Consider the following 57,671-nt stretch of genomic DNA (forward strand, 5'->3'; position numbering starts at 1 on the left):
CTCGGTGGTGGGGCGTTGGGAGCCCCGAACTGAAAACGTTATTTTACCTTTTTCCCGGGTTTCGTCAAAGGCGAAATCCGTTCCCGGTTTCGCCCGTTTGCATCAATTCGCCAATTATTTATTTTCGAATACAAAAAACAACACAAATTAGCGCATCGCCGGGAAAACAGGCCAACGACTCGCTTAAAAGGACGGCCTCGGGAAAACGTGTAGACGGGGGAGCAGCGCGAGACGTGCCGCCTCGGGTCAGCGGCCTTCGTCCAACACCCGGTCGGTTCGGGCGGCGAGGACAAAGTCGTTGCGATGCAGACCGCCCAGCGAATGGGTCCACCAGGACACCGTGACGCGGCCCCACTCGACCAAGAGCGCCGGGTGGTGATCGGCGGCGTCGGCCATTTCGGCGACCCGTTTGGCGAAGGCCATGCCGTCGGCAAACGCTTTGAAAGGAAAAACTTTAACGATCCGGGCCACGCCGCCCACCTTCTCCAATTTCCAGAGTCGCAGGGAAACCAGCAATTCCGCCAACTCCTCCGGGGTTAAAAGCGCCTCCCCTTTCCCGCAGGGGCGGCACCCTTCGTCGGCCAGGCGGCGGATCATTGGTCCCGGGCCAGGGCGTCCCGGGTGTCCGCCAATTCCTTTTCCGCCGCCTTCAAGGCCCCGTCGATTTCCATCAGTTTCTTGTAGTCGCTCTGGATGAACACCGATCCGATCTCGCTTTTTAAGTCGGCCACTTGTTCCTCCAATTCCCGCAGGCGTTGATTCAGCTTTTTCCGGCGCTTTCCCCGGGCCTTGTCGGCCTCGCGCATGCGCCGGATGTCGTCGTCGGAGGATTTCATCCATCCGGGCCCCGCCGCCGGCGTCCCGGCGGCGGTCCGCGCGGGCGCGGGCGTCGCCGGCCCGTCGGCGCTTTCGGCCACCGGCCGAAGGCGCAGGAAATCGTCGTGGTTCCCATTGTACAACCGAACCCGCCCGTTTTCCACGTGGGCCACGTGGTTGGCCAGGGCGTTCACGAAGTAGAGGTCGTGGCTGATGAAGGCCACGGTGCCCTCAAAGCTCTTCAACGCCTCCACCAAGGCTTCGACGCTGGCCATGTCCAGGTGGGTGGTCGGTTCGTCCAGCAGAAGAAGGTTGGGCGGGTCCAGGAGAAGCTTCGCCAAGGCCAAACGGCTTTTTTCTCCGCCGCTTAAAACCGCCACTTTCTTAAAAACGGCGTCGTCCCGGAACAGGAAGGTGCCCAGGACCGTCCGAATGAGGAGATCGGGGTTCATCCGACGGGTGTCGGAGGCCTCCTGAAGCACCGTCCGTTCGGGCCGCAGAGTTTCCCAGCGATGCTGGGAGAAGTAGCCGGACTGAACGTTGAGCCCGAGCACGCGCTCCCCCCGATCCACGGGCAAAACCCCGGCCAATATTTTCAGAAGAGTGGACTTACCGGCCCCGTTCGGGCCCACCAGGGCGATTTTCTGGCCCCGTTCCAGCTCAAAATCGAGCCCGTCGTAGACTTTCAGATCGCCGTAGGCCTTGTGGATATTTTTTAGCGCTAAAACCCGGACGCCGGGCTTGGAGGGTTGGGGAAACTGGATTTTGACCCTTTTGATTTCGGGCGGGATTTCAATCCGCTCCATTTTGTCGAGCATCTTGATGCGGCTTTGCACCTGGGGCGCCTTGGCCGCCTGGGCGCGGAACCGATTGATGAAATCCTGGGCTTCGGCGATGTCCTTCTGTTGTTTCTTGTAGGCCGACAGCAGGCGTTCGGCTTCCCCTTCCCGGGCCGCCAGAAAATGTTCGTAATCCCCCACGTAACGAAAGATTTTTTTCTCCCGAAGGTCCAAAATGCCGTGAACGACGGCGTTTACAAACGCGCGGTCGTGGGAAATCAGCAGGAGGGAACTCTTTGATTTCTGAAGGTAGTCCTGAAACCAGAAGAGGGATTCGAGATCCAGGTGATTGGTGGGTTCGTCCAAAAGCAGCAGGTCCGGCGCTTGAATCAAGAGCCGCGCAATGGCCACCCGCATCCGCCAGCCGCCGGAGAGCGTCGTGGCGATCCGATCGAAATCCGCCACTCGGAAACCCAGGCCCATGAGCGTTTTTTTGGCTTCGGCGGCGCGCTTTTCGTCGCCCGGGTCGCCTTCCCCGGCCAGGGTTTCTTCCAACACGGTGCCTTCGCCCAACTCCGCGGTTTCCTGGGGGAGATAGCCGATTTTGAGCCCCCGGGGAAAGGACACGCTGCCGTCGTCCGGCGTCTCCAACCCCCGGAGGATTTTAAAGAGGGTGGATTTTCCCGCGCCGTTGGGCCCCATCAAGGCGTAGCGGTCCCCGGCGTTTAATTGAAGATGGGCCCCGTCGAAAATCACCTGGGCGGCGAAGGCTTTGTGGAGGTTTTGAACGTTGAGCATAGGGGGCCGCGGGTGGGCGGCGGAGGAAGGATTCTAGTTTTTTGGCAGTGCGCCGCCTACCCGTCCGGCGAAAAAACCCATCCCCCACCAGGGGTGAATTGCATGAAATGTCCGGGCCCGAAGATCCAATACAGATGAAATGCGACCCCGGAGAGCTTCGAAGCGAATCCCTCCACCACGCGTTTGAAGTCCTCCTCCTCGATTCGGGGCGGCGGAGGCGCGCCCGGCCAAAGCAGGGGGAGGAACCCTTCGCCCGTGTCCCCATCATAAGCGATTTCCAGGCCCTGCAGGCCCGACGGAAAATCCGCCCGCGATCCCACGTGCAGAAAATCCGGGCGGTCAAGGCGGAGCCGTATCCAGCAGGTCTCCGGGGAGAAGCGTTTCAGGGCCTCGGCGATCTCGCGGTAATCGCCGCCTCGAATCTCAACATAGTCGTCATGATCAGGGGACATGAGCGGGCCTTATTAATTATATTCGAGTCGGGACACCGACGGGCCCTCGTTCCCCGCGAAATCTCGGGCTGGAGGGACTTGAACGGGGGCCCCGCGCCGATGGGATGGAAATCCCCACCCTCCACACGTCCGACTTCGTCGGACGTTTCCACCGTACGGCCTCCTGCCTTTGCTACGCCGGCGCGTCGGCTCTTGTTAAATCTCGGGGTGACTGGACTTGAACGGGCGCCCCGCGCCTGTCGAGAGGATTTCCCCACTGTTCATGTCTCCGCCTCTCGGCGGAGACTTCGACCGTGCGGCCTCCTGCTCTTGTTAAAAAACGGCGCGCGGTCTCTTGCTAAATCTCGGGGTGACTGGACTTGAACGGGCGCCCCGCGCCTGTCGAGAGGATTTCCCCACTGTTCATGTCTCCGCCTCTCGGCGGAGACTTCGACCGTGCGGCCTCCTGCTCTTGTTAAAAAACGGCGCGCGGTCTCTTGCTAAATCTCGGGGTGACTGGACTTGAACCAGCGGCCTCCTGCTCCCAAAGCAGGCGCTCTAGCCAACTGAGCTACACCCCGGTCCCCGTAATAAATTGTCCGGGGAGCCCCGGCGACTTGGGCCGGGGCACCCCGGCGGGGTTTCCGTCGAGATTCTAGCGGTTGCGGTTCCCGGGGTCAACCAACGGCGCCCCCCACGGGAGAATTCCAGGTTTCGTGGCGCACGTTGTTGCGGCCGGCGCGCTTGACTTCGTACATCAACCGGTCGGCTTCCTGAATCAACAATTCGACGTCGTCGGGTGGGCGCGGGAAGGTCACGGCGCCGAAACTAAAAGTCACCTTGGGGTCGTCCTCCCGGGGGGCGGAGAGGTGCGCCCGCATTTTGCGGATGACGGTGTCCGCCGATGGGGCGTCGGTGTCCGGGAGCAACACGGCGAATTCGTCGCCCCCCAGTCGCGCCACGGCGTCGGTCCGGCGAAAATCCTTCCGCAGGGTGGTCACCGCGGATTTAAGAATCCGGTCGCCGGCGGGGTGGCCCCAGCGGTCGTTCAGGTCCTTGAAATGGTCCACGTCCAGATAAATCAGGGTGAGGGGGCTTTTCCGCCGGCGGGACCGGTCGACTTCCAACCGAAGCCGCTCGATGAAGGCCCGGCGGTTGAGGACGCCGGTCAACGGGTCGATCTGGGCCAAACGCCGCTCCTGTTCAAAAGAACGGCGAAGGGCCGTCAGCAGGAGGGCCGTAACGGCGAAAAACCCGGCCTTCGCCACGGCGTTCCAGAGGCCGACGACGGGGTGCGGATGGGCGTGGGCGGACTTAAGATCGACGGTAAATTCAACGACCGCCGCGGCCACGGCCATCAGCAACCCGTGACGGCGGCCGAGAAACCAGGCGTACCAAAAAACGGGAACCAGATAAAAAAGGATGAGGGAAACGTCGGGGCCCGTTCCTCCGTCGACAATCCCCAGGAGGAGGAGAAATCCGACGCCCTCGAGTTCCAGCGCGCCGTTGGATTGGCGCTCCAGCCCCGCCAAAAACCGGTCCAACCGGCGGAGGGACCGCCCCCCGGCGATCAGGGGCTCGGCGAGGGGGGTGGCCTTTCGAAAGGGGGTCACGATCCTATCGTCTCAAGTCCAGCGGCGGGAGTCAAGGGAGGGCGTTTTGCCCTCCCGAACCCCCGTTTTCCGCCCGGTGGACGCTGAAACGGCGATTCGCGGGGGGCGCACCCCCCGTCAACGACTTCGGGCGTTAGGCCCCCGCCTCGACGGGATTAGGGTTTTTTGGACCAGGCCATCTCGACATCGACGGGCACTTCGTCTTTGACCGCCATCCCGAGCAGGGAAGGGGCGGGAACGGTGAAATCGGTTAAACGAAGGGGGATTTGCCCCCTGAACCGAAAGCCGCCGGAACGATCGGAAACGCGAAATGGCACGGACGGGTAGCGGTGGGATTTCCCGGCGAATTCGATGGCCAGGTCCGCGGTGAACTCCTCCCCCGCGGGGACGCCCTCCAAATTCACCGACACTTTGACCATGGGGAACTGCGCCCCCCGGGTCGTTTCGATCATGTGCAGGTCGCGGTTGCTGTCCCCCGATTCGAAGGTGCCGACGGGAGCGGCCACCAGAAACCGGCACCCCGAAGCGTCGCAGAGGCCTTTGCCCCGGGACGCGTGGCTGGTGCCCTCCACCTTGTGCAACCGGTGCGTGACGCGGTAGGTGAGGGTCGAAGACTCCAAAACCCAGGTGGCGGCTCGAGGCGCCCCGACGAACCCGACGAAAAGCAAAGCGAAGACCCAGAGGCGGCGCACGAAAATCCCCCCTAGAAGTTAAAGACCATGACCAGCATGGCCGCCGTGTAAGTCCCGGCGGCCAACCCGGCCACTTCCTTGTGGTGCTTGGCGGCCCCGTGAACGCTTTCCCCCCGGTCCGCTTGCTTGTAGGCCTGGTAGCCGAGAATGGGGGCGGCAATCATGGCGGGGAAGTGAATCCAGGCCAGGGCCTTGTGCACTTTCGTCAGCCCCTTGTTCCGCTTCACGCCTTCGCCCTCGGGAGCAAAAAACGCGAAGGACGCCGTCGTCAAATACATGGCTCCCGCCGTGACGCCCAGAGCGCGGTGGGTTTTCGTTTCCGAATTCACGCCCCCCGTTGTCGCCGATTCGTATTCCGGGGCGGTCATCACCGTGGCAATCAGGGGCACGGCCGTGGCCAGGCCCAAAATTTGATGGGTCTTCAGCAGGCGGGAACGCCGATGCAACCGATTTTGAAGTTCGGCGTTGCCCCGGGTTTGATCCTCTTTAAAACCCAAATCGTCCAACGACAGCGACGGGGCGCTTTCCTCGGCTCGACCCGGAACGGGGAAGGATGAAAAAATCAACGCGGCGGCAACGGCAAGGCGAACGTTATTCATTTGATCCTCCAAACAAGTTGAAAAAGACATGCCAATCCACTTCATTATAGTAATCTTCATTTTGAATAACATGACACCCATCATGCCTTCCCCCACCGCCCCCGACAACCCGCCCGGCTTCCGACTGCCGCGCAACATTCTTGTCCTCGGCGGGGTCAGCTTATTGAACGACACGTCGTCGGAAATGATTTACCCGCTGCTCCCCCTTTTCCTCACCCAAACCCTCGGGGCGTCGGCGGCCTCTCTCGGGCTGATCGAAGGCGTCGCCGAATCGGCCGTGTCCTTGTTTAAACTTTTTTCGGGCTACTTGTCGGACCGACTGCGCCGTCGGAAAATCTGGATCGGCGTGGGGTACGCGGCGTCCAACGCCGTCCGCCCCCTGATCGCCCTGGCCGGGTCCTGGCCGGCGGTGCTCGCCCTTCGCTTCGCCGATCGCATCGGCAAAGGGCTGCGCACGTCGCCCCGGGACGCCCTGGTGGCGGAATCCGTCCCCCCGGAACACCGGGGGCGGGCCTTCGGGTTTCACCGGGCCATGGACCATCTCGGGGCGGTCATCGGCCCCTTGTTGGCGGCGTTGCTTCTTTGGCGGCTGCCGGACCAACTGCGCCTTATTTTCTTCCTATCGGCCGTCCCGGGGGTTCTCGTCGTCCTTCTGGTGGCGGGGGGCCTGCGGGAGATCCCGGGGACGGTCCGGGAGTCCCGCGTGTTCCAACCCCTGGAGGCTTGGCGGACGGTTCCCATCGGCTTTAAACGCTATTTGGGCGTCCTGCTCCTGTTCAATCTGGGCAATGCCTCGGACGCTTTCCTTCTCCTGAAAGCCCGGCAATTGGGGCTCCCGGTCCTGGCGCTTCCTCTGCTCTGGAGTTTTCACCACGTGATCAAAAGCGCCACGTCGGTTCCGGGAGGCCGGTGGTCGGACCGATTCGGCCGCAAACGGCTCCTGCTCGCGGGCTGGTTGATTTACGCGGCGGTGTATGGGTTGTTTGCGGTGGCCCGGGGCGCCTGGACGCCCTGGGCGCTCATGGGCGTTTACGGGGTGTTCTTCGGCCTGACCGAAGGGGTCGAACGGGCGCTCATCGCCGATCTGGCGCCGGAGGCCCTTCGAGGCTCGGTGTACGGCCTCTATCACATGACCGTGGGGTTTGGGTCCCTCTTGGCGTCGGTGGCCTTCGGACTCGTTTGGAAATGGCGGGGCGACCGCGCGGCCTTTCTTTTGGGCGCGTCCTTGGCCCTGGCGGCGGCCGTGGCGTTGGCGTTTTTGAAGGGGGTCAGCGGAGGCGAACCACAAACCGGAGAACGTCGCCCCGGTCTTTGATTTCGCTGTAGATGTATTTGATGCTGTCTTTGGGGAGGAGCATTTCGGTTGTGACTTTTTCCGTCACCACCTTTTGCCGGGCCTTGACCAGATCCCCCTGGGGCGAATCGGTGTGGAACTCCAGGGCGAAGGGGTAGCGGGAGTAATCCCGCAACACGTCCAGCGTGCGTTCAAAAATGGGCAGGGCTTCGACGGCGATTTTATCGTCCTTGAAAAGAAACTTGGACGAAATTTCCACCACCATGTTTTTCTTGTCCTCGAATTTGAGGTGCTTTAGCGTGAAAGCCTTCCCCAGCGTGGTGTGGGCGTTTTTGTATTCGTCCACCGTGATGAAGCGGAAGGAGTAGGCCGTCGCCACCTTGATCATTTTCCCATCTTTGGCCGTGCCGTCCCAGACGATCTCGTCCACCGGGTTTCCGTTCCCGGTCAAGGTCTGAATCACCTCGCCCGTTTCGTCTGTGATTTCCAGGCGCCAGCCTTTGACGGTGGTCTTGGCCGGTTCGGGATGGAAACTGATCAGGGGCGGTTCCGCCAATTCCGGCAGCCAGGGGCGGGCGGTCTGGTTGGAGGCCAGGCGGTCAAAGCGCTGAAAATCGTCTTCGCCGGGGACCGTCCGGGGCCGCTCCAGCAATTTTTCCGTTTTCTCCGTCACGGAATCCGCCATTTCCCGCACGTCGATTTTGATTTCGGGGGTGGGCTTCTCGATCAACACTTTGTCCTTGGCCTGCCCCGTGACTTCCATGGATCCGAGGTTTTCCTGGGCCGTGGTTGGGGTGGCCGGGGCCGTGGGGGCGGGTTGGGGAGAGGGGGACGCGACCGGGGCTTTGGCGGGCGCGGCCTTCTTGGCCCCTTTGGGGGCCGCGCCCAGGGGCGCGGCGATCAACAGCGTCAGGACCAACCACGGTGCTTTGTTCATTTCGTCTCCCTTACAACGCCCGAAATTTGAAGAGGATGAAGCCCCATTGCTCCTGGCCGTACTGGGCTTCGGACAACGGCTCAAAACGCCACTGCCGGAGAGCCGCGATGGCCGCCGAGTCCAATTTGCCGTATCCCGACGAGCGTTGAACGGTGATGTTCGCTTTCACCACCCCGGTGTGCAAAACAAAAAACTTGAGACTGACGGAGGCGATCAGGCCCTGGTCCCGCGCCCAATCCGGGTAGACCGGCAATACGGCGTTGAGAATGCGCCGGTTGGCGAGCGCCCCGGAGATCTCGTAGGGCGACCTTCCGTTCCCGCCGCCGACCCCGCGGCCGGTCCCGCTCACGGCGCCGCTCAAATTCGATCCTCCGCCCGACGAAGAGCCGCCCACATCGCCGATGCCGGCAAAGCCTCCCGACGTTCCGGACAAACCCGAAGCGCCCCGGTCCCGCAGGCCACCGCCGCCGGAGCCGTCGCCCGAGCCGTCGCCGCCGCCCGTGCCGCCGCCGGTCCCGAAGAAAGCGCCGGAAACGCTCTTGATGCCTTTATCGCTTCGCTTGGCCACCGCGATGCGGGGCGCGTCGGCGTCCATGCCGTTGGACAACTCGCCCCCGGGCAAGGGTTTGACCGCGAAAGGAAGGTCCTTGGCGCCCACCCGGTAAGCGGTGGATTTGTTCTTGATGGTTCCCCCGCCCCCGATCACGGGGCCCGCCCCGATGCCGCCCGAGGCCAGCCCGGCTTCGGTTTTAATGTTATCGACGTTGATCGAACCCGACAACCCGCCGCGGGCTTTGTCGCTCAGTTTTTCCTCGCCCAAAATTGATTGAATTTTTCGGCTCACCTGAATGGGGCCGGCCGAGGGGTACCGGCCAACTCGGGCTTGGGAGCCTCCTGGAGAAGTTTCTCCACGGGGACGGGCTTGGTGGCCAAACCCACCATCTTTTGAACGCGTTCGAAAAAGCTGGATTCTTTGGGTTCTTCCTTGCGGGGGGGTTCCGGCTCGGGCTTGGCCTCTTCTTCCACCACGAAATCGACGCCCACGATGGGGTCGCCCAGAGGACCCGCGTCCGGATGCCCTTTCCAAAACAACAACGGAACGTGCAAAGCCAGGGCGATCCCCAGGCAAAGCATTTCCCGGGGCTTTCCGAAAATATGATCGTTCAGGTCCAACGAACTGGCGGTCATGGCGCGGCGCGGACTTCCTTTTGACGGGTCGCGATGGCGATCTTTTTGGCCCGGGTCTTGGTCTTGATCACTTCCATTAAATTCTCGACGTCTTCGTAATCCACGTCCTTGTCGGCGCGGATGATGACCATCGGATTGCTTTTCTTTTTCAGCTTTTCGTCCAGCCGGCGGGGCAGATCGCCCACAGGGACAATGTCCTCGTCGATGGCCACCCGCAAGTCCGTGCCCAGGGAAACGGATATGTTCTTTTCCTTGGTTTCCGCGGTGTAGGCGTCGGGCAACGTCACTTCCATGTTGGGGATGTTGAGCACGGGGGCGGCCACGAGCATCACGATCAACAACACCAACGTGATGTCGATGATGGGCGTGATGTTAATGCCCGAAATGCCCGCGCCTTGGTCCCGGACTTTTTTCATGATTTGACCGCCCGTTTCACGAGGGACAGTTTTTCCGCCCCCGCCTGCTTGGCCGTGTCCAGCGCCGTCACCATGCGCCCATGGGAGATGCCTTTGCCCGCGGTGATGATGACCGTGCGGTCGTCCTTGCGGCTTAACTCGCCCCGCAAATTGGTGAGGAGCTGGAGGTCCGTGGTCAATTTATTGGTGTTCAGGTAATACCCGTCGGTTCGGACGTCCAGGAAGAGCGGCTTTTCTTTGACGGTTTGATCCGACTTCACGGCCACCGCGCCCCGGGACGCGAAGACCTGGATCATGGACTGCATCACCATGGGGGTGATCAACATCAAAACAATGAGGAGAACCAGCGAAATGTCGGCCAACGGCACGACGTTGATTTCGCTGATTTCCTCGGCCTCGCCTTTTTCGATGGACCCTTTTTTCACCGGGAATCCCCCGCGTCCCTAGCGCTTGTCCCCGAAGACGGCCAAAAGCAATCGTTGGCCGTAGGTGTTCATCTCCACCAGCGTTGCGCGCAAGCGGAAGTTGAAATAGTTGTAGATGATGGCCGCGGGAATCGCGACCACGAGCCCCGCCACCGTCGTGATCAAGGCTTCCGAAATACCGGCCGCCACCACCGACGGTCCGCCCGAGCCCGATCGGGCCAAATCGTGAAAGGCGCGCAACACGCCGAGCACGGTGCCCAACAAGCCGATCAAAGGCGAAATAAAACTGATGGTGCCGAAGAGGCCCACCCGCTTGCGCAGGAATTCCTGGCCTTCTTCCTTTTCAATCACCATGCCGTCTTCGGCGTCCAGTCGGGAGACGAGGGACCCTTCCAAACCCGCTTTGAAGACTCGGGCAAAAGAACCGTGGGACACTTCGCAGAGAGCGATGGCGTCCCGAAGCCTTTTTTCCCGCACCAAGCCCATGATGCGCTCCCAAAGTTCCCGGGGGAATTTGGCTTCCTTGCGGAACACCCAGAACCGCTCGGCGGTAAACGCCAACAGCAGCACCGAAAACACCAGAATCGTGCTGATGATGGGCGGGTTGATCATGAACCATTCTTTGAAGCCCATGGATGTCATCTTACTTGCCTCCCTTCAGTGCGGAAATCTTCTCCTGCGCGATGGCCCGCCACTCCGCGTTGGTGCTGTGGGAGGCGATGTCTTGATACACGGCGACGGCGTCGGCCTTGGCCCCGTCGCTTTCCAACGCTTCGCCCAACATCACCAAACCGGCGAGGCGGAATTTATTGTCCCGGGGCGTCAACGCCTGGAGCAACCGGTAGGCCGCCTTTTCCTCGGCGGAAGCTTTGAGTTTCTTGTAGCAACGGCCCATGGAGAAATACGCTTCGAACACTTCCGGCTGGTCCGCCGGGACTTTCTTGTAGGCCTCGGCCGCCTTGGCGAAATCTTCGGCCTGTTCATACAGTTGACCGGTTTGAAGAATCGCAAAAGGCGCCTTGGAGTCGCCGGGGTAACGGCGGAGGAAATCTTCGTAAGCGCTCACGCCCTGATAGGGCTGGCCCGCTTTGCCGTAGCACACCGGGATGTTCAGCGAGGCGTCCCGGGCCTTGGGATCGTCCGGGTGTTTCTCGATAAAGTCGTGGAAGGCCACCGCCGCTTCGCCGTAATTCTTCAGGCTGAAATAGGCGACGGCCAATTTGAACCGGGAGTCCTTCGTCAAGGCGTCCTGGGGGTAATTGAGCACGAAGTTCTTGAAATTCATGACGGCGTTGGGAAAATCGCCCTTCAGGAAATAGGAGTCGGCTTTGTAGTAGTACGCCTGGAGGGCCTGGCTGCTGTTGGGGAAGTCCAGGATCAAGCGCTCAAAATAATCCAAGGCGCGGTCGTAGTTTTTCCGATTGTAGGCCTCCGCCCCCAATTCCCAGTAAATATCGGCGGTGAATTTGCTCTGGGGGAATTGGTCCGCCACGCCCTTCATGTCGTCGCCGGTCTTGCCCTGCTTGTAATAGGCCATTTGCAAAAGGTCCTGGACCTCGCCCATTTTTTCGTCCAGGGGATATTTTTCCATGTAGGCTTTGTATTGCTCGATGGCGCGGGGCATGTCGCCGGCGTTGTAGTGGCACTGGCCCATCATCAGCATGGATTCCTTGGCCAGGGGCGACTCGGGATACTTTTCGACGATCTGGCGGAAGTAACCGTAGGCCTGGGGGTATTGGCCGAGGCCGAATTGGGTGCGGGCCGATTGAAACATCGCGTCCGGGGCCAGACGGCTGCTGGGGTAACGCTCCGTCAGCGTGGTCCATTTTTTGATCGCGTCGGTGAAATATTCCAAACGGTAAAGGGCCAGGCCCGATTGGTGCAAGGCCCGATCGGCCCGGGAATCGTCCGGGTACTTGGTGAAAAATTCCTCGTAGAAACTCGCGGCTTTCTCGTATTCGTGCTTGTTGAAGAACACGTCGGCGGAATCCAGGAGGGCGGTTTTCTTCACCTCGGGGTTGTCCATCTGTTGGGACAATTCCAAGGCGCGGGCCTGGGTTTCCACCGCCTGATCGTAAAGCCCCAAGCGCGCCAAACTGGCCGCGACGCCCAAGGTGGCGCCGGGCAACAAATCGGTTTGACGGAAGTTTTTGATCAACAAGTCGTAGGTCTGCCGGGCGAGCTCAAACTGGCCGATGTTGAAGTAAGATTCGGCCACCCAATAATAAGTTTCGGCCTGCCAACGGGAGGGGCTGGCCGGGGCGGTTTTTAAAATCGTGTAGACGTGGGTGACCACCTCGGCGTAGCGCTTGTCCTGCACCAGGGCCACCGCCAACAGGTAGAGGGCCTTTTCGTAATAGGCCGTGTTCGGGTAACGGTCCAAAATGGATTGGTAGGTCGTCATCGCCTCGTCCGTCTGCTTCATCATCTGTTGGCAGAGGCCCATCAGAAGCGAGACTTTGGCGTAGAGTTCCCCCCATTCGAAATCCTTGAGGAACTTTTGGGAGCGGGAGATGGCTTGGTCGTATTGCCCCTGGGCCGCCAGGCACCAGATGATTTTGTATTGGGCGTCCATGGCGTAATCGTCCAGGGCGGCCAATCCCCCGAAACCCGTGATGGCTTTGCCCAATTCGTTTTGACGGAGGGCGATTTCGGCCATGAGGTATTGGCTGGAGGGACCCGAAATGTTTTCGGGAAACTCTTTCATTAATTGGGACCAGTTTTGCCCCGCGGCCTCAAAGGCGCCGTTCTGGAAATTAACGCAACCCATGCGGAACAGCGCGTAGGGTCGAAGGGGGCTTTGAAGTTCCTTCTCATGGATTCGCTTAAAAGCGCTGTAAGCCAGGGGGTATTCTTTGGATTGGAAATAGGCCTCGCCCATCTGGAAAAGCGCCTTGTCCGTCCAGATTTTGGCGGTGTCGTTGTCCACCAGATCTTTGAGGATCTGCGCCGCGGCGATCACCCGGTGGGACAACCGCTGGCACACCCCCCGGTAATATTGACAGGCGGGATCGTCGGGGGCCCGCTCCAGAAGCGCCAGGGCGTCTTGATATTCCCCCCGCTCCATGCGGACGAGGGCCAGGGGAACGACCACCTGGGGCAAATTGGCGTAGCCGGCGTTGGCTTGAAGAAGCTTCAGCAAATAAATTTCGGCTTTTCCGTGTTCGCCCCGGACCAGCAAGCAATGGGCCGACCCCAACAACGATTCCGCCCGGAGGCTGGCGTTCTTGGATTTTTCCACCCACGCAAAGTAATCGAGAGCGGTCAAATATTTTTTGAGATTGTAGTGGCATTCGCCCAAGCGCAGACGCGCGCTGACGGCGAGATTTTCCTGGGCGGACCCGTAGGAACCGATGAATTCCTTGAACTCCCCGGCGGCTTCGTTGAACCGGTTCTGGCGGAAATAGGCTTCGGCTTTCAGGTATTTGGCCGCGGCGGCTTTGGGATCCCGGGGATACTGCTTGAGGAAAGTGTCGCAACCGGCGACGGTGGATTCGTATTGACCGGACTGGAACGTTCCGGACAACACGGCAAAATAGCGTTCCGCGTCGGGGTTGACCATCACCGCCCCGGCGCTGAGCGCCAGACAGAGAAGACCGCCCGGAAGAATCCGGCGGACGCGTCGTTTTAAAATAAAGGAACTCCTGGTGCCGATCAAGGTGCGCATAGTCAAAGTCACTGGGCCGCGGGAGCGACGGGAGCGGCCGAACCGTTTCCGGGGGCCGACCCGGCGCCGTCGGATTCCGCCGGAATTTCCAGCGGCACCGCCGGCGACGTGGGCACGACCGGCGGCGGCGGGGCTTCGGGCGGTGCGTCGCCCTTCACGCTGGCGTCCACCCCGCCGACGGAATTCGTCTTATAGTCCAGCCGGAACTTCCCGCGCTCTTCCCAAATTTTGCCGTTCTTGTACTCGACGCGGAACACGTAATGATAGCGGCCGCGCCGCACCGGCTTGCCGCCCGAATCCATCATGTCCCAGACCACCCACTCCGGCGGCGAAGCGGGATCGCCCAAGCTTCGGAGCACGTGCCCCTCGGCGTCGGCGATGGTCAGCGTCCACTTGACCAGCCGGAATTTCGGAACGCCCACGTGGAATTTGACTTCGTTTTGCAGGCCTTCCACGTAAATGGCTTCGGTCTCCGGAACGATCCCCGCGGGGTCGATCCGCGTGCGGTAGACGTTGCCCCACCGCCATGTCAAAGATACCTTATTAAAATCACCCACGTCCGATTGGGTTGAAAAAGCGTAATCCACTTTCACGGTCCGGAGGGCGACGCCCAACCCGGCGGTCAGCGTCCCCTTTTGGTCCCAACCGGTCCTTAAGCTTAACAGGGAAAGTGGGTTGTATTCAAGGCCGGCGGCCACGTAAGCGCTCTGGCCGTCGGTCTTGTTGGCGTCCAGCCCCAACAAAAAGAGGTTCTCCGGCCCGTGGTAGGCGACCCCCGCCCGGGTGGAGCGTCGAAAAATGTCGGGATCGGAGGCGAGGGTGATCCGGGGACGGTTGAGATTGCTGATCGACAAACCAAAACTGAGGCCGTTCCAAGGTCGGGTGTAGCCCGAGAGGTCGAGACCGAAGGCGTTGCCCGAGTTGGCGAGCACGGTCTGCTGCAGAAATCGAAGGCGGCCGCCCAGGGACCAAGCCTCCCGAAACGGCCGGGCGTAGGACACCGAAAACGCGTTGTGAACAATGGATCCGTCGTTGCCGGAAGCGAAATTCAGGTCGTCGCGGCCCTGAAAACCGTCGGAGCGGAGCATGATGTCGGAGGCCGCCAAGGCGCCCAAGGGCCCCAAGGGAACCCCGACGGCCGCGTAATACATGTGGGTGCCCAGGGCGAAGGGGGCGTACATCGTCACCCATTGGTATTCGTCCAAGAAAGCCAGGGCCGCCGGGTTCCAATACTCCGCCGTCGTGTCGTCCGCCACGGCGGTGAAGGCGCCGCCCATGCCCAAGGCGCGGGCCCCCGCGCCGAACCGCAAATAGTCGCCCGCGTCGCCGAAGGTCACTTCCCCCCGTCCCACGACCGCGGCCACCAAGAACAGGCCGGCCCCCCCAGCGCGGAAAGCGATTCGTCGAATCCGGGGGGAAATCATTTCCGCACCGCGACCTTTCGACGGAACGTTCGGCCGTCGGCCCTCAATTCCAACACCGCGATGTAGCCGCCGTTCCCGACGGTTTGACCGTCCGCGTTGCGGCCGTCCCAGGCCAACCGATTCAATCCGGCCTGTCCGCCGGATTGCCCGGGGGACACTTCGGTTTCATAAATCTTTTGCCCCATCACGTCATAGATCGTCAAAGTCACCCCGGAATCCTGCGTCAAATTGTATTCCAGAAACGTCACGTCGCGCCCGGCTTGAAAAGGATTCGGGTAGTTGACGACGCCCTCGTCCGATGACGTCGCGGCCGACACGTAGATCGTCGGGCTGGTTCGCGTGGATTCCACGTGGGTAAAACCGGCCTGGGTCACCCCGTAATGGCGCACCGAATGAACGCCGACGCCCGGCAAGGCGAAGGGACCGGCGTAAACCTGGTAGGGCCCCCCGTCCACGGAATACCGGATTTCGGTCAGGGACATTCCGGCCTCGTAGTCCGCGTTGACCGTTACCAGATCCCCGGCCTTAAGGGCGCTTCCTTTTCCCGTCGATCGGCCGTAGCCCGAAAAGCTCAGGGAGGTGACGGGCGGGCCCAGAAGCCGGAACCCCTGGCTGGCGCTGAAAGATCCGGAGCGCGCGATAAAGGTGCCCGGGCCGGACCCGGAGGTCGCCGCTTGAAAGTTCACGTTCAACAAGCCGAAGGCGTTGCTCAGGCCCGACGGATTCAAAAGCGTGCCCAAAGCGTTGTTGTCCAACGAAAGCGTCGTGGCCAGGTCCGGGATCGGGTTGGCGAACCCATCCAACAACGTGACTTGAATTTGGGCGGTCGTGCCGGCTTCCAGGGATCCCGGCAACGCGAGGGACAATCCGGCCAAGGAGCCGGGCTTCATATTGATGATGGGGCTGTCGGAAAACCGCGTGCCGTCGTCGACTCGGAACCGGAACAAGCCCGCCTCGGTGTACGCTTGCTGAAGCGTCACGGGACCGCCCGACATGGCGCCGTTCGTCACCTGGAGAACGCCCGTCCCCGGCAAACCGTTGACCACCCGGATGGCCGTGATCGTGAAAGTGGAGGAGAAGTTTTTGGCGACCGTCCCCGTGTCCACGTCCGATGAAACGATGACCATGGAGAAGGCGGAGGGGGGACCCACCGTCGATTCCGTGGGCTGCGTCACGCTGTAAGCGACGTCCCGGGGCACGAAAGCGACGGGGGCCCGGTTGTTGCTGTAGCCCTGCCAGCCGTCGGCGTCGTAGATCCGGAAAATAACGTTTTCCGCCGTTCGGTAGGAGAGCGTCAGCGTCACGACGCCCGAGGGGTCCATCTGGAATTTGTTGGGCTCCGCCGGGTACGTGGGGGTCGGGTTCACCAAATTGGCCACGTCCAAAGGCTGCAGGGAAGGGTCGACGGGCACCACGTAAAAGTCGCCGGTGGTTCCCGACACCAAACCGGTCGTGGTCGACCCGTTGAACCGGAAAAGCGCCACGGTCAATCGGAAATCCCGGGGGGGCCCGGTGTAGTAGTCGCCGAAATTCAAGACGGTGGTCGCCTCGTAGACGCGCCCCGTCAGTGGAATGGCCACGGATTGGGACACGACCGAAGGCGTCACGGTGTCCTGGGCGGTGACCGTCACCAAGGGCGGCGTGGTCAATTTGATGTTGTTGAAATTGGCGATGCCGTTGACCAGGGGCGCCTCGGGTTGGGCCGCCAGGGAACCGTCGTCGGCCGCCAGCTTGATGCGCAGCGTGGCGGGGCTCGACACCGAACTGACGACGTTCCAGTAGGTGTCCACCGCCTGGACCGTCAGAGAGAACGTCTCCCGGGCCGATTGGGGCAGAAGTCCCGACGAATCCTTGCCCGTGGCCGACGGGATGCCCGGAATGGCGGTTTCCCCCGGGGCCAAGATTTGAAGTTTGACGTAAGCGCCCGGATCGATGTCCATATCGTCGGACCCGTTGACGAGGAACGCCCCCACGGTCCCGGTCGCGATGATCACGATGTGTTCGGCCTTGGTGTATTTAAAGTTGAATTGCGTTTCCCCCTGATTCAAGCTGACCCCCGTCACGGGAGAGGTGCCCACGGCGGGGAGGCCCCCGACTTCCACCCGGAGGGACACGGCGTGGTCCAGCGTTCGAATGGGGAAAGAATCGAAGATCGAATCGAAAAGCTGAATCGTGATCGGAAACGTGTCGTCCGTCGTCTGGCGGTTGGGAGCGGTCACCACGTATTTAAGTCCGTTGGGCGCCACGGTGATGTTCGCGGTGTAGGCCAACCGGCTGAAATTGTCCGTGATTTTGATGCGGATGGTTTCCACGTGATCGTAGTGCTGAAGGGGAAGGGTCACCTGCCCCGCGACCAAATTGGCGCTCAACACGCCCAGCGACACGGTGCTGGGCGCCCCGGAAGAGGTCTGGGCTTCAAAGAAGACCGTGTGATTGTAAGGCCCCGGCAGGCCGGTCAAGGGATCGATCAATTGGACCGTCATCGAAAAGGGCGCGCCCACCACCGTGGTGCTCGGAACGCCGACATCGAAATACGCCCCGGGAAGGATCGGCACATCGGAATAATTCGTCTTGTTGAGGGGGCTGGCGGGGTCCGTCACCGTGACTCGAACGGGATTGATCAAGGCGGTGCCGCTCAGATACAGGTTCGTCACCGTCGCGGACCCGGCGGTGACGTTTATTCCCGTCAAGCTCACGGCGCCGTCGTTGGAGGAAAGGGAATAGTTCCCCCCCGAGTAAGCCGGGTCCATGTTGTAAAAGGGATCGCAGGCCACGATCGTGAAGGTCGTGTTGGTGTTCGCGATAATCGGCGTCGGCGCCCCCGATTTCCCCGAGGCGAAACCGGGGCGTTGTGTTTCGCCGCCGGCCAGCAGAAGCAATTTGCCGGCGGCCGCGGTGTAGGAGCCCGGATTGATTTGCACCGTGGAAGTGTCCGTAAAACCGGTGGCCGTGTGCGACGCCAACACGACGTGGGAACCGGCGGTGTAGATGAATCCGAAGGTCGAGCCGGACCCGTTCACCAAATTGACCGGACTGCTGAAACTGGCCGACACGTTGGGCGCCGGGACCGACAGGTTGACGGGGCCGTTGAAATTCATCTTATTGCCGTGGGCGTCCACGGCATACACCGTCGCGGCGATGGCGTCCCCCGCGGTTTTGGCGTCGGGGCTGTTGATTTTATTGGGCGTCCCGCCCGGTTGAAAAGACTGTCCCGGAAGGACGACGACCACCCCGGAGAGGATCGCCAGTTCGTAAATGTCGAAGAAAACGCTGAACCCCTCCTTGAGGGGCGGCAAATTGTAATAGGCCCGGATTTGCAGGCGATCGGCCCCCAGGCCCAATTGCTTTCCGGCGTAGTTGACCACGACGTTGGTCGAAACGATCCCGCCCGTGACCGGGTTGGCCACGAAGGTGATGGTGGAGGGCACGATGGCCCCGTCGTAGGTCACGGGGACCCCGTCGCTCCACAGCTCCAACCGGACGGACCCCCCGAAATTGGTGGCGATGTTGTTGAACTGATCGAAAGCCGAGACCGTGATGGCCATGGCGTCGCCGGCGTTCTTGTTGGACACGCCCGTGACCGTGAAGTGGTCCAGGGGGCCCGGCTGAACGGTCAAGGTCGCCGTGACCGTTTTCGTGGCGACCAACGTGTCGGTGATCTTGAAAATATTCGTTCCCAAATTGCCCAGCGTGACGGTATTAAACAGGCTCCCGCCCGACATGGGAAAGGGGTTCGGCGCGGGGAAGGTCACGGTGCCGCCCACGGGGGTTGTCAGCTGAAAATTCAAGGAAGGCCACCCCGGGACGGGGGGGTTGAGGACGGGGTTGAAGTAATCATCGGTCAAATACACCGAAATGGGAAACGCGGTGTTGACCGCTTGATCCACGATGATCCCCGTTTTCCCGTCCGGCTCGGTGAGGGGCGGAACCCCCGGGGCCAGGGTTTCTCCCGGCAAAGAGACGATGACCCGGTCGTAGGGCCGCGGATTAACGGTGAACAGGGCGCTTTGGCCGTTGGTCGAGGTGATGGCCCCGGCCAGCCGCTGGGACGCGGGACTCGCGGTGCGCACACGGACCCCGGCCACGGTCGTATCGCCGATGGCGGGCATGGTCAGCGGGCCCGGCGCGTCGATGTAACCGGTCGGCGACGTCAGGGTCAAAGGCTCCGGCCCTCCCAAGGCGACTTGGTTCCAACTGGCGTCCACCGCCCGGACCACCACCGTCATCAAATCGCCCGCGGTGGCGCTGTTGGGCGACAAGGCGTTTCCGGGGTAGGCCCCGGGCGTGTAAATTTCCCCCGGCAACGTGAACCACAACATGGACAGAGGACCGGTGTTCACTCGAAAGGGGTTGGAATCCCCGATCCGGCCCCCGCTGTCGTCCACGTTCAAACACACGTTGAGTTTCTGTTTGGTGACCTTGATGGCCCCGGCCCAGACTCCGTTGACAAACGTGACCGAGGTTTGCGGCCCGGGGGTGACTTGGTCCACATCGACGGTGTTGGCGCCCAGGCCGGTGCCAACGCAGTCGTTGGCCGAAACCACCGCGGCCGAATTGTACGTGGTGACGGTGTTGCCGATGGCGTCCCGGGCCCGGATCGTGACCGCGAAGGGAGACACCGCCGACTGGGGGGTCGCGATGGCGGACCATTCAAAACTGCTGGCGGCGCCGCTCAAGACCGAAATGGAGGTGGAATCCGTCGTGCCGTTGGTCCCCTCGGTGGTCTGAATGATGTGGGCCACGCCCGAGGCCAAGAAGGAAAAAGCGTTGTTCATGGACAGTTGATTGCCGGCCGCCACCGATTGCCCCACGGGGACGGTGTCCGTGCCGGGATGGGTGATGGAAACGAAACTCACGGAAACGGGGTAGAGCCCCGGTTCGGGGTTTCGATCCGTACGGATGGGGTTGTGGAACTGGTCCACCAGAAAAGCGTTCACCACCGGCACCGGCAGGCCCGCCGTGGCCGTGTTGGCCGCGCCCGTTTTTCCGGCCCCCGTTCCGGGGGTCAGATTTTCCCCTGGGAAAGCCAATAATATGTGATCGAAAACGTTGGGTTCGACCGTCAATCCGATAATTCCCGAGGCCCGGGTGACCTGGCCCGGGTAGAGAAGTTGGGCCGTGGCCGTGATGGAGTTGTTGAGACTCCCGATGGTCGTTCCGAACAACGTGACGGAGGCCACGGCCACGCCGTTGACGAAATCGGCCCCCGGAACGAACGTACTGCCCAGATTGACGGAACTGTCGCCCACCAAGGCCGAAATATCGACGTTGTCTGAAAAAGGGACGACGACGGCCCCGCCGGAATCCCGGGCGGTCAGGGTGACTTGGAAGGGGACGCCGGCCATGGCCGTGAAAGGGGCCCCGGGCAGGGTCACGGTGAATTGGGACACCGTGCGGAAGATGGTGACGGACATCTGCCCTTTGACGGAAGCGTCCACTTGGTTTTGAACGGTGAGCGTAAAAGGACCGGGCGTGGCCGCCGCCCCGACGAACAGGGTGAAATTGGTGGGGCCGGCGATGGCCACGCCGTCGACCACGTCGTTCGGGGTCACGGTGACCCCGGCGGGCAAACCGATGAATTTGACCCGGTGGGGGGTGCCGTCGGGCAGGCCGCTCTCCTGGGGGTCGACGCTGATCGTCACGGCGTTATCGCCGATCATGATGTCGCTGGGACCGGCGATGTTGTAGCTGCTCACCGCCCAAAGGGCGGGAGCGCCCGCCAACAGAAAAACGGCCGATCCGACGAAGCGGGAAATCGGCTTCACGGGGTTTCCTCAATGGCTTGAATCGTCAAATCGACCACACCGCGGGCGGGGGACGACTGGCCCCCAACGATTTTTCGGGACACGGCTTCCAAGCGATTCCGCCGATCGGCGGCGCCCGAGGCCGTCAAAGTCACGACCGCCTCGGCGATCCCCCCGTGGAAAAGGTCTCCCGACAAAACGGCGGGCGACACCGTGCCCAACGAGGCGTTTAAATTGACGTCGCTGTGGAAAGAGGTCACCGCGCCGCCCCGATCGTCCCGGGCGATGAGTTGAAGAGCGAAGGGTTTTCCCACTTGGCCGACAAAAGGACGGACCCGGGGCGTGAGCGTGAAAGTGGTCGCGGGGCGTTCGACCAAGATTTCGGCCATGCCCAGAACGCGCTTGTTCGCGGCGTGGCGTACGGTCAAAACGTAAAGCCCGGGGGCCAGCGTCGGGAGGGTCCGGACGGTCACCGGGGTTTCGCCCTGAAATTCGAATCCGCGCGCGGGGGCCGACACCGGGGCGAAGCCCGCGGGCAGATCCATTTTAACGCGCTGGGGGGCGGCGTCCGGCTGATCGCCCGAACGTGGACCCACGACCAATGTAAAGGCATCGCCGGCCATGACCGCCGCCGGAACGGAAAGGACGTAGCGATCCGCCGCCCGAAGATTCGGGGTTCCGGCCGCTAAAGCGATCGCCAGCGCCGCGGTGCCTCGTCTCATCGTCCGCTCCCCCGCCTTTCCCCGCCGTGCGTTTGTCCGCCCCGGAGCGGGAACGCCCCATAGGCCAACGCGCGCCGATTGGCTGTGAATTTCAATCGATGGTGATTCGACCCGGCCATTTTCAAATGGTGTCCTCTCGTTGTGCCGAGCCGATAGAAGGAAGGATGTTCGCTCGGGGCCACGTAGCAAGTCTAGGGCCGAAACCGAAATATTTCAAGCCCAGGATTTACAGGGATTTTACACGATGCCGAGCCATCGGGAAATGGCCGATTTGTTGCGGGGGGCTACGCCGAGGTGGCGACGAGGCGGGACAGGCGGGTCAGTCGATCCAATTCTGCCGTTTCGATGGACAACGGAAGGAGGCCCTCCATCAACCACACCAAGGCCTCCCGAAACAGCGGGGTCGCGAGTCCGGTCGCCCGAAGGGGGACATCGGCCGCGGCCACGACCCGGCAGGAGGTGAAGGAGGCGGGATTGAGCCGGGTTCGAATTAAAGATTCCACCTGCGAAAGATCCCAGGGATCGCGGTCGCTCCCACGGGTCGGGCGTTGAACCCAGCGCTCCACCCGGCGGTCCAGGGGGTTCCATTGGGCCACGGCCGCTTCGCCCTCGGCGTCCAAAGGAATCAAGGCCAATCCGGTCGCCGGTCCCTCCGCCCGGTCCGCCATGGCGCGGCGAACCACGGCCTCCAAGCGAGCCGCCACGCTCCGGGAAACCAGAACGACGGTGAGGGGACGATCGCCCAACGCCGAGGCAACGGGGTCGGCGGCGGCGAAATCCGGGGACGACCGAAGGGCGCGAACCAACCACGACTGAATTTCTTCCGGGGGACCGGCCACGCCGCGTTTCGCGAGCGCCGCTTTGAGCCCCGCCGCAAAAACCGGGTCGTCCGCCCCATCGAGCCGATGCCCCGTGACCGGACCGCCGCCCACGCCCAGGTTCATCGCCCGGGGGGACAAAAGCGATTTAAAATCCACCGGAGACAAACCGCCCGACCGAACGGCGCACAGGGCCGCCGCCGCGGATTCGGCCCGCCGATCCCGGAGCCGCCCATCGGCCCACCGTTCCAACATCATTCCCGTCGCCGCCGCGGCCAAGGGCGCCCCCCCGAGGGACGCGATCGCCGCCGCGAGGGAAGCCCCCCCCAGCAGAGCGGCGACGATCCCGGCTCCCAAAAGGGCCGGGAGGAGTTGAGCAACACCGTAAGCCGCCGCCTCGGACCCGACGCCCCCCCGGTGGAGACTTTCGTGGCCCACAACGCCCAACCCGTAGAGAATCGCGTTTTGAACCGGCACGGGCCATTGGGACAGGCGATTTAACGCGCCGGGATTGATCCGCAATTCGCCGTCCACGACTTCCAGAAAAGCGGCGGCGGGATCGGCCCGTGCGTTCGAGAGGAATTGACTCAACCTTCCGGGCTTTTGCGCCGGGTCAAATCGAGGACGCGCGAGGGGCGCCAAGGCCCCCAGAAGGAGGGCGGGCGCGAGGAGGGGCGCGATCCAGCGGAAATCAACGGGCACCCCCGAAACCGCTCCGAGGGTCGACACGAAGAAAACCGCCGCCGCTCCGCCCACCGCGGCCCGGGCGGTCCACCGGGACAATTCCCGGGCGTTCAGGCGGCCGCTCCCCGCCGGCATCGGATGCAAAGCGTCGTCCCACTGATCCAGCGCCAGAGCGATCTGGGAAAGGGGCGTGTCGCCGCCCGCGGCCAGCAGGCGCTCAAGGCGGGGCCTCGACACCTCGCCCGACAAATAATCCCGCACCAGACCCGTCAAATCCCCGTCGGAAAACTCGGAATTCCAGGACGCGCCCATTAAAAACTCCGTGGGGGACGGCCGCCCCCGGGGAACGTTGAAGCGGGGAGCCCGAAGGGTCACGTCCTCCAATTTTTCCCGAAAGGACCCTTTAAATCGGGGAAGAGCCGCCCGCGCTTTCTCGTAGAGAACCCCCCGTTCCAAAGGGGTCGTCGCTCCCCCCGCCAACACCGCGAGCAGGTGACGTTGGTCCGAGAGCGAAAGAGCCGGCGGCGTCGCCTCCCGCCCGACGCGATCCAAGAGTTCGTACGCCCAACCAAATTCCCGGGCCTCTTCCGCCGACAAGCGATGGAATTCAAACACCGTCAGGGACAAATCCCTCAACAGGTGGAGTGCTGTTTTTTCCCAATAGGGGGAGCCGACGCCCCGGACGATGGCCTCCGCCCGAACCCAATCGGCGAATTCCACCATCAACGTTTCGGTTTCCCGCCAATCCCCCCGTCGACGGAGAGGCTCGATCACTTGATCCACCGCCGCCCAAAGCCGGAAGAGGTCGCGGGCGCCGCCTTCCAGCGGGCGTTGGCGCGCGTGTTCCGCCAGCCGGGTCAGGGCGGTGGAAAATTCTGGAAATTCGAAATGATCCCAGGACCGCCGCACCGCTCGAAAATCGTTGGGGACCGCGTCCGTGGGGGGGCGGGCCGCCGGGCCGGCCGCCCAGGGAGCGTTCCGGGCCCGAAACCGCGCGGCCACGGTCCGCCACAAAGGCAACGGCCGTTGAACTTCCTTCGCCGCCTGGCGGGTGAGCCGGTCCAATTGACGGACGGATCGGCCGAACTCCGCCACGGTGCCGGTCCAGTAGGCTTCGTCGGCCAGACGGAAAGCCGTAAAAAACGCGTTGGGCTTGGGGTAAGCCCGGAGGTCCGCCAGGCACAATTCCGCGTGAGCGCGGAGGCGGTGCACGATGGATTCCAATCGCTCCCGGAGGGCCGGGCGGTCGGAATAACGTCGGCGAATTTGATGGATCTCGGCCCGGGACCGTTCCACAAAACCGACCAACTGAACGGCCCGACGATGCCCCATTTCCTCCAGCGTGCGCTCCGGCACGGGACCGTCGTTCCACGAATTGGCCAGGGCTTCGGCCAGATAGGCCAGCGTGTGGCGGTCCTTGGGATTGAGGCCCAGGGTCCCCGGGAGGACGGCGTGCTCCAGCCCCTCGTGAATCACGGCCGCCAGGCCCGTGACGTACAACCGAACCTCCTCGGGGGATCGGCCCCGGCCCGGGACCCGCTCCCCGGCTCCCTCGATCCGGTCGGACCATTCCCCCGCGACGGGGCCCAACAAATACCACCGGGCCGCCGACGCCTTCGGTTGGACGCCGAGGGACGCGAGGGGGCCCCGGGCGGTCGGTTTTTTCTGATCAAGAAGGTCCGCCAAGGCCAACAGCGGTTCGGTCAGCTCGAGGGGGTCCAACCAATCCCGTTGATGGGCCACCCGGGCGCGAAGATCGGCCGCCCATCGGCGGCGTTCCTCGAACGTGGCTTCGCGCCGCACGCGGGCCCGAACCGCTTTCCACTGGTCGGAATTCAGATCCGCTTCGCCCGCGTGGTGCATCCCCCCCCCGCGCGGCCCCTCGGGAAAACCCGACGCTCCCGTGAGGGCCGTCCAGGCGTCGGCGGGAATGTTTTGACCGGTTCCGAGGAGGACGACGCGGCGGACGCCCCGCCGTCTTAGCCTTTCGACGAGCGCCTTGGATTGAGCCAGCGCCGCGTAGGGCAGGGCGGCGGCGCCTTCGGAAACGACGCCCGCTTCTTCCCAATGGGCGCGAACCGCCCCGGCCACCGATTCAAAGGGCACGGTCACCATGGCGTCCAAAAGGCCCGCCGCGGTTTGGAACGCCAACGGTTCGGGCGCGTTCACCGCGATCCCGTTTTCCAAGATATCCGGGGCGGGGGACTGGGAAACGATTTCCCCCCGCGCCAGCGATTGGGCCATGGGGTCGGCCCGGGAGGAATCCACCCCGATGACGGTCAAACGGGAATCAATGGATTTCAGCGCGAAATCGACGCCGGCCACCACGCCCCCCGCTCCCACCGGGATCAGGAACGCCGTGTTCTCGATGCCGGAGAGCGCGGTATCCAGCGCGGACAATTCCCCGGCTTCGGAAGAATTCAGGGAGCCGGACCGTGCCTTAAGGTCGAACCATCGGACCAGCCGGTCGAGCCCGACGTCGGGGTCCTCCCGGCGGGCAACGTTGGTCAGCAAGTCCAATCCCAGAGCGCCGTAGGATTCCACCGCCCGCTCGTCGCCGTGAGCGAGGAAATAAGCGCCTTCCCGCTCGGCGAATTCCCGGGACCGGGTCTCGGCCTCCGCGTAATCCTCCGTGAAACGGATTTCCGCGCCGCCCGCCCGCATTCGATCGATTTTCCCGGGGGGGGCGTTCCGCGGAACGAACACCACCGCCCGTAGGTGGCCCAGCTCCCGGGGGTAGGATCGGCGGAGAAATTCGGCAAAAAACGCGAGGGATTGGCCCTGATTGCCCGTCGTCGGCGTGGTGAGGAACCGGTGGGCCCGGCCGAACGCTTCGGGGTCCTTCGCCACCCGGCCCAAGACCCCCGACAAGATCCAGGGTTTAAAGGATCCGGTCCGCTGGAGCCCTTGGTTGCTGAGGAACACCTCGAACCCGGTTTGTTCGCTGAGCAAAGGAAGCTTTTGGAGGGCGACGGATCGCAGGTATGGCCCGTCCGCCGGAGTTTCCGATACGGTGGCCTTGTAATTCCCCAGCACGTTCTCAAAACGCAAGGTGGGCGGAAACGCCAACCCCCGGTCGGCCGGAGGCGACAGCGTTCGGACGTCCCCCTCGGCGGGTTCGACCCGCCACGGCGGGGCTTCCCGGCGACCGCCGAAACCCAGGGCGGAAAGGAGGGCGGGCAAATCCGCGAAGTCGCCGTGAACGAGGACATCGGCGCCGGCGGCTCGAAGGACCGCGGCGCGCTCCTCGTCCGACGCGACGCCCACGGCCAGGGCGCCGGTGGCCCGGGCCGCGGCGATATCGCCCCGGCCGTCGCCGATCAAGGCGGCGTTCGCACCGGCCATTCCCTCCTCGGCCAACCGTCGCCCGATGACGTCCCCCTTCTTTCCCCCGCCGTGAAGCGTTCCGAAGAATCCCGACAACCCGAGCCCCCGCAGAACCCGGTTCCGCGTTTCGGCGGATCCGCTGGTCGCGACTTCCAGCCGAACCCCGGACTCCCGGAGTAATTCCAAAAGCGCTCGGGTGCCCGGCAACACCTGCTCCGGCGTCGCCAAACCCACCAGCTCCTTGTTGACGATTTTTCGAATTTCCTCCGACCGCTCCCGTCCCGCGGGCGAGTGCACGGGCGCCAGGTCCCGCTCCCGGGCCCAGGCGGCCAGGGCTTTTTCCTGTTCCCCCCAACTCATCCAATCCGTGTCGATGAAAAACCGTCGGACCTCGTCCACCCGCTCGGGGGCGGGGTGCGCGTCGTTGTACAAGAATCGGCTCCAGAGTTCCGCCTTGATTTGGAAGGGGTACCCCCGCCAGAGGGTGCCGTTGATGTCGAAAAAGCAAAGGCGCAGATTCGCGGCGGCCACCCGATCGGGCCGTACGATCTCGACCCGGGAAATCCCCGAAACGGCGCGGCCGGACGAACGCGCCGGCGGACGATTCAGGCCCAGGAGTTCCCGCAGGGAAGCCAAATCGGTGAAATCGCCGTGAACCACCGCGTCGGCCCCGGCCGCGCGCAAGGGGGCCGCGTGCTCCTCGTCGACGGCGATCCCCACCGCCAGCGCGCCGGCCGCCCGGGCGGCCTTCATGTCCCGGGCGTCGTTGCCGATGAGCACCGCGCCGACGGCCGTCAAGCCCAATTCTTTCAGGCGCTCCACGACCGCGTTTTCCTTGTCCCCGCCCGGGTGGACGCGGCGGAACAGGGAGGCCAACTCCAGGCCGCCCAAGGTTTTTTGGCTGGTGTCCTCGGACCCGCTGGTCACGACCTCCAGCGGAATTCCGGACGTTGCCAACGACTCCAGCAACGCGCGAACGCCGGGCGTTTGGAGGTCGGGCCGCGCACGAACCCGGCGGGTTTCCGCCTCGATGTTCTGGGCTTTTTCGTGCCCATCGACGACGCCCACGTGTCTTCCCACGTTCCGCTCGGCGGCCCAGGCGTCCAGGGCGGCGATTTGGGCTTTCAGATCCCCCCGATCGTGCTCGACAAAGAATTCCCGCAGGGCGCTGAATCGCTCGGGCGTCACGTTCCCCTCGCCGTAAAAAAATTGGGCCCAGCGAAGGGCCCTCACGTCGTAGGGGGTGGACCGCCACAAGGTGCCGTCCAGATCGAAAAAGGCGATTTGCAGTTGGAGCGCCGCGACGCGCTCCGGGTGGATCCTTTCAAGGCGGGGCAAAGCGATGGGCGCCGCCGCGGGACCCGCCCGGTCGCCCCCGCCCGAGGAGGTCTTCAGGATCTCCCGCCGCCAGGCCGCCGCTCCGTCGGGCGTCAGGGAGGCCAGAACGCTGAATTTCGTTTCCTTCCCCTCGTAGGTCTGCCGAAGCGGAAAGAACGACTCCCCGAGGTCGTGCTTTTCGAGAACCCCGCCCGCGTTCAATAAAAGAAATCCGGGCGCCGCGACGTCCCAGCTTTTGACCCGCTGGGACGCGTAGTACGAGTAATTCGCCGGGAGACCCGGAAGGGAAATCCCCACGCGCCGCAGGGCCAACCCCGTCAACCAAAGACCGCTCGACCCCACCCGGGGAACGGTTTCGGCGAACCGGGAGCGAACCCGATCGAAGTGGGGGTACGGCTCTCCGATGGCGGGTTTCCCGTGGGCCACGGCGGCCAATTCCGCGAAATCCGTCGGGAAGGATTCGGGGGGCAACGGGGCGTGCCACCGGCCGTTGACCCAGAGCCCGGCCCGCCCCGCCCGGGCCATGACCACCAGAGGCCCCCCCTCGGGCCCCTTGCGGGGGAGAACCACGACCGCCAACAGCGGCCGGCCGTCGTATTGAAGTTCGAGATGCACGGCAAAAATGTCGGTTCCGCTCAAATAGGTTTCCGTGCCGTCCAGGGGGTCCACGAACCACTGATAAGGCGATCCGGCGTTGGCCCGGTTGCGACGGTGCAGGTCCGGAGAGAGCGTTTCCAGGTCCTCCTCGCCGATGATTTCGTGGGTGGGGAAAGCGTCGAGGAGGCCGGCGGCCAAAGTGACCATGGCCTCCTCATCGGCCCGGGACACCTGGGTGCCGTCGGGTTTGGTGGTCGCGGTCCGGGGCGCCTCCGCCTGCAACTCGACCAATCGGTCCGAAACGGCCCGGCCCAGGGCCAACGCCTCCCGCTGGGCCTCCTCGGCCACTTGATCGGGGGAAACCGCGGGGAGCGGATTTTCCGGCGCGGCGGCCACGCCCGATTCCCGGCGCCATTGGTCGTAAAGGCGGTCCAAATAAGCCGAGGCTTGGGGCCAGGGAAGGCCTTCGGTGGCGGCGAAGACGCTCGCGTCGGGGTCGACGCCCGCGGGCACCGCGCGGAGCCAGGACCCCGGGGGGGGGTCCCGAAACAAGGCCTCCAGGAAACCGGCGTCGTACCGGTCCGTGAAGAGCCGCGGCGTCCGCCCGAAAAAGATCCGCCGTTCCTTGGCCCATTCCACCGGGCCGGCCGAAAGGTGAAGACCGTTGTAGGACGAATCGGCGGCGGGAAAAAAACGCTCCCGGAACATTCCGCGCAGGGTGTTCCCCGGGGCCTGGGCCCCGTCGGTGGGTCCGATCAGGCGCCGGGCCTCGCGTACCCCGAACGCCCCGCCCTTGGGGAATCGAACCTCGACCATCAGGACGCCCGCGCCGGGCCCGTAATAGCGGCTTTTCATTCCGGCGGGGGCCCCGCTCAGGACGAGGAAACGCTCGCCGCCGATTTCAACGACCTGACACCAGGCGCCCCCGATTTTCGTTCGGGTTCCATCGGGGGGAGCGACGTCTCCCCACAGGAGGCCGTAGGCGTCCTCCGCGGAAGACTTCCGCAAGGCCTCCCACCGGGCGCGGGCGGTGGGGGGACCGCGTTCCAGCGCCGTCGCCCGGGGTTCCAACGTCCGAAGAATTCCCTCACGGGCCTCCTCGTATCCAAAAATACGTTCGAGCGGAACACCGGTCCGGGCCGTCATTTCCGCCAGGGAAGCCGCGGGGGTGTTCTCCCGGCTTTTCCCGCGAACCACCGCGTTTTCGTATTGCCGGTCCACAAACCCCTTGACGCGGAGGGCGGCGCCGTTGAGAAACAAGGCCCCGGACACGTAGGCGCCCCGGGCGACCAGGGCGGCCAGGACGTCGTCGATGAACCGCCGTTTGTCTGAATCGGACAGGCCGCGGCCCGCGGGATCCAGGGCTTTGTTCCAGATTTCCGGCTTGAAAAGTAAAACCGCGCCCGGCCGATCGGCCGGATCGGAAGGCGGGGCCACGACCAGTTCCCGGGGCGCTTCCGATCGGAGGAGATCCGGGGCGGCGAGAAGCAGGGGACCGAGGTTTAAGGTCGGTCCGTTGGGAACGACCCAGGCCTTGCGTATTTCCGCGGGGAGGGAGGACGCCGACGCGCGGGCCAGAAAAGCGTCCCGAACCCCCCGGGGGCCCCCGTTGGCGCGGTCGAAGGCGGGCTCCAAGAAGGCGCGGAGCGCCTCGTCCGTCCAATCGCGGGTGGCTTCGTGAACCGCCCGTTGGACCACCGCTTCGTCCACGGGAGCGCCGGGCTCCCCGCCGAAGGCGCGGGGGCGGGTTAAAATCCAACCGAGCAGCACCTCGAGGACCCAGCGGCGTTCCGTTCCGGAGAGCGCGGGGGGCGCGTCGCTCAAGGACCGAACCCAGGCGGAAAAGGGCGCCAGATCCTCCTCCGTCGGCGGACGGGCGAACGCCGCCAATCGCCGTTCCAAACTCTCCACCAACCGCGTCTCCGGAAGGGAAATCAAGGCGTTCACGATCGCGGCGTCCGTTCCCGACCCCGCGGTGCCGGCCGTCGGGGGCGCCACCCATTCGAACCCTTCTTCGCCCAATCCCGCCCGATGCAGCATTCCCACGGGAAAAACCACGGGCGTGAAGGGGTCGATGGGCGTGGCGCCGACCCGGGCGGTCAAGCGGGCGTTGCGAACAAACACCCGCTTGGCTTCCAACCACAGGATTTCCGTCATTCGTTGAACCGCGGCCTCCACCCCGGCCCGCGGCGACGCATCGGTCGGCGCCCACGGGCCCTCCCGCCACGACATGTCCCTCAACCATTGCGCCTGCCAATGCATCAATTCCACATCCGGCCGAACGGCTTCCCGCGCCCAGGTCGCCCGGCCCGGATGGGCGAAGAGCCAGGCGAACACCGCCTCCGAAAACGGCCGGCCGCTCAACCGCGCGACGACGTCCTCCCAACGTTGTTCCCGGAGGGCTTTTTCAAGAACCGCGTTTCCGGATTCGACGATCGCGCGCTGGCGCGCAAAAAGCGCGTCGAACCATCCCGCGCGGGACGGATCGTCCCGGAAATCCGAAAGGCTCAGCGGGCCCGAGGCGGCGGTGGTCGGACCAAAAAGTTTTCGGGCGTAAGCTTCCGGCTCCCGGGAAAAGGCCGAACGAAGAAAAAGGCCGTCGAAAAAGGACCCGACTTCCAAAAGCAGCGCGATCCGCCGTCCGGGGCCTTCGGCCAGAAGGCGGTTGAGCGCTTCGGTCGGGAAATCCTCGCGCCGGGTGTGTCCCAGGGGAAAAGCGATGACGCGCCCCCGGTTCGGGGAATCCAAGGTCGCTTCCAGCGCGTCCAGGAGCGGGGCGGCCGCCGTTTCGAAATCCGCCGCCGATCGAAAGGCGTCGGCGGGGACGTCCAGGCGCAGGGTTTCCCGATCCCGCGCCAGGCGGACGGCGGGGGCGCCTTCCTCGACCCGCACGCCGGGGGGCCGGGAGAGAACCCGATTCGCCAGAAACGCGACGATGGCGTTTCGATCGGCCGGCGCCGCCGCGGCAAACGGGGCCGGAAATTGGAATCGGATGCCCCGGGCGGTGATCACCACCGGGCCGGCCTCGACCGGAATTCTCAACGCCCCCATCCATTGGGCCCGGAGCGCTTCGGGCATCGACGGGTCCAGGGCCCGGGCGTTTATTTCGTTCCAAGCGGATTGGTTGCTTTCGGCGGTGTCCCGGAAGGCGCCCTCCATCCATTTTTCCAGGACTTCGTCGGTCAAGCCGTGAACGGCGCGGTGGAGGACCTGCTCCACCGCCAAATCATTGAAGGACGAAGTCTCCACCCGGACGGAAAGGGCCCGGGCCCGAAGGACCCAGCGGACGGCCAATTTTTCCAAAAGGGCGCGGCGCCATTCCGGGCGAAGGTCCGGGCGAAGATCCACCAACCGCTGAATCCGCGGCGAAAAGGGTCGGCGGTCCTCCTCCGACGGGTTCGCGAATTCCGCTTCCAGAACGTGAATCAAGTCCCGGTGAAGCCCGTACGACGGCAGTTGGGCCATCCAGGCGATGTCCCGGGCGCCGGTGCCCTCGCCCGGCCGATTGTCCTTGTCGGGGGCGATCCAGGCGATGAGGTCGTTGCGAAGTCCATAGAAATGGGCCGCGCCGTACGCCAGGGCTCCCTGGACGTCGGGGCGGATGGGCATCCGGCGAAGAATCGCGGCGAGTCGGGCGTTCCGCAAAACGGAGGATTTGACCAGAAGCAATTCGCCCTGATACAAGCGCTCCAAAACGGTTTCGACGGCCGCCCGCGGCGCGAGGCCACGGATCGACCACGGGCCCTCCGCCCAAGGGCGCTGGTCCAGCCAGACCATTTGCCAGAACAAAAGCTCCACATCGGACTCCAAGGGTTCCCGCACCGGACGGGCGCGGTCGTAATTCTCGAACAACCAAACCCCGAGGGCCCGGGAGAAGCCGTCCCCCGGGAGCAGCGCTTCGACGCGGGGCCAGTGGCCCGACGCCAGCGCGTCGTCCATGGCCTTCTGCCCGTCCCGGACAATCCGTTGGTTGGCGGCGAAAAGTTGGGCCCACCAACCGGCGCGCACCGGGTCCGCCGTAAAAGCCGCCAGGGACAAGGGGGCGGCGCCCGGCCGAGCGTCGAAAAGTTTCAGCGGGTAATCTTGGGTGTGTCGGGAAAATATTTCATTCAAGCGTTCGGGCATGGCCGCTCCCCCCAGTTCTTGAAAGAGCGTGATCTTGCTTCGGGGGTTTTCCCGAAGGAAGCGGGACAGGGTTCCACCGGGGAAATCGGAGGCGCGCGCGTGAATCACGGGGAACCCCACGATTCGACCCCGGAGGGGCCCGCGCAAATGGGCTTTTAGGCGATCGGCCAGACGGCGAACCCGAAGCTCAAAAGCCGCGGGCGAGCCGAGGTCCGCGGGCGGCACCCGGAGGCTGAGGGAACCTCCGTCCCGCTCCAATTGAATGGTCGGTTCCTCCCCCAAGCCCACCCGGATGTCCCGGGAGAACCCCTGCAGGAGTCCGGCGAGCCGCGCCAGGGCGTTCTGTAGTCCGGCGGGATCCCTCTCCAGGGGACCGCGGACCTCCGGCGTCAAATAAAACCGAACGGGCGTCGGCTCGACGGCCAGCGGCGCCCGGGGATGAAATAAGTTGTAAGCGGCGTGACCGAGGTAAAGTCCAAGGAGCGCGCCCCCGCTCAGGGACAACAGGGCCGGCCCCGCGAGCGCGAGAAGAAACCCCAACGGCCCTTGGCCCGCCCAGGCCGATCCGAGGTCCAGCGGGAGGAAGGGCAAAAGCCCGGCGCCCAGAAAAAGTCCCAGGATCCCCCCCGCGGGGATCCACCGGGTCAAACCGGCGTGGCGTTGACGGAAGATTCGTTCGGCCGCGGCGCCCCACTCGGCGACCGGCGTTTCCTCCGGGGAAACCGACGGCCGGCCCCCTTCGTTTTCGAGAAAAACCGCCGGCCATTGGCGGCCACCCAGCCAGGTCAGGGCCCCCGCGTGGAGAGACGGGAATCGCCGTTGAATCCGGAACACCCACCCCATCAAGGGCCGCGTTTCCGTCCCCAGGGAACAGGACGCCACCCCCACGCCCCGGGCCCGAAGACGGGCGATCACGGATTCGGCGTCGGGGGTGGGCTCCCCGTAAACGACTTTTTTGATTCCGAGCCCGGCCATCAAATCCGCGCATCGACGGCAAGGCGACAAGGTGGTGACCACCGTCACGTCGCTCCAATCGATCCCCCAGCGGGCGGCCGTGCGGAGATACAAATCGATCATCTCGCGGTAGTTGTATTCATAGGTCTTTTGCCGGCGGGAAACGCGGGGCCAAATGGAAAGTCGAAGGAGGTCGGTGTCGGCCGCGCCGGGCGGCGCCCGGGACGCCAGGAGCCGGAGAAGGGCCGCCTGTTCGGCGTGGTGGGGGCCTTCGCCGCGGTTGTTCCCCCGGGCCAGCCGCCGGCCCTGGCCGTCCAAAAGGACCGCGCCCACCCGGGGCGAAAAACCGCCCGTCGGACCGTCGCCCCGCGCCTCGCGGACCGCGGCCGCCATGTCGGCGCGGAAAGAGGAATCGTCCGCGACCGTTCGTGACAACGAGCCGCCCGTCACCACCAGGGAGTGGCGCCCGAGAAAATCGACGAAGGCCGCCGGGCTAAACAGGGCCCGAACGATCCAGGGCATTTCAACGAAGGGCCGCCAAAAAGCGTTTCGAAGATATTGAAGGACCCGGTCCCGGAAGGGGCCTTTTCCGCGGGCGTCAAAAAAGAGGTGGACGGCCGTTTCCCGGTTCCCGTCGAATTCCGCGCGGAGGTGCGGAATCAGGCCGCCCTCCAAAGTCACGCGGCGAAGGCGCGGGAAATAGCCCCCCCTTTCGGCGGCGGGGGTCGGCGGGGGGTCCAAAGCCAACCGGGCCCGGGGGTGGAAAAGATTGTAAAGGACGTGCCCCGCGTAGAGGCCCCCCACGCCGCCCGAAACGCCGAAAACCAAGGTCAGGAAAAAAAGTTCCAGGACAAAGGAGGCCACGTTCCCGGCCAACAGAGACGCTCCGCCGATGGAAAACCCCGCGAGGAGCGCCCCCAAACCGAACCCCAGGCCGAGGGTGACTCCGGCGGGAATCCATTGGGACAAGCCGCGGTAGCGCTGATGGAAGAGGTTTTCCGCGACCGCTCCGGATTCTTCCCCGAAAACACGGACCGGGTGATCCCGGAGGAACCCCAAAAACGCGGACCGGTGCTCCAACGCGTCCAGCGTCCGGGGAATCTCCACCAGCGGCCGCCAAAAAACCTCGCGCAAATTCCGGCGGGCTTCCTGGAGAAACCGGGGCCGCCCCTCCGGCGTCCGCTCCACTCGAACATCGACGGACTGGCCGGTGGAAAACTCGGCCCGCAGAACGCCGCCCTCGAATTTGACCGACCGGAGCGGAACCACCCCCTCGTAAAGGGCCCAGAGACTTGGCGGGGATTCCTCCAACGCCGCCACGTCGAAGGGGGCTTCGGCCTTTCCCGCGGCCGGGTCCTGAGCCAGGAACAACCGTTCCCCGGCCGCGATTTTTTCCAGGGGGGTTTTCTCCTGGGTAAAAACGGACAAATACGCGGAGCCCCGGGCCGCGTCCACCCGGGACACCCGGGGGACGAAGGACACCACCGTCGCCCCGGCGCCTCGAAGGGCCTCGGTCACCCCCGGCGCGTGGTACCCGCCGGTCACCAAAACCGCCCGGCGGGCCGACCGTTCGCCCAAAGCCCGGATCAAATTCTCCGCTATGGCCCGGTCCCGGGCGGCGGCTTCCCGGTAGAAAGACGCAAAACAGTCGGGGAGCGTTCCGTCGACGGGAGCCAGGGATTCCCGTTCCGCCCAATCCCGGGGGGTCAGGGCGAATTCCGTCAATCGACGGCGCCAGGCGAGCCGGCGGGTTTCCGCCATCCAACGGCCTTCGGCGGGCGTCCGGGTGTTTTTGTCAAAGGCCGCCCGTTCCAATTCGGCGATGGACGCCTCCAGGGCGGAGCCGTCCAAGGCGTCCGCCTTCAGGACGTACTCCACGTAGCGGGCGAAGGTCGGCGTTCGCGACCAATCGACGCCCCGTCGCGCGCAGAGCGCGCGAAGAAAGTCGTGATAGGCCGCGTGGCGGACTTTCCCGAGCCGGAACGCCACGCTCCATTCGATGAGCCGGTTCTTTTCCGATTCGTTCAGCCTCCCCGCCAGGGCGGACAACACCGACGCCCGTTCGCTTTCGGCGCGATCGAAATCCAGCGATGCCTCCAAACGCAGCGCCTCCAAAAACGCCCGCGTCATCGGGGGAACGGCGTCCGGCGCCGCGGCCGCCAAGCGGCCGACGTAGTCGCCCACGGAAAGGCGCCCGTCTTCCCGTTCGGCCCGCGCCGCGTCCAAGGCCCGAAGCGCCGGCGAAAGCCGGGCGGCTTTTTGGGCCGCGAGCGCTTCCTCGGCCGCCCGCGTTTCCCGGCGCACGCCTTCGGCGAGGGCGATGGATTGCCGGTAGGCCTCCACGTTGGCCCGGTAATGGGCCGGGTCGTCCACGCCGATCAGGGGCGGGGCCGCCGGACCAAGCCCGAGCGCCGCGTGAACCGGGCCCGAGATTTTATGTTCCGCCAAAAGCGCGTCGGCCACGACGCGCACGCTGTCGGGACGGGGATGGGTTTCCAGCCGGTTCAAATCGATGGGGCCGAAGGCCCCTTCCAAGGCGACCACGTCGACGGCCCCGGCCTCGGTCAGCGCGCGCACGGCGGCCCCGATGTGTTTCTGGGCCTCGTCGTTTTGGTGGATGTCCTGGACGAACACCACGACCGGCCCGGTGGACGCCCCCGGGGCGATGGACCGGAGGGTTCCCAAATCGGGGGTCAAGGCGGCCAAAAGGCCCGCGTGGCGTTCTCGAAATTCGGCGGGGAGGCGGGAGGCGATGTCCGCCGTGGCGACGGCCGGACGCGGCAGATCGGTCAACGCACCGGACGTCGCGAGCGGGGTCGGAAGCGCCGACGCCAAAAGCGTCGGACCTTCCCGTCGAGCGGCCCGGCGGCGATCGGACCAGAAGGCCGCCTCGGGCGCGGTGGCCCAGAGGACGTTGGTGGCGGCGTAACACACCGTCACGAGGACCGCCGCGGCGGATTTGATCCTGGATTTCGGGAGGGTTCTCAGGGGTTTCATTTCCTGAGATTATTCTAGGGGCTGGACGGGCGAGAGCGCTTTAACAGCATGTAACGTATTTGTAAAACCTAGGAGACTTTGTAGTAGGACCGATACCAATCCACGAATTGGCGGACGCCCTCCTCAATGGAAACCCGGGGTCGAAAGCCCAAGCGCTCCGTGGATTTTGCGATGTCGGCCCAGGTGGCGGGGACGTCGCCCGGCTGAAGCGGCAACAGGTTCTTTTTGGCCGGGCGGCCCACCGCCTTCTCGATCAATTCGATGAAGCGCGTGAGTTCCACGGGCTCGGAATGGCCCAGATTAAAAATCTCGTAGCCGTTTTCCCGATCCAAAGCGGCCACCACCCCGTCGACGATGTCGGTGATGTAGGTGAAATCCCGTTGCATGGCGCCGTGGTTGTACACGTCGATGGGTTTCCCCTCCAGGATGTTCTTGGTGAACCCGAAGAGCGCCATGTCGGGCCGTCCCCAGGGGCCGTAGACGGTGAAAAACCGAAGGGCGGTGCAACGCAAGCCGAAGAGGTGATGATAGGCGTGGGCCGTCAGCTCGTTGGACCGTTTGGTGGCCGCGTACAGGGACACCGGCCGTTCCACCGGGTCGTCCACGGAAAAAGGGATCTTTTTGTTTCCGCCGTAAACGGAGGAGGACGAGGCGAAAACAAACGTCGGCAACCCGCCGTGCCGGGCGAATTCCAGCAGATTGAGGGTGCCCAATCCGTTGGCGCTCTCGTAGGCATACGGATCTTGGAGGGAATGGCGAACGCCGGCTTGGGCCGCCAAATGGCAAATTTGATCAAAGCGATGGCGGGCAAAAACCGGCTCCAGCGACCGGCGGTCGGCGATGTCGGCTTCGACGATCTCGACGCCCGGCAGGAGGGCCCGCACGCGGGCGCGTTTGAGGCCGACGTCGTAGTAGGGCGAGAAATTGTCCACGCCCACCACGTGGTGGCCTCGTTCGCGGAGGGCTTTGGCCGTCCAAGCCCCGATGAAACCGGCGGCGCCGGTGACCAGAATTTTTTTCATTTGCGCGCTTTCACCGTTAATTCCCCCGTCCGCTCGTTTTGCGCCACGTCGTAGGCCCCGGGGGGCGGGACGTTCAGGGCGAGCGTGACCTCTTGAACCCGCGCGGCGAAGGGCGACACCCAACCGCCGCGAACCGGGGTGGCGAGGCGCCGGGCGAGCCACCGCACCGGGCCCGGGGACGTCGCCGATCCGGCGATCCGAGTCACCGCCCAGCGTTCAATGCCGAAGGCCGGCCAGCGCAACACCGCGCCCGCCACCGGCACAAGGACGCCGCCGGTCAAGGGATCCCGGGACAATCGTATCTCTTCCCGGGCCGAGCCGACAAACCGCAACCCGCCCGACGGCGACACCGCGAAGGTCCGGTTGCCGGGGAGCGCCGCCAGGGGCGACATCAACCACAGAAACAGCGCCGCGGCCGACAACCCCGCCAGGAAAAAGGACCAAAGGAAACGCAGGAATCGAAGCTCCACGAAAGCCGTCCAGGGCCCGAGGGCCGCGGCGCCGGCGGCGTGGGCCCCCACGCCGAACCCCAGAAACAACGAGGCCGCGGACAGTTCGAGCGCCCGGTGGTCCCGTCCGAAAATCCCCGTCACGGCGACCGCGACAAACGCCAGCGGGTAAAAAGCGATCGCCCACGTCCAGCGCCAGGGGCGAAGCCCCCATCGGTAAAAGGTCCCGGGGCGGGGCACCGGCGGCGGTCGAAGGACCGCGTCGGAGAGCCCGGCCAGGCATTTGTCGCACACTTTATGGCTTCGGCGGTTCAACCGCCCGCACTTGCCGCAACGCCACCAGGGCCACCGGCGAACGACCCATCGAACGCCCGGGCGAAGAAAAGGCCCGAGGGCGGCCAGAAGCAGGGACAAGACGGCGGCGGCCCGAAGGAAGCGGGACGCCCCGACCCAGTGCGCCTGGGCGAAGGCGTCCAACAGGCGGACCGCGTACGCCATCATCGGGCGCGGCGGAAGGTTTTGAGCAGGAAGGAGCGGGCCTTTTGAAAGGCCCGGGCGCGGTGGCTGACGCGATTTTTTTGCGCGAGAGGAATTTCGGCGAAGGTGCGGCGGGAGCGGCCGGGGGCGAAAACGGGGTCGTACCCGAACCCGTGCTCGCCCTGGACGGTGTCGGTGATCCAACCGATGCACCGGCCGTCGAAAAGTTTTTCCCGCCCGTCCGGGAAAACCGCGGCGACCACCGTTCGAAAAACGGCGCGCCGCTTCGCCCGGGGAACGCCGCGAAGCAATCGAAGCAATTTTCGGTTGTTGTCGTCGAAGGAACAGCCGGGCCCCGCGAAGCGGGCCGAATAGACGCCCGGGCGGCCGCCCAGGGCCGCGACTTCAAGGCCCGTGTCGTCGGACAAAGACAGGCATCCGGTGACCCGGGCGGCCTTGCGCGCCTTGAGCAGGGCGTTGGCCTCCAGGGTTTTGCCCGTTTCGCGGACGGTGTAGGGGGGCGGAAAATCGTCCAACCCCCGAACGCGAAACCTCCGGCTCTTCAATATTTTTTGGATCTCGATCAGTTTGTGTTTGTTGTGCGTGGCGATGACGACGGCGGGGCGGGGCATGGCGGTAAGGGACGGCGGGACTACGGAAGCTCGATTTCAAGCCCTTCGAAGGCCGCTTCGATCTCCAACACGGCGCCCCGTTGGGCCACGATGGACCGGGCCCGCTGTACCTGAAGGTCCAGGTCTTTGTCGGTGCGGAGGGGATCGTGGTGGAAGAGGATCAACTTTTTGACTTTTCCCCGAAGGGCCATTTCGACGGCGAAATCGTAAAAGCTGTGGCCCCAACCGGTCTTGGTCCGGTATTCCTCGATGGTGTACTGGGCGTCGTGGATCAGGACGTCGGCGCCCTCAAGGAAATCCACCAGCATGAGATCTTCGCGTTCCAATTCCACTTCGCCCCGGTCGAGGTCGTCGTAAATGGGGGTCTTCTTCGCCTGCTGGCGGAGGAGGTAGCGGAACGGCTCGTTGTCCGTCATGTACACCGCGCGGCTTTTCCCGTTGTCGACCCGGTATCCCAACGCCAACCCCGGATGATTGACGTAGGCGGGGGTGATGGTCCAGCCGTTCAACGTTTGGGGGCGAGTGGTCAGCTGCACAAAATTGATTTTGGCGGGAATCTCGGAGAGGCTGACGGGGAAATATTCCGGGCTCAGCTGGCCGACGAAAATATTTTCCAGTTTTCGCCCAGTACCTTCGCACCCGTACAGGGTGAAGGAGTTGCCCGGGGTGTAGAGGGGACGGAAAAAGGGGAACCCGATGATGTGGTCGAAGTGGAAGTGGCTGATGAAAAGGTGGGCGTTGATCTTGCCCGCGGGAATCCGCCGGCACAAATCCTCGCCCAACAACCGAAGGCCGGTGCCCACGTCGAACACGACGAGATTCTTGTCGTCGGAAAATTCCACACAAGCCGTGTTGCCGCCGTAGCGGACGGTGTCCGGGCCGGGGGTGGCGATGGAACCGCGGGTGCCCCAAAAAGTGATTTTCATGGTGTCGGGCGAATCCTCCCAGGGCGCCGTTGCCGTGGCCCGTCCGATCCGCAAAGCCATTATTGATCAAACACGGTCGATTTTCAAGGTTTTTCGAAATACGCCCTTCGACCCCCGGCCGCCGACAAAAAAACCCCCTTCCCCGCGGACGGGGAAGGGGGCCGGAAAAAGGAACCGGGCGTCCGCGTTAGCGGGCGGCCACCGGCGCCATCTTGTTCACGATGAATTTGACCAGATCAACGACCCGGTTGGAATAGCCCCACTCGTTATCGTACCAGCTCACGAGCTTAAAGAAGCGCTTGTTGAGCTCGATGCCCGAGCCTTGGTCGAAGATCGAGGAGGAGGACGAGTGGATGAAGTCCGAGCTGACGACTTCGTCCGAGGTCACTTCCAAAACGCCCTTGAGGTACGTCTCGCTGGCCTTCTTCATGGCCGCGCTGATTTCGGCGTAGCTCGTGTCCTTGGTCGTCTTGACCGTTAGATCGACGACGGAGACCGTCGGCGTGGGAACGCGGAAGGCCATGCCGGTCAGTTTGCCCTTGACTTCCGGGCACACCAGGGCGACGGCCTTGGCGGCGCCGGTGGTCGACGGAATGATGTTCTGGGCCGCGGTGCGGCCGCCCTTCCAGTCTTTCTTGGAGGGGCCGTCCACCGTCTTCTGGGTGGCGGTGTAGGAGTGCACGGTCGTCATGAGGCCTTCTTCAATGCCGAAGCCCTCTTTCAATAGCACGTGCACGAGGGGCGCCAGGCAGTTCGTGGTGCAGGAGGCGTTGGAGATGATGTGGTGCTTGGCCGCGTCGTATTTGTTCTCGTTGACGCCCATGACGACGGTCAAGTCTTCGTTTTTGGCGGGGGCGGAGATGATGACCTTCTTGGCGCCCGCGGCCAGGTGGCCCTTGGCTTTTTCGGCGTCGGTGAAAAGGCCGGTGGATTCAATGACCAATTCCACGCCCAGATCCTTCCAGGGAAGGCCGGAGGGGTCTTTCGCGCTCACGACGCGGATGTCGTGGCCGTTCACGATCAAGACGTCGTCTTCGACCTTGTCGGGGGAGGATTTCTTGGAGCCCACGGTGCCGTGGAAACGACCCTGGGTGGAGTCGTACTTCAAAAGGTAGGCGAGGTTGTCGGCGGGCACGATATCGCCCACGGCCACCACGTCCAACTGCTTGCCCAACAGGCCCTGCTCCACCAGCGCGCGGAACACCAGACGCCCGATGCGCCCAAATCCATTGATTGCAATTTTAACCGCCATAACTTCCTCCTTAAGGTAGTGAAAAGACGACCCCGGCCGTGGGAACGGCCCGCTCAACCGCTTGAGGCTTCGAGTCGGGGAGAGCTTTCGGGGAGAAAACTCATTTTACCACAGCCGCCCCCGGGGGTCAACCGGTCGGCGGGGATTCGGATCCAAGGGCCCGCTGGAGCGGGGCGCTGCCGCCCTTGTTACGACGGGGGATTCAGAAGGGTTTTGACCGTCTCGAGAAGGTCCAGGGGCGCCACCGGTTTCGCGAGGAATCCGTCGGCGCCGGCGTTTTTGGCTTCCAAGCGGTCCGCGGCGAAGGTTTTGGCCGTGACCATCAGGACCTTCGCTTTCTTGGTTTTGTCGTCGGATTTTATCCGGTGGCAAACCTCGTAGCCGTTGATTTCGGGAATCATCACGTCCAGGATCACCAAGTCGGGAAGCTCGGCGGCGCAGGCGTCCACGCCCGCCTGTCCGTCCCCCACCGCGGAAACCTGGTGGCCGGAATTCTCCAACACGAACCGAAAATACTCCCGCAGGTTGTTGTCGTCTTCCACCACCAGAATGCGCGCCATGAGGGGCCTCTCTTTCGTCGGGATTATAGACCTTGCCCCGAGCGCCGTCAACGCCCGCGGGGCGGATCGAAACCCGCGCCGAATTTAGTAGAATCAGCCCCTTCGTTATGGAACTCCCGACCGTCTACACCCCCGACGCCACCGAAAACAAGTGGTACGCCTTCTGGGAAAGCCGCGGCTACTTTGCCGCCCGCCCGGACCCGGCCAAAAAACCGTACACCGTCGTCATTCCCCCCCCCAACGTGACCGGGTCCCTGCACATGGGGCACGCCCTGAACAACACGCTGCAGGACGTTCTGGTCCGCCGTCGCCGGATGAAAGGCGACAACGCCCTTTGGATCCCCGGAACGGACCACGGCGGCATCGCCACCCAAAACGTCGTCGAAAAAATGCTCAAAAAAGAGGGCAAGAGCCGCCACGACCTGGGCCGCCCCGCCTTTCTGGAGCGCATGTGGGCCTGGCGGAAGGAATCCGGCGACACCATTTTGCACCAACTCCGGAAGCTGGGCTGTTCCCTGGACTGGTCCCGCGCCCGCTTCACCATGGACGAGGTCAGCTCCAAGGCCGTGGCCAAGGCCTTCGTCACGTTTTTCGAACAGGGTCTGATCTACCAGGGCGTGCGGCTCGTCAATTGGTGCCCCCGTTGCGCCACCGCCCTATCGGACATCGAAGTGGAACACGAGGACCGGGCCGGCCAGCTTTGGCACATTCGCTACCCCTTCGCCTCCGGAGGGGACGGCGTGGTGGTGGCCACCACCCGGCCCGAAACCCTTTTGGGGGACACCGCGGTGGCGGTCCACCCGAAAGACGAACGCTACGCCGCTTTGATCGGAAAAGAACTGCTTCTCCCTCTGGTGAGCCGTGTGATTCCCATCGTGGGCGACGACGCCATCGATTCCGCCTTCGGCACCGGGGCCGTCAAAGTGACCCCCGCCCACGACGCCACCGACTTCGAAATCGGCCAGCGGCACAAACTTCCCCACGAGCAGGTCATCGGCTACGACGGAAAAATGACGGTTCGGGCGGGGCGCTACGCCGGGCTCTCGGTCAAGGACGCCCGGGAAAAGGTGGTGGCGGACCTGGACGCCAAAGGCCTTTTGGTGAAGGTGGAGGATCACCGCCACGCGGTGGCCGTGTGCTACCGTTGCGCCACGTCCATCGAACCTTTGGAGTCCAGCCAGTGGTTCCTTAAAACCGCGGACATGGCCGAACGGGCGGCCCGCGCCACCGAGGAGGGCCGGGTTCGGATTCACCCCGAATCCTGGGCCAAACCCTACCTCGCCTGGCTTCACGCCAATCGGGACTGGTGCGTGTCCCGCCAGATTTGGTGGGGGCACCAGGTGCCGGTGTGGTACTGCCTGTCCTGCGGCGATTATTCCGACGAACAAATGCGGCGCATCCGGGAAGACAAATCCCTGTCTTCGGAAATTACCAAATCCCTTCTGCGGGCTTCGGCCAAGCGGCCCATGGCCTCGGCCGCGCCCTTGACCGCCTGCCCCGACTGCGGAGGCCGCGACCTTCTCCAAGACCCGGACGTGCTGGACACCTGGTTCTCCTCGGGCCTCTGGCCCCTGACCACCCTGGGCTGGCCCGAAGACACCGAGGACTTAAAATACTTTTATCCCACGGCGGTTCTGGCCACGGGGCACGAAATTCTTTACCTCTGGGTGGCCCGCATGGTCATGATGGGCCTGGCCCTGCGGAACGACATCCCCTACAAAGACGTCTTCATCCACGGCATCGTCCGGGACAAGCAGGGACGGAAAATGTCCAAGTCCCTCAACAACGTCATCGACCCCCTGGACATCATGAAGAAATTTGGCACCGACGCCCTGCGCTTCGCCCTGGTGGCCCAGGCCTCCCCCGGCCGGGACATGCAGCTTTCGGACGACAGTTTCGTGGGCGCGCGCAACTTCGCCAACAAGGTGTGGAACGCCAGCCGGTTTGTCCTGATGAACCTCCAGGGGCATCGAAACATCGACCTCCCCTGGGATCAACGCGACTTGGCCGACCGCTGGATCGCCGACCGGTTCCGCCTGGCGGCGGCCGAGGCGGATCGTTTCTTCGACCAGTTCGACCCGGCCCAGGCGGCCCGCACGCTCTACGCATTTTTCTGGAACGATTTCTGCGATTGGTATATCGAATTGGCCAAACCCCGAACCCAGGGGACCGACGGGCCTTCGGCCCGGGCCGCCCGGCAGACCCTCGCCGAGATCCTGGACGGGATCCTCCGGGCGCTCCACCCCGTCATGCCCTTCGTCACGGAGGAACTCTGGCAGGCCTTGAACGATACCCTGGGCGAAAAACCGGCGGAATCCCTGATGATCGCGGTGGAAAAAACCGTCGCCGGCGACGCCCCGGCCTCCGCCGAGGACCGTCGGGCCATGGACCTGATCCAAGGCGCGGTGACCGGCCTGCGCACCATCCGGTCTGAAATGAACGTGCCGCCGGGGAAACCCATCGCCTTGGTGGTCAACGCCACCGGGGCCTCGGCCGCCACCCGGGACACGCTCACCCGCTTCGGGGGGTATTTGCGGCACCTGGCCAAAATCGGCGAATGGAAATTGGTGGAAAGCGGTCCCTGCGCGCGGCCGCCCCAATCGGCCTCCGCCGTGGCGGCCGACTTTGAAATGTATATTCCGTTGGAAGGGCTGATCGATTTCGGAAAAGAAAAGGAACGGCTGGAGAAGGAAAAGGCCGCCCTGGAAGCGGACCTGGCGCGGCTCCAGGAACGGCTGGAAAACCCCGATTTTATTTCCCGCGCCCCCGCCGACAAGGTGGAGGAAGTTCGAGCCCGAATGGCGGAAAGCGCCGCCAAGCGGGCGCGTGTGCACGGCCACCTGGCCGAACTGGCCTCCTAGCCCCGCCGGGCCGATCGGGCGCGTTGGCCCGATCGGCGCCTCGTCGACGGGATTACTCCCGTTTTCCCATTGATTTAAGCCCCGACTGGACCTACCCTTATGTTTGGGGAAAAAACTTGACCGTCAAGGCTTTACATTGATTGAGCTGATGCTCGTCGTGGCGATCATTGGCCTTTTAGCCGCGATCGCCATCCCCAAGTTTTCCGCGCTTGTCACCAAAGCGCGGGAAGCCGCCACCCATGGAAAATTGGGAACGTATCGAAGCGCTATCTCTTTGTATTACGCGGACACGGAGGGGGGATATCCGAACAATTTCGCGCATTCCGAAATGACCTGCCTTTTAGGAAAGTATATTGATGAAATCCCCTCCATCGAAATTCCAAAAAGGCACGACGGTTTTGCATCGCACACACACGCCGAACACGCTCCCGGAGGGGTGAGCGATTTTTCCCAAAGTTATGCCCCCCTCTTCCATCCCGCCGTGGTGGCGTGGGTTTTTGATCAAAACAACGGAAGGTTGTGGGTCAACTGCTTGCACACCGACTCAAGAGGCACGACATGGACCCAGTATTAAAATTGATTTCCATTTAGTCGCGAGGCCCTTTGCCCCTCAAATGGCCACCCTCTTACCGGAAGACACCAAGCAGCCGATTTTTTCAAAAAACGACAGCCGGGGCCGCTCGGCAAAAACGCGGAACTCTCCCGCCCGCATTTTATCCAACAACCGACGGTAGAGCCGGCCCATGACCCGGGCGGGACGGGCGGGGCTGCGGCTCTCCGGCGGCAATAGGCGCTCGGCCTCTTCGAAATACGCCGTCGCCCGATCCGCCTCAAAAGCCAGCAAATCCCGGAAACGACCGCTGTGAACCAAGCCGGTGATTTCCTCCTCGCCCACGCCGAATCGAGTTAAATCTTCCCGGGGGAGGTAGATCCGCCCCCGCAGGGCGTCGGTTTTGACGTCCCGCAAAATATTGACCCACTGGACGGCCCGTCCCAGAGCCACGGCGAAATCCCGGTGCTCTTCCACGTCCAAGCCGAAAATCGGCAGGCAGGCCAGGCCCACCGTTCCCGCCACGCCGAAGCAGTAATCGTCGACTTCGCCCGCGTTGGCGTAGCGGGTTTGCGTCAAATCCCGTTCAACCCCGTCCACCAACTCCAACAAATGCCGACGGTCCACCCGAAAATCGGCCAGGGCCTCCCGGAGGTAAGGCCACAGCGACCCGTCGATGCCGGGGGGCGCGGCGTCCGACCGGAGGGCCTCCCGCCAGGCGTTTAAAATCCGTTGGGCTTCGGCCGGGTTTTTCCCTTCGATGCCCACTTCGTCCACGGCGTCGTCCACGGCCCGGGCGAAGGCGTAAACCGCCGAAAGGGCCCGGCGCCGCCGGGGGGCCAGGCACCAAAAGGCCGGAGCGAAATTGCTTTTTCGGTAAACCGAGAGCGCCCCGCTCACCGGGGTTCCCCCCGCCACCAGCGAACGCCCAATCGGACCCAGTCCCACAGGGACAAGGACGGCCGGGCGCTCCAGGGGTCGAAACGTTGACGCTCTATTTTTTGAAGGATGGCCGTCCCCCCCAGCCACACCAGGCGCAATTCCCGGCGGAGCCCCCGGGGGGCGTCCGCGAGCAGGGGGCGGCCTTCGTTGAAGAAATCCCAGGTCCGACGGACCTGCTGTTCCACCAATTGCCGAAGGGCCGGCGAGGCGGGGCCGCGAAGAACCGCGTCCTCCGTCACGCCCGCCGCCCGAAGATCTTCCAGGGGAAAATAAATCCGATCTTTCAAAGCGTCCACGGACACATCCTGCCAAAAATTGGCCAGTTGCAGGGCGGTGCAAATCGCGTCGGACCATCGTCCCCGCTCCGGGGTCCAGGCCCGGTGGAGGCGAAGGACCAGTTCCCCCACGGGGTTGGCGGAATGGCGGCAATAGACAAGCACATCCTCAAAGGTGGGGTGGCGGCGAACGGAAACGTCCCGCTCGAAGGCGGTGATCAAACGGTCGAAGGGGTCCGGGGGAAGGTCAAAGCGACGGCGGGCGTCGGCCAGGGCCGTGAAGACCGGGTGCCCTTCGGGAGAGGGCGCGTGAAGCCGTCGCCGCCAATCGGCCAATAGGGCCAGCCGCTCCGCGTCCGAGGGCCCCGGCTCATCGGCGAAATCGTCCGCCGTGCGGGCGAAGGCGTACACGGCGGCCACCGGGTCCCGCAATTCGGCGGGGATCCACCGGGACGCCACGGGAAAGTTTTCGTAATGGGATTTGGCCAGGCGGCGGCAGTGGGCGTAGGCGTCCCGAACCGGGGGAGAAGCCGGCGCGGCGGCCGACGGGGGGAGCGTCATGGGGCGGGGGGGTGTTCCCGTCGTCCCGGGGGAACCCCGGGAGAGGACGGGGGGTTTCATCGCGGCGGAGCGTCTATTCCCAAATGGGCGCGTGCCAGAGCGTTTCCATGAGCCAACGCACTTCGGAATCGCAGAAGATCATTTCGGAATATTGCGTCTTCCCGCGCTCGTCCAAATAGGTGATGGCGATGGTGACGTCCCGGTGCTTTTCGGCCCCGCGGTTTTTGGACCAGTCGGCCGACACGCAGAGCATGCCCGAGGGGATGTCCAGGTGGGCGCGCCATTGGGATTTCTCGCAGGGGCCCTTGCAAGCGAGCCCGCCCTTGGAAAGGGGTTTTTTGGGGGTTTTGCCCGTCATCCCCGCCGCTTCGCAGATGGACGCCAGGAAGTGGTCGAGCTTTTTCTTGGTCAATTTGGGCAAATGTTTCCGTTTGGGGTCTTTGCCGTCGTTGGGCTCTTTTTTATCCATGGGCGATTCCTCCGCGAGACCCCGGTTGATCCCGGAGCTCGAACCAAGCGTCGGCCTGGGCGCCGTGAGGGTGCCCCTCATCGGCAAAAACGTTGTTTCCCCGTATCGAGTACCACGGCCGGTGTTTCGGCGCGCGCTGGGGATGGTGGTCCGTGGGATACATCCGGTCGTCCCGGACCTCGTACCACGGTTCGGGGTCGGCCCCGTCCGAATGATGCACCGTGGTGAAAACCCGACCTTCGCGAATGGCGAAGGTGGGAAGGGCCTGGGGCCCTTTGGGGTGCAGGGCCGTATTATATAGGAATCGGTCGGCGACGGTCATCTTGACCCATTTTATCATGAATCGCGGGGTTTCTCCAGTCGTCGATGGATTTGTCTCCGCACGCAAAACTGCTACAATCCGCCCCTCGGGAAGAGAACCCGAAAGGGTCCGTAGCTCAGGGGTAGAGCATTCGCCTTTTAAGCGAGAGGCCGAGGGTTCAAATCCCTCCGGACCCACCATTTGGAGGACCGGACGGCGTGTCCGCCGGTCTGGCAAGGCGCTCCCGCCGCCGATCCAGCGGGAACGCCCCTGGACAGGGGGCGGAAAGACCCGGATTTGAAACCGCAAAGTCTGCACCCTTGGAACGTACCAATCGACCAGGCCCGGGGCATTCAGGAAGAGCTGGCCCAGCGGGTCGATTTGGAAAACACCGTCGGCGACGTACGCACCGTCGCCGCCGTGGACATCGCCATGGAGAGCAAAACCCTTGGCCACGCGGCGGCCGTGCTGTTCGCCTTTCCGGGGTTTGACGTTTTGGAAACCGCGGTGGTTCGCGGGCCGATCAAATTCCCCTACGTGCCGGGCTTGCTCAGTTTTCGCGAAGGGCCTTTGTTGATCGACGCCCTCCTTCGCCTTCGCCGCGAACCGGACGTGATTTTCTTCGACGGGCAGGGCGTGGCGCACCCCCGGCGGCTGGGAGTCGCCTCCCACCTGGGCTTGGTCCTCGACAAAGCGACGGTGGGGTTGGCCAAGTCCCGCCTGGTGGGAACGTTCAAAGAACCGGGCCCCGATGAGGGGGCGGCGTCGGACCTGGTGTTCGAAGGCCGCTTGGTGGGGTACGCGGTGCGCTCCCGGGTCAACGCCGAACCCATTTTTGTTTCCCCCGGACACGGAATCGATTACAAGACCGCCCTCCGGTTGGCCACGGCCAGCTTTGACGGGCAACGGGTTCCACGACCGATCCGGGTCGCCGACGGACTTTCAAAAGCGGCCAAACGGGGCAAGGCGAAGGAATTCATCGCCGCATTGAAAAAAGGGAAATAGCGGCCCTCCGGGCCGGTTCTTCAAGCTGTTGAGTGCCATGGGTGTCCCCATCGACTAGCGGTTAGGTCACGGCCCTTTCAAGGCCGTAGCAGGGGTTCAAATCCCCTTGGGGACACCAATGGCATACGCGAAAAGACTCGCCTCCGCTTCGGGGGTGGGTCTTTTTGCTTCAAAGGGTCCGCGCGGCTAGGCCGCGGGCTTGACCGCGGCCGGGCTCGAGTCCGCCGAATGAGACGGACCCCCGGCCCGGGGCGTTCCCCCGTCCAACAATTCCCGAACCCGTTGGGCCAATTCCGCCGGCCGAAAGGGTTTGAGAAGCAGCGGGTGGTCCAGGGCCGGGAAATCCTTCCGCTGGGGCTCGTGGTCCCGGTGGGCCGACATGAACAAGATTTTGAGATCCGGACGGACTTTGGCCAACCGTTCCGCCAATTGGGACCCCCGCATCTGGGGCATGATCAAATCGGACAACAAAAGCTGAATGGGCCGCGGCGTGGTCTCCGCAACAATGATGGCCTCGCCCGGGTCCTTCGCCACCAGAACGTGGTACCCCAGGCGGGACAAAAGCCGGTGCGCCAGGGACCGGACCGATTCGTCGTCCTCGACCAGTAAGATGGTCTCGGTTCCCGCCGGCCCCATTTCGATGGCTTCGGCCGCGACGGGCGCGTCGACGGCGGATTCCCACACCGCCGGGAAATGCATTTGGATTCCCGTTCCCAACCCCAGATGGCTCACCACCTCGATATGCCCGCCGGACCGTTCCACCAGGGCCCGAACGGTGGACAAACCCAATCCCGTTCCCTGCCCTCGCGGCTTGGTGGTAAAAAAAGGCTCAAAGAGCCGTCGCTGGGTTTCCCGATCCATGCCGACCCCCGTGTCTCGAACCGCGATGAGAACGCAGGGGCCGATGTTTGTTTTGGCGTGAAGCGGCCCCGGCATTTGGGGAACGGCGGCGGTTTCGATGGTGAGCTGGCCGCCGCTCGGCATGGCGTCCCGGGCGTTGACGGCCAGGTTCAGAAGGATTTGCTCCATTTGCCCGGCGTCCACCCGGATTCGGCCGACCCCGGGCTCCAGGGCCGTGACCAGGGTGATGTCGTCCCCGATCAGACGCGAGAGCATTTTTTGCAGATCCTGGATCAAGGCGTTGGGGTCCACCAATCGCGGGGGATCGGATTGGCGATGGCTGAAGGCCAGCAAGCGGCCGACCAATTGGGTCGCCCGGCGGGCGCAGCCGTTGATTTGATCCAGCTCCTCCCGCAGGGGCGCGCCTTCTTTGAAATCCGTGAGGATCATCTCGCAGTAGCCCGTCACCACCGTCAATAAATTGTTCAAATCGTGAACCATTCCCCCGGCCAGGCGCCCCAGAGGTTCCATTTTTTGGGCCTGCAAAAACTGTTCCTCCAGCGTTTTTCGGTCCGAGACGTCGGTCCAGGTGCCGACCACCTCCCCGGGATCTTTCACGCCCCGCACAATCGAGGCTTGCTCCAGAAACCAGCGATAGCGGCCGTCGGCGTGCATCCACCGGTATTCCATCCGCATGGACCCCTTTTCCCGAAGCGACAAACGGGCCAGCCGGGCCGATTCCCGGTTGTCCGGGTGGAGGCGGGAATACCAAAATTCGCTGTCGCCGATGAATTTGTCGACGGGGTACCCCGTCAGTTTCTCGACGTGGCCCGCCACCCAAGTTCGGACCAAATCCCCCGCCCGGGCGCCGAAGGACACGGTGGGAATCGAGCGCATCAGGAGGTCCTGCCGTTGAAGGGTCGATTCGAGGAGGGCTTCGGCCCGGGCCCGCCGTCGGTGATTCCGCGCGTCCCGAACCAACGCTTGGACGCGGGGGCCCAGCCGGCCCTTTTGGGCCCAGGAAAAAGCGTCTCCCGCGCCGCCGCGAAGGAGCGAAACGGCGCGGACTTCGGACAGGTTCTCGGCCCAAACCAGGACGGGAAGCGTTTGGCCCGTTTCCCGGATCAACCGGAGGGCCGCCTCGGGCGTGAACCGGCCGGGGCCGTCGTCCACGAGCAGAAGATCCACGGTGTCTCGGGTCAACCCTTCCAGGAGAGCGGGGCCGTCCACCGGGACGGCCGCCTCGCCGGGGAGTCCCTGCTCCGAAAGCATGGCCCGCACGCGGGCGAGATCGCCGTTTAAAAAACCGGCGAGGGCGAGGCGGATCGGCTCGGGGGGATTTCCGCCCATGGCGTTTCCGCCGGGTTAACGGCCGACCCCGCGAGCGGCCAAGGGATCGACAAGGGGGCCCTTCGGGGGCGGCGCCGCGCCGCGAACGACGCCCTCCTCCCAGCCGTCCCGAAGCACCCGCAACACCCCGCCCACCTGGTCGAGCAGGGCCGGGTCCTTGGCCAAATTCGCCCGGACCAGTTGCGTGATCATGAAGTCGTAGAGGTGGAACAAATTCTGGGCGACCTCCCCGCCCGATTTAAAATCCAGCGTCCCCGCGAGCTCCCCCAGAATGTCCTGGGTTTTGACGATTTGCCGATGGGCCTCGGCCAACCGGTGGGCCGCGATGTCCGACGAAGCCCGCCGGAGGGCCGCCAGACCCCCGTCGTACAGCGCCAGCACCAGCTTGGCCGGCGACGCCGTCTCGATGTCGGAACTCCAATAGGTTTTCTGGGCGTTTTTCATGGTCAGTTGGACGAGGTTTTGAGCGACGACGCGGACGAGGTCGTGGCGATCCCCAAGAGGGCGTTCAACGACTGGCTCATCCCCTGCAATTGCGACAAGGCTTTTTCCATCTGCTGGAACTGTTTTTCCAGGCGGGCCATGTCCCGGTCGACCCGGGCGTTGGCCGCGTCGATGCGGTCCCCGATTTGGGTGATTTGATCCTTCGTTTGCGCGTGGGCCTGGGCGAACAACCCGGTGGTCGAATCGGTGAGGTGGTCGATCAGGGCGCCCGTGCGCGAGGCCGATCCCGAGGATTCGTGGGCTTCCAATTCGACCACCCGCGAGCGGCCGTCGGCCGCGTTGGTCGCGAGGATTTTAAGGCGCAATCGTTCCGCGACCGCCGTAAACAGGTGCGTCCGAACCCCCTGGGTGTTGTTCCGCACCGAGGTCAGGGTCAGCCAATCGGCCTCCACGGCCGGGTCGCCGCCCTGCCGGAGCGCCTGCAGATCGTAATCCCGAATGCCGGTGGTGGCCGCCGTTTGGCCGGGCCCGTCCACCGTGCGGACCACCGCTTTGACCAGCGTCCGCGCCGAGGAAAAACGAAAGGTCATGGCGTCGGGGAAAACCCCGGGGGTGTCGTCCATCCACCCTTCCCCCGCGCCGGGACCGAAAGCGGTGGAGGACGTTTCGCCGTTCACCGCGTCGGCGGCGTCGTACCCCGCGGCGGTGCTTGTCGCCGAAACGGTCGCGCCCCGGGCCGCGTTGGTCGTGCGGAGAAACACGTTGCGGACGTCGTCGTAGCGGTTGGTCAGCGCGTCCTGAAGGGCGGCCGCGTCGACTTCCAGGGTGCCCCGGGTTCCGGCTTTGACGCCGACCTGGAAAATGGAATTGGCCGAGGCGGGCAAGCCGTCGACCGCCGCCGTCACCGATTGGGCCACTTGGCTCATCGCGGTGGACAGGAGGGCGTCGCCGAACAACGGTCCGCCTTTTTGGCTTTTCTCCGTGTCGTAGGTGTTTTGGGCGTTCACCGCCGTCACGATGGCGTTAAAGGCGTCGATGTATTTCTTCACCGCGTCCCCGGCCGCGTTGACGTTGGGCTGGACGATCACCTCGACCGTCTTGTCGGGGTTGGCCGACAACAAATTCATCGTCAACCCGGGCAGGGCCTGGTTGAACAGATTGGTGCGGCTCGTGAATGTTTGGGGCGACGTCGTGCCCACTTGAATCTGGGCGTCCTGGGCGCTTTGCGCGGTGGTGAAGCTCAGGGCCTTCGGCGCGTAGGAGGCTCGGATTTCGCCGGTGACGTTCGCGGCCACGCCGTCCACGAAAAACTGAATTTTCCCCGTGGCGGGGTCGATTTCGGCTTCGGACCCGACGCCGGTTTTCCCCCCGAGAGCCCGGACGTCAAAGGACGAGCCGTTCACGGTCAACGCCGTCACGTCCGACGCGGCGGCCAGGGGCCCTCCGGCCAATTTAAAATCCCCCAACGCCTGCCCGGAAGTCCCGTCCCCCGTGCCGACCAATTCGTTGACAACCGGGTCGGCCGTCGAGGACAGGTCGACCCGGCCCGTCGCCCCCGTGCTTTTGCTGACCAGCGCCAGGCGGTACGGGGTCCCGGCGGTTCCGTCGTTCACGATCGAAGCGGAAAACGGGCCGTTCAAGGCGTTGATGGCGTCCCGGATTTGGGTCAAGGTGTTGTGGGCCGAATCGATGGCCACGGCGTAGACCGGATCCAAGTCCGTTCCGACCACCCGGTTGGCCGTCACGCCGGCGGCGCCGGTGGCGACGCCCAACCCCGCGGCCGCCGTCCCGGTCACGTCTTCGATTTTGAGGGCGCCGTTGGTCGAACCGGTGTCGTCTTGAATCAAGAGCCCGTTGCCGTTTTCGTTCAACCGCGCGGTCACGCGAACCCCGGCGCTCCCGGAAATATCGTCCAAGACCTCTTGAAGGGTCACGTCCCCGGACAAGTCGATCACGGCGGAGGCGCCGCTGCGGTCCGTGATGCGGATCGTTCCCGGCGTCACGCCGGCGCCGTTGTTCAAGGCCGAAAGACGGGTGGCCCCGTTCACGTCGTGGTCGTCCGCGCCGATGCCCGCGCGCAGACGAAGGGTGCCCGCGCCCACCACCGGCGTGTCCACCGCCGCGAAAGATTGGGAAAGGCTTTCCTGGCCCCGGGCCAGGGCCTGCACACGGATCGTGTGGCTCCCCACCTCCGGGGAGCCGGTGACCTGCACCCCCAACAAGGTGTAGTCGCTGGTGGTGACCAGCGCGGGACGTTTGTCCAATTGCTGCACGACGGTTTGGGCCGCGGCGCGCAAGTCCATGAACTTGGCCGAAAAGGCGTCCCAGGCGCTGGACCGGCTTTGAAGAGCCGCTTGGCGGGCTTCCAACTGTTGGACCGGCCGGAGGGCCAGGGCGCGCAATTGGCTGACGATGGAGGCGGTGTCGAGGCCCGAAACGATTCCGTTGATTTGCGTCATAGGTCGTTTGTTCTCTCCTGGGTCGTGGGGCCGCCGTTCGGCCCCGGCCGTCCCGGGGCCCGCCGCGCGATCCGCGGCGGGCCGCCGAGCCGGGAAATGGGGAAAACCCGCCGGCGCGGGCCGGCCCCCGCGGGATTCGCGGGGACCGGCCGCCCGTGGGCGTTTATTACCGTTGGAGCAGGGACAGGACGCTTTGCGGCGATTGGTTGGCTTGGGCCAACATGGCCGTGGCGGATTGAACCAGGATCTGCCACTTCGTGTAGCTCGCCATTTCGCTCGCCATGTCCACGTCGCGGACCCGGGATTCCGAGGCCGTTACGTTTTCCAGAGCCACGTTGAGGCTGTTGATTTTCGTTTCCAACGTGTATTTCTGGATGGACCCCAACTGCGCGCGGGCCGTGGAGACGTCGGAGATGGCTTCGTCCACAATGGCCAGGGCCGTGGTGGGATCCGTCGCCAGGGCGTTCGCCGCTCCGGCGATGATCGAGTTCAGCCCCGCGGCGCCGCCGGCCGTGGTGCCCAGAGACGAGGCGCGCACGTCGGTGATGCTGGTCGTCACGGTGTCGGACGCTTCGGAGCCGACCTGGAAGGTCAACCCGCCCGCTTCCACCGAGAACGCGTTCGCGTAAGTCGCGACGGCGTTGCCCGCCGTGGTGACCGCGACCGCGGTGCCCGCGTAGGCCGTACCGGTGTTGGCGGTGAGGGTCAAACCGCTGCCGGTCGCCCCTTGGCCGTTGATCGTTCCGGCGATGTCGCTGCCGGCGTCGGTGCTGAAACCGCCCGCGCCGAACAGGTTGCTGGAGGCGTCGTTGATCGAAACGCTGTAAGCCGACCCGTAGTTGTTGTGCCGCACGGCGACGAAGTTACCGCTCGCCACGGCGGTCAGGCTCAACCCGTTGGAGGCGAAGCCCGCGTTCAACTGGCTGATGACGGCCGCTTGGTCGGAACCCGCGGTGATGGTGATGTCCGCGCCGTTCACGTTCACGGTCCCGCCGGGGGCGGTGCCGCCCACCAAGTCCACGTCGCCCGTCAGAACGCCCTGGGTGGCGGCGGTCCCGACGGCGAAGGTCACCAAGTTCGTCCCGGCCGGGGCGGAAGTGCCCGCCGTGACCGAAGAGATCGCGGTCGCGTTCAACACGACGCCGCGGTTGGACAGGGACCCGTTGAGCAGGTTTTTTCCGCCGAAGGTGGTGTTGTTGGCGATTTTGTTCAAGGCCGCGACGGCCTCGTCCACCTGGGACTGGTCGGCCGCGATGGCCGTCGAGTCCACGACGCCCGAGTTCTTGGCGTGCAGGACCAAGGACCGGATTTCGTTCAAGATGGAATGCATTTCCTGCATGGCGCCTTCCCCGGTTTGAATCATCGAGGCGGCGTCCTGCGTGTTGCGGACGGCTTGTTTGAGACCGGTGATCTGGGCCCGCAGTTGCTCGGACAACACCAGTCCGGCCGGGTCGTCCCCGGCTTTATTGATGCGGAGACCGCTGGACAGTTTCTCCAAGCTGCTGTCGAACATGGCGTGGTTTCGAGACAGTTGCCGCCACGAGTTCAGGGCGGAAACGTTGTTGGCGATGCGCATGATTAGCTCCTTCCGTGTGTGAGGTTGCCGGGATTCCTTTCCCGGCCGCGTCGGCCCGAAGGACGGCGCGCGGATCCCGAAAGACCCGCAGAAAGATTATCGACCCGGGGGCGGAAAACTAGAGGAGGGGCGGGGGGAGGGCGGGGCGGTCCGCGGCCGTCCGCACGTCGATGACCGCGGTCCCGGGGGCGTCCGGGAACAGCAGGGCCACCACTCCCCCGTCGCCCTGGGTTTCGGGCAGGGACCGGAGCGCCAATAGGCCCAAACCGCCCCCCTCGGGGGAGAGGACGGTGTCGGCGCCGGCGGTTTCCCGGCGGATGGTGCGCGCCAACTGGCGATAAAGATCGTCCAAGGGCGGCAGGGAGAGCCCCTTACGCTTCAAGGCGTCCCACAGGTGCAAATCAATTTTTTCCGGGGCGAAGCCGCAGAGGGTTTTTAGGCGGTCGCTCACGTACACCACGTCCCAGGCGGCGTTCAAGACCATGAAGGGCCAGGGAAAATCCTTGAGGGCGGAGGTCAAGGTGTATAAGAATTGCCGGCCGCGACCGCGGAAATCCGCCACCAACTCGCCGCCGGCGCCGAACTGAAGGGAGACGGTCCCCACCGCCGCGGCTTTTTGCTGTTTGTAGAGCTCGTTCCGTCGGGTCAGGAGCCGGAGCAGAAGCCGCCGAAAGAGGGCCGAAAGAGTCTCCTCGTCCAGGGGCTCCTTCAGGCAGTCGGCCGGCCCCACGCCCAGGGCCTCCCGAACGGCTTCGACGTCCGGACCGGCGTCGACCAACAGGGGGACCACCGCCAAATCCGCCAGGGATTCCCGGGCCTCCACCAGGGCCTTCGCGTCGCCCAGGGAAGCGTTTCCCACTTCCCAAACCAGAAAATCCAGTTCGCCGGATCGGAGCAAATCGCGGGCCTCTTCCGGAGACTCCGGAAAGCGCGGTTCGAGGCCGTTTTTGCGGAGGACCCGATCGAGAAAGAGGCGCCGCCGGTCCCCCTCCACGTGAACCAGGGCCACGGGCCGGGGATCCCCGACTCCGCCTTTCTCCCGAATGCGGTCCAAGACTTTGACGATTTGTTCCAGGTTAAAGGGCTTGCGCAGGCAAACGAACGCGCCTTGCTTAAGGAGGTCGTGCTCCGTCCGCTCCGTGGCGAACCCGGTCAATACCACGACTTCGGTTTCCGGCGACTTTTGCTTGATCTCCGCCAGGACCTGGGACCCGTCCAGCCCGGGCATGCGCAGGTCGGTGATGACCACGTCGGGCTGTTCCCGCCCGAAAATTTCCAACCCCTGCCGTCCGTCCGGCGCCTCCAGCACCCGGTAACCCAAACGGGACAACACCCGCCGGGCCATGCCGCGGAAGGGATCGAAGTCATCGATGATCAGAACTTTTTGCATGGGGGCCTCCTGTTCATTATCGACCGGCGCCGGGGGGCCTTGATCGTGGCACGCCTCTTGCACCCCGCCCCAATGCCACCATGAGCCCTCGATCCCCGGTTGGTTTACCCTCGCCGCCGTTCTGGCCCTCGGGCTGGAAACCGCGGGGGCCGTTTGGCTGAAAACCACCGCCCCGCCCGTTCCCGCGGAACGCGTTCTCGCCGACCTCTGTCGTCGGCTCGGCGAACTTGGCCGGTCCAACGGGTTGGCCGGTCCCGCCATCGAAATCGAACGCGTGGAAGGCCCCGAACCCGACCCTTATTTCGATACCCTGGCGCCCGCCCTCAACGAGCGGTTGGCCCCCGCCTTCGGCAAGATCCAAAGCGCGGCGGGCGCCCGCCAAGCCGCCCTGGCGCGGGTGGGCGACCTGCTGAAAGAAAAAGCCTGGGTCCACGACCTGCCCGATTTGACCCGAACCCGCCCGGAGACGCTCCTCTCGGCCCAATGGCGTTGGGTGGTTCCCGGGGAACGCGTCGGATTGACCCTGCGCGCCGTGCGTCTTAACGCCACGGCGGACGGGGTCTCCGTGTTCGAGTCCTTTTCCCACCCCCGTTGGGCGGAACGCGTCCGCCGTTTTCACCGACGACTGTCCGCCGGAGTGGCCGGCGGCGTGGCCCCGGCTCTGGGACTGCTCGGGTGGGCGGTGGTCCGTTCCCGGCGAACGTCAATCTAAAGGAGATTTCCCATGGCGCATCCCGTCAAACACAAAGACGCTCCTCCGCGAAGGGTCCCGGCGCGATCGACGCGTCGCCTCGCCGTCCACTCTTTTTCGACACTTCCCGGGGGCGCGCCTCCAGCCACCCCGGAAGCTTGGCTCGACGCCGAGGGGTCCGACCCCGACAGCTCGGCCGCGCCGAGGAACGTCGCCCCGCCCGAACGAACGGACGCGGTCGACGGCGCTCCGGC

38 protein-coding genes and 3 tRNA genes (1 of these 41 only partly in view) are annotated in these 57,671 nt (G+C 64.3%); 8 read left to right on the forward strand and 33 right to left on the reverse strand.

Going from position 1 to position 57,671, the window contains the following annotated elements:
• Positions 1 to 246 precede the first annotated feature (246 nt).
• The 7 genes from IPP68_06720 to IPP68_06750 all read right to left on the reverse strand — a co-directional run bounded on the left by IPP68_06720 (position 247) and on the right by IPP68_06750 (position 5,728).
• Entirely contained in the window at positions 247 to 597 is a 351-nt protein-coding gene (locus IPP68_06720; protein ID MBL0350050.1) for a 4a-hydroxytetrahydrobiopterin dehydratase, read from the reverse strand.
• Positions 594 to 2,393 (reverse strand): ATP-binding cassette domain-containing protein, encoded by a 1,800-nt coding sequence (locus IPP68_06725; protein MBL0350051.1) that lies wholly within the window; start codon positions 2,391 to 2,393, stop codon positions 594 to 596. Before IPP68_06725 ends, IPP68_06720 begins: the two co-directional genes overlap by 4 nt.
• Before the next feature lie 56 nt (positions 2,394 to 2,449).
• Positions 2,450 to 2,845, reverse strand: coding sequence for a hypothetical protein (locus IPP68_06730; GenBank protein MBL0350052.1), 396 nt, complete (start codon positions 2,843 to 2,845; stop codon positions 2,450 to 2,452).
• A 486-nt stretch (positions 2,846 to 3,331) separates the two neighbouring features.
• Positions 3,332 to 3,405: transfer RNA gene (locus IPP68_06735), tRNA-Pro, on the reverse strand.
• Positions 3,406 to 3,501: 96 nt separating this feature from the next.
• The gene (locus IPP68_06740) at positions 3,502 to 4,437 is read right to left on the reverse strand and encodes a GGDEF domain-containing protein (GenBank protein MBL0350053.1); all 936 of its coding nucleotides are present in this window, start codon (positions 4,435 to 4,437) and stop codon (positions 3,502 to 3,504) included.
• A gap of 155 nt (positions 4,438 to 4,592) precedes the next feature.
• On the reverse strand, positions 4,593 to 5,129 hold the full coding sequence (locus IPP68_06745; GenBank protein MBL0350054.1) for a YceI family protein: 537 nt from the start codon (positions 5,127 to 5,129) through the stop codon (positions 4,593 to 4,595).
• A gap of 11 nt (positions 5,130 to 5,140) precedes the next feature.
• Complete coding sequence (locus tag IPP68_06750) at positions 5,141 to 5,728, reverse strand: hypothetical protein (protein MBL0350055.1); 588 nt, start codon at positions 5,726 to 5,728, stop codon at positions 5,141 to 5,143.
• Between the two features lie 82 nt (positions 5,729 to 5,810).
• Between IPP68_06750 and IPP68_06755 the strand changes: the two genes are divergently transcribed.
• Positions 5,811 to 7,043, forward strand: a complete 1,233-nt coding sequence (locus tag IPP68_06755) for an MFS transporter (protein MBL0350056.1) — start codon at positions 5,811 to 5,813, stop codon at positions 7,041 to 7,043.
• Here IPP68_06755 and IPP68_06760 read toward each other — a convergent pair.
• From IPP68_06760 to IPP68_06840, 17 genes are all read right to left on the reverse strand, one after another.
• A complete protein-coding gene (locus IPP68_06760; protein MBL0350057.1) occupies positions 6,997 to 7,959 on the reverse strand; it encodes a hypothetical protein in 963 nt (320 codons plus the stop codon). The two genes, IPP68_06755 and IPP68_06760, sit on opposite strands and share 47 nt — an antisense overlap.
• A gap of 10 nt (positions 7,960 to 7,969) precedes the next feature.
• Entirely contained in the window at positions 7,970 to 8,803 is an 834-nt protein-coding gene (locus tag IPP68_06765; protein ID MBL0350058.1) for an energy transducer TonB, read from the reverse strand.
• Positions 8,800 to 9,147, reverse strand: coding sequence for a hypothetical protein (locus IPP68_06770; protein MBL0350059.1), 348 nt, complete (start codon positions 9,145 to 9,147; stop codon positions 8,800 to 8,802). Before IPP68_06770 ends, IPP68_06765 begins: the two co-directional genes overlap by 4 nt.
• On the reverse strand, positions 9,144 to 9,563 hold the full coding sequence (locus IPP68_06775; protein MBL0350060.1) for a biopolymer transporter ExbD: 420 nt from the start codon (positions 9,561 to 9,563) through the stop codon (positions 9,144 to 9,146). The genes IPP68_06770 and IPP68_06775 overlap by 4 nt, the downstream gene beginning before the upstream one ends.
• On the reverse strand, positions 9,560 to 9,988 hold the full coding sequence (locus IPP68_06780) for a biopolymer transporter ExbD (protein MBL0350061.1): 429 nt from the start codon (positions 9,986 to 9,988) through the stop codon (positions 9,560 to 9,562). Before IPP68_06780 ends, IPP68_06775 begins: the two co-directional genes overlap by 4 nt.
• An 18-nt stretch (positions 9,989 to 10,006) precedes the next feature.
• Positions 10,007 to 10,630 carry a MotA/TolQ/ExbB proton channel family protein gene (locus IPP68_06785; GenBank protein MBL0350062.1) on the reverse strand — a complete coding sequence of 208 codons (624 nt, stop codon included), beginning with the start codon at positions 10,628 to 10,630 and terminating at the stop codon, positions 10,007 to 10,009.
• A 1-nt stretch (position 10,631) separates the two neighbouring features.
• The gene (locus tag IPP68_06790) at positions 10,632 to 13,667 is read right to left on the reverse strand and encodes a tetratricopeptide repeat protein (GenBank protein ID MBL0350063.1); all 3,036 of its coding nucleotides are present in this window, start codon (positions 13,665 to 13,667) and stop codon (positions 10,632 to 10,634) included.
• Entirely contained in the window at positions 13,664 to 15,079 is a 1,416-nt protein-coding gene (locus IPP68_06795; protein ID MBL0350064.1) for a PorV/PorQ family protein, read from the reverse strand. Before IPP68_06795 ends, IPP68_06790 begins: the two co-directional genes overlap by 4 nt.
• A complete protein-coding gene (locus IPP68_06800; protein ID MBL0350065.1) occupies positions 15,076 to 20,844 on the reverse strand; it encodes a hypothetical protein in 5,769 nt (1,922 codons plus the stop codon). Before IPP68_06800 ends, IPP68_06795 begins: the two co-directional genes overlap by 4 nt.
• On the reverse strand, positions 20,841 to 21,545 hold the full coding sequence (locus tag IPP68_06805) for a hypothetical protein (GenBank protein MBL0350066.1): 705 nt from the start codon (positions 21,543 to 21,545) through the stop codon (positions 20,841 to 20,843). Before IPP68_06805 ends, IPP68_06800 begins: the two co-directional genes overlap by 4 nt.
• A gap of 284 nt (positions 21,546 to 21,829) precedes the next feature.
• Complete coding sequence (locus IPP68_06810) at positions 21,830 to 36,385, reverse strand: pyridoxal-phosphate dependent enzyme (GenBank protein MBL0350067.1); 14,556 nt, start codon at positions 36,383 to 36,385, stop codon at positions 21,830 to 21,832.
• A 68-nt stretch (positions 36,386 to 36,453) separates the two neighbouring features.
• Positions 36,454 to 37,407, reverse strand: coding sequence for an NAD-dependent epimerase/dehydratase family protein (locus IPP68_06815; protein MBL0350068.1), 954 nt, complete (start codon positions 37,405 to 37,407; stop codon positions 36,454 to 36,456).
• Positions 37,404 to 38,357, reverse strand: a complete 954-nt coding sequence (locus IPP68_06820; protein ID MBL0350069.1) for a hypothetical protein — start codon at positions 38,355 to 38,357, stop codon at positions 37,404 to 37,406. Before IPP68_06820 ends, IPP68_06815 begins: the two co-directional genes overlap by 4 nt.
• A complete protein-coding gene (gene rdgB / locus IPP68_06825; protein ID MBL0350070.1) occupies positions 38,354 to 38,965 on the reverse strand; it encodes an RdgB/HAM1 family non-canonical purine NTP pyrophosphatase in 612 nt (203 codons plus the stop codon). Before rdgB ends, IPP68_06820 begins: the two co-directional genes overlap by 4 nt.
• Positions 38,966 to 38,985: 20 nt before the next feature.
• Complete coding sequence (locus IPP68_06830) at positions 38,986 to 39,891, reverse strand: MBL fold metallo-hydrolase (protein ID MBL0350071.1); 906 nt, start codon at positions 39,889 to 39,891, stop codon at positions 38,986 to 38,988.
• Positions 39,892 to 40,078: 187 nt separating this feature from the next.
• Positions 40,079 to 41,143: a type I glyceraldehyde-3-phosphate dehydrogenase gene (gap, locus tag IPP68_06835; GenBank protein ID MBL0350072.1), complete on the reverse strand. Its 1,065-nt coding sequence runs from the start codon at positions 41,141 to 41,143 to the stop codon at positions 40,079 to 40,081.
• A 188-nt stretch (positions 41,144 to 41,331) separates the two neighbouring features.
• Positions 41,332 to 41,703, reverse strand: a complete 372-nt coding sequence (locus tag IPP68_06840; GenBank protein ID MBL0350073.1) for a response regulator — start codon at positions 41,701 to 41,703, stop codon at positions 41,332 to 41,334.
• A 107-nt stretch (positions 41,704 to 41,810) separates the two neighbouring features.
• Here IPP68_06840 and IPP68_06845 point away from each other — a divergent pair, with 107 nt between their 5' ends.
• Together IPP68_06845 and IPP68_06850 are read left to right on the forward strand one after the other, a co-directional pair.
• A complete protein-coding gene (locus IPP68_06845) occupies positions 41,811 to 44,564 on the forward strand; it encodes a valine--tRNA ligase (protein ID MBL0350074.1) in 2,754 nt (917 codons plus the stop codon).
• 103 nt (positions 44,565 to 44,667) lie between these two features.
• Positions 44,668 to 45,138: a type II secretion system protein gene (locus IPP68_06850; GenBank protein ID MBL0350075.1), complete on the forward strand. Its 471-nt coding sequence runs from the start codon at positions 44,668 to 44,670 to the stop codon at positions 45,136 to 45,138.
• 36 nt (positions 45,139 to 45,174) lie between these two features.
• On the opposite strand, the gene IPP68_06855 is transcribed toward IPP68_06850, so the two are convergent.
• The 4 genes from IPP68_06855 to IPP68_06870 are packed head-to-tail and all read right to left on the reverse strand — an operon-like array spanning position 45,175 to position 47,701.
• A complete protein-coding gene (locus IPP68_06855; GenBank protein ID MBL0350076.1) occupies positions 45,175 to 46,014 on the reverse strand; it encodes a squalene/phytoene synthase family protein in 840 nt (279 codons plus the stop codon).
• A complete protein-coding gene (hpnC, locus tag IPP68_06860; protein ID MBL0350077.1) occupies positions 46,011 to 46,952 on the reverse strand; it encodes a squalene synthase HpnC in 942 nt (313 codons plus the stop codon). Before hpnC ends, IPP68_06855 begins: the two co-directional genes overlap by 4 nt.
• Positions 46,953 to 46,965: 13 nt before the next feature.
• On the reverse strand, positions 46,966 to 47,361 hold the full coding sequence (locus tag IPP68_06865) for a hypothetical protein (protein MBL0350078.1): 396 nt from the start codon (positions 47,359 to 47,361) through the stop codon (positions 46,966 to 46,968).
• Complete coding sequence (locus tag IPP68_06870; GenBank protein MBL0350079.1) at positions 47,354 to 47,701, reverse strand: hypothetical protein; 348 nt, start codon at positions 47,699 to 47,701, stop codon at positions 47,354 to 47,356. Before IPP68_06870 ends, IPP68_06865 begins: the two co-directional genes overlap by 8 nt.
• An 86-nt stretch (positions 47,702 to 47,787) precedes the next feature.
• Here IPP68_06870 and IPP68_06875 point away from each other — a divergent pair.
• The 3 genes from IPP68_06875 to IPP68_06885 all read left to right on the forward strand — a co-directional run bounded on the left by IPP68_06875 (position 47,788) and on the right by IPP68_06885 (position 48,785).
• Positions 47,788 to 47,862: transfer RNA gene (locus tag IPP68_06875), tRNA-Lys, on the forward strand.
• A gap of 97 nt (positions 47,863 to 47,959) precedes the next feature.
• Positions 47,960 to 48,667 carry an endonuclease V gene (locus tag IPP68_06880; GenBank protein ID MBL0350080.1) on the forward strand — a complete coding sequence of 236 codons (708 nt, stop codon included), beginning with the start codon at positions 47,960 to 47,962 and terminating at the stop codon, positions 48,665 to 48,667.
• Between the two features lie 43 nt (positions 48,668 to 48,710).
• Positions 48,711 to 48,785: transfer RNA gene (locus IPP68_06885), tRNA-Glu, on the forward strand.
• Positions 48,786 to 48,853: 68 nt separating this feature from the next.
• On the opposite strand, the gene IPP68_06890 is transcribed toward IPP68_06885, so the two are convergent.
• The 5 genes from IPP68_06890 to IPP68_06910 form a co-directional block, all read right to left on the reverse strand.
• Entirely contained in the window at positions 48,854 to 50,857 is a 2,004-nt protein-coding gene (locus IPP68_06890; GenBank protein MBL0350081.1) for a response regulator, read from the reverse strand.
• A 15-nt stretch (positions 50,858 to 50,872) separates the two neighbouring features.
• On the reverse strand, positions 50,873 to 51,301 hold the full coding sequence (gene fliS, locus IPP68_06895) for a flagellar export chaperone FliS (protein ID MBL0350082.1): 429 nt from the start codon (positions 51,299 to 51,301) through the stop codon (positions 50,873 to 50,875).
• A 2-nt stretch (positions 51,302 to 51,303) separates the two neighbouring features.
• On the reverse strand, positions 51,304 to 53,760 hold the full coding sequence (gene fliD / locus IPP68_06900) for a flagellar filament capping protein FliD (protein MBL0350083.1): 2,457 nt from the start codon (positions 53,758 to 53,760) through the stop codon (positions 51,304 to 51,306).
• Between the two features lie 166 nt (positions 53,761 to 53,926).
• A complete protein-coding gene (locus IPP68_06905; GenBank protein MBL0350084.1) occupies positions 53,927 to 55,336 on the reverse strand; it encodes a hypothetical protein in 1,410 nt (469 codons plus the stop codon).
• Positions 55,337 to 55,454: 118 nt separating this feature from the next.
• Positions 55,455 to 56,726 carry a response regulator gene (locus IPP68_06910; protein ID MBL0350085.1) on the reverse strand — a complete coding sequence of 424 codons (1,272 nt, stop codon included), beginning with the start codon at positions 56,724 to 56,726 and terminating at the stop codon, positions 55,455 to 55,457.
• Between the two features lie 244 nt (positions 56,727 to 56,970).
• Here IPP68_06910 and IPP68_06915 point away from each other — a divergent pair, with 244 nt between their 5' ends.
• Positions 56,971 to 57,438 carry a hypothetical protein gene (locus tag IPP68_06915; protein ID MBL0350086.1) on the forward strand — a complete coding sequence of 156 codons (468 nt, stop codon included), beginning with the start codon at positions 56,971 to 56,973 and terminating at the stop codon, positions 57,436 to 57,438.
• Between the two features lie 12 nt (positions 57,439 to 57,450).
• Positions 57,451 to 57,671: the start of a HAMP domain-containing histidine kinase gene (locus IPP68_06920; protein MBL0350087.1), read on the forward strand. Its footprint extends 673 nt past the window's final position; only the first 221 of its 894 coding nucleotides appear in the window; it begins with the start codon at positions 57,451 to 57,453; the stop codon falls past the right edge of the window.

Source organism: Elusimicrobiota bacterium, from assembly GCA_016722575.1.
Classification (GTDB): domain Bacteria; phylum Elusimicrobiota; class Elusimicrobia; order FEN-1173; family FEN-1173; genus JADKIY01.

What these genes read in the sequence shown, in the direction of transcription:
- IPP68_06720 (MBL0350050.1), bottom strand. Translation starts at nt 597, where the DNA reads ATGATCCGCCGCCTGGCCGACGAAGGGTGCCGCCCCTGCGGGAAAGGG.
- IPP68_06725 (MBL0350051.1), bottom strand. Translation starts at nt 2,393, where the DNA reads ATGCTCAACGTTCAAAACCTCCACAAAGCCTTCGCCGCCCAGGTGATT.
- IPP68_06730 (MBL0350052.1), bottom strand. Translation starts at nt 2,845, where the DNA reads ATGTCCCCTGATCATGACGACTATGTTGAGATTCGAGGCGGCGATTAC.
- IPP68_06750 (MBL0350055.1), bottom strand. Translation starts at nt 5,728, where the DNA reads ATGAATAACGTTCGCCTTGCCGTTGCCGCCGCGTTGATTTTTTCATCC.
- IPP68_06755 (MBL0350056.1), top strand. Translation starts at nt 5,811, where the DNA reads ATGCCTTCCCCCACCGCCCCCGACAACCCGCCCGGCTTCCGACTGCCG.
- IPP68_06760 (MBL0350057.1), bottom strand. Translation starts at nt 7,959, where the DNA reads ATGAACAAAGCACCGTGGTTGGTCCTGACGCTGTTGATCGCCGCGCCC.
- IPP68_06770 (MBL0350059.1), bottom strand. Translation starts at nt 9,147, where the DNA reads ATGACCGCCAGTTCGTTGGACCTGAACGATCATATTTTCGGAAAGCCC.
- IPP68_06775 (MBL0350060.1), bottom strand. Translation starts at nt 9,563, where the DNA reads ATGAAAAAAGTCCGGGACCAAGGCGCGGGCATTTCGGGCATTAACATC.
- IPP68_06785 (MBL0350062.1), bottom strand. Translation starts at nt 10,630, where the DNA reads ATGACATCCATGGGCTTCAAAGAATGGTTCATGATCAACCCGCCCATC.
- IPP68_06795 (MBL0350064.1), bottom strand. Translation starts at nt 15,079, where the DNA reads ATGATTTCCCCCCGGATTCGACGAATCGCTTTCCGCGCTGGGGGGGCC.
- IPP68_06805 (MBL0350066.1), bottom strand. Translation starts at nt 21,545, where the DNA reads ATGAGACGAGGCACCGCGGCGCTGGCGATCGCTTTAGCGGCCGGAACC.
- IPP68_06810 (MBL0350067.1), bottom strand. Translation starts at nt 36,385, where the DNA reads ATGAAACCCCTGAGAACCCTCCCGAAATCCAGGATCAAATCCGCCGCG.
- IPP68_06815 (MBL0350068.1), bottom strand. Translation starts at nt 37,407, where the DNA reads ATGAAAAAAATTCTGGTCACCGGCGCCGCCGGTTTCATCGGGGCTTGG.
- IPP68_06820 (MBL0350069.1), bottom strand. Translation starts at nt 38,357, where the DNA reads ATGATGGCGTACGCGGTCCGCCTGTTGGACGCCTTCGCCCAGGCGCAC.
- rdgB (MBL0350070.1), bottom strand. Translation starts at nt 38,965, where the DNA reads ATGCCCCGCCCCGCCGTCGTCATCGCCACGCACAACAAACACAAACTG.
- IPP68_06830 (MBL0350071.1), bottom strand. Translation starts at nt 39,891, where the DNA reads ATGAAAATCACTTTTTGGGGCACCCGCGGTTCCATCGCCACCCCCGGC.
- gap (MBL0350072.1), bottom strand. Translation starts at nt 41,143, where the DNA reads ATGGCGGTTAAAATTGCAATCAATGGATTTGGGCGCATCGGGCGTCTG.
- IPP68_06840 (MBL0350073.1), bottom strand. Translation starts at nt 41,703, where the DNA reads ATGGCGCGCATTCTGGTGGTGGAAGACGACAACAACCTGCGGGAGTAT.
- IPP68_06845 (MBL0350074.1), top strand. Translation starts at nt 41,811, where the DNA reads ATGGAACTCCCGACCGTCTACACCCCCGACGCCACCGAAAACAAGTGG.
- hpnC (MBL0350077.1), bottom strand. Translation starts at nt 46,952, where the DNA reads ATGAAACCCCCCGTCCTCTCCCGGGGTTCCCCCGGGACGACGGGAACA.
- IPP68_06865 (MBL0350078.1), bottom strand. Translation starts at nt 47,361, where the DNA reads ATGGATAAAAAAGAGCCCAACGACGGCAAAGACCCCAAACGGAAACAT.
- IPP68_06870 (MBL0350079.1), bottom strand. Translation starts at nt 47,701, where the DNA reads ATGATAAAATGGGTCAAGATGACCGTCGCCGACCGATTCCTATATAAT.
- IPP68_06890 (MBL0350081.1), bottom strand. Translation starts at nt 50,857, where the DNA reads ATGGGCGGAAATCCCCCCGAGCCGATCCGCCTCGCCCTCGCCGGTTTT.
- fliS (MBL0350082.1), bottom strand. Translation starts at nt 51,301, where the DNA reads ATGAAAAACGCCCAGAAAACCTATTGGAGTTCCGACATCGAGACGGCG.
- fliD (MBL0350083.1), bottom strand. Translation starts at nt 53,760, where the DNA reads ATGACGCAAATCAACGGAATCGTTTCGGGCCTCGACACCGCCTCCATC.
- IPP68_06905 (MBL0350084.1), bottom strand. Translation starts at nt 55,336, where the DNA reads ATGCGCATCGCCAACAACGTTTCCGCCCTGAACTCGTGGCGGCAACTG.
- IPP68_06910 (MBL0350085.1), bottom strand. Translation starts at nt 56,726, where the DNA reads ATGCAAAAAGTTCTGATCATCGATGACTTCGATCCCTTCCGCGGCATG.